At 56.7% G+C, this 57,232-nt stretch carries 53 protein-coding genes and 1 pseudogene (2 of these 54 cut by a window edge); 20 read left to right on the forward strand and 34 right to left on the reverse strand.

What is annotated here, in order from left to right; genetic code table 11:
* The 7 genes from tdcA to tdcG all read left to right on the forward strand — a co-directional run.
* Window positions 1–447: the 3' portion of a transcriptional regulator TdcA gene (gene tdcA / locus Q1L34_RS09605; protein ID WP_004863710.1), read on the forward strand. The gene continues 492 nt to the left of window position 1, outside the view; the window shows 447 of its 939 coding nt (coding positions 493–939); the start codon falls outside the window, past its left edge; the stop codon is at window positions 445–447.
* A gap of 181 nt (window positions 448–628) precedes the next feature.
* Window positions 629–1,618, forward strand: coding sequence for a bifunctional threonine ammonia-lyase/L-serine ammonia-lyase TdcB (gene tdcB / locus Q1L34_RS09610; RefSeq protein WP_004863707.1), 990 nt, complete (start codon window positions 629–631; stop codon window positions 1,616–1,618).
* Window positions 1,619–1,638: 20 nt separating this feature from the next.
* Window positions 1,639–2,970 carry a threonine/serine transporter TdcC gene (gene tdcC / locus Q1L34_RS09615; protein ID WP_015584057.1) on the forward strand — a complete coding sequence of 444 codons (1,332 nt, stop codon included), beginning with the start codon at window positions 1,639–1,641 and terminating at the stop codon, window positions 2,968–2,970.
* A 28-nt stretch (window positions 2,971–2,998) separates the two neighbouring features.
* On the forward strand, window positions 2,999–4,207 hold the full coding sequence (gene tdcD / locus Q1L34_RS09620) for a propionate kinase (RefSeq protein ID WP_004863687.1): 1,209 nt from the start codon (window positions 2,999–3,001) through the stop codon (window positions 4,205–4,207).
* A gap of 33 nt (window positions 4,208–4,240) precedes the next feature.
* Window positions 4,241–6,535, forward strand: coding sequence for a formate C-acetyltransferase (pflB, locus tag Q1L34_RS09625; protein ID WP_071359569.1), 2,295 nt, complete (start codon window positions 4,241–4,243; stop codon window positions 6,533–6,535).
* A gap of 13 nt (window positions 6,536–6,548) precedes the next feature.
* Window positions 6,549–6,938 (forward strand): enamine/imine deaminase, encoded by a 390-nt coding sequence (locus Q1L34_RS09630; RefSeq protein WP_004863682.1) that lies wholly within the window; start codon window positions 6,549–6,551, stop codon window positions 6,936–6,938.
* A gap of 90 nt (window positions 6,939–7,028) precedes the next feature.
* A complete protein-coding gene (tdcG, locus tag Q1L34_RS09635) occupies window positions 7,029–8,393 on the forward strand; it encodes an L-serine ammonia-lyase (RefSeq protein WP_327204478.1) in 1,365 nt (454 codons plus the stop codon).
* 109 nt (window positions 8,394–8,502) lie between these two features.
* On the opposite strand, the gene hpaX is transcribed toward tdcG, so the two are convergent.
* The 13 genes from hpaX to Q1L34_RS09700 form a co-directional block, all read right to left on the reverse strand.
* The gene (hpaX, locus tag Q1L34_RS09640; protein WP_327204575.1) at window positions 8,503–9,873 is read right to left on the reverse strand and encodes a 4-hydroxyphenylacetate permease; all 1,371 of its coding nucleotides are present in this window, start codon (window positions 9,871–9,873) and stop codon (window positions 8,503–8,505) included.
* Window positions 9,874–10,376: 503 nt separating this feature from the next.
* Window positions 10,377–11,075 (reverse strand): RluA family pseudouridine synthase, encoded by a 699-nt coding sequence (locus tag Q1L34_RS09645; protein WP_071359567.1) that lies wholly within the window; start codon window positions 11,073–11,075, stop codon window positions 10,377–10,379.
* A 128-nt stretch (window positions 11,076–11,203) separates the two neighbouring features.
* Entirely contained in the window at window positions 11,204–12,214 is a 1,011-nt protein-coding gene (gene gap, locus Q1L34_RS09650; RefSeq protein WP_064358981.1) for a type I glyceraldehyde-3-phosphate dehydrogenase, read from the reverse strand.
* Between the two features lie 78 nt (window positions 12,215–12,292).
* Complete coding sequence (locus tag Q1L34_RS09655) at window positions 12,293–13,273, reverse strand: GlxA family transcriptional regulator (protein ID WP_071359566.1); 981 nt, start codon at window positions 13,271–13,273, stop codon at window positions 12,293–12,295.
* A 194-nt stretch (window positions 13,274–13,467) separates the two neighbouring features.
* The gene (locus tag Q1L34_RS09660; protein WP_032717134.1) at window positions 13,468–14,745 is read right to left on the reverse strand and encodes a hypothetical protein; all 1,278 of its coding nucleotides are present in this window, start codon (window positions 14,743–14,745) and stop codon (window positions 13,468–13,470) included.
* 117 nt (window positions 14,746–14,862) lie between these two features.
* Window positions 14,863–16,269, reverse strand: a complete 1,407-nt coding sequence (locus Q1L34_RS09665) for an FAD-binding oxidoreductase (RefSeq protein WP_160873297.1) — start codon at window positions 16,267–16,269, stop codon at window positions 14,863–14,865.
* 26 nt (window positions 16,270–16,295) lie between these two features.
* A complete protein-coding gene (locus Q1L34_RS09670; protein WP_004863661.1) occupies window positions 16,296–17,111 on the reverse strand; it encodes an ABC transporter permease in 816 nt (271 codons plus the stop codon).
* Window position 17,112: 1 nt separating this feature from the next.
* Window positions 17,113–17,943, reverse strand: coding sequence for an ABC transporter ATP-binding protein (locus tag Q1L34_RS09675; RefSeq protein WP_004863658.1), 831 nt, complete (start codon window positions 17,941–17,943; stop codon window positions 17,113–17,115).
* Window positions 17,940–18,923, reverse strand: coding sequence for an ABC transporter substrate-binding protein (locus tag Q1L34_RS09680; RefSeq protein WP_004863655.1), 984 nt, complete (start codon window positions 18,921–18,923; stop codon window positions 17,940–17,942). Before Q1L34_RS09680 ends, Q1L34_RS09675 begins: the two co-directional genes overlap by 4 nt.
* 11 nt (window positions 18,924–18,934) lie before the next feature.
* A complete protein-coding gene (locus tag Q1L34_RS09685) occupies window positions 18,935–19,804 on the reverse strand; it encodes a creatininase family protein (RefSeq protein ID WP_004863652.1) in 870 nt (289 codons plus the stop codon).
* A 22-nt stretch (window positions 19,805–19,826) separates the two neighbouring features.
* Window positions 19,827–20,282 (reverse strand): RidA family protein, encoded by a 456-nt coding sequence (locus Q1L34_RS09690; protein WP_004863650.1) that lies wholly within the window; start codon window positions 20,280–20,282, stop codon window positions 19,827–19,829.
* Window positions 20,272–21,555 carry an amidohydrolase family protein gene (locus tag Q1L34_RS09695; protein WP_004863646.1) on the reverse strand — a complete coding sequence of 428 codons (1,284 nt, stop codon included), beginning with the start codon at window positions 21,553–21,555 and terminating at the stop codon, window positions 20,272–20,274. The genes Q1L34_RS09690 and Q1L34_RS09695 overlap by 11 nt, the downstream gene beginning before the upstream one ends.
* Window positions 21,556–21,566: 11 nt before the next feature.
* Window positions 21,567–22,535 (reverse strand): PDR/VanB family oxidoreductase, encoded by a 969-nt coding sequence (locus Q1L34_RS09700; RefSeq protein WP_064358979.1) that lies wholly within the window; start codon window positions 22,533–22,535, stop codon window positions 21,567–21,569.
* Between the two features lie 208 nt (window positions 22,536–22,743).
* On the opposite strand from Q1L34_RS09700, the gene Q1L34_RS09705 reads away from it, so the two are divergent.
* From Q1L34_RS09705 to Q1L34_RS28470, 8 genes and pseudogenes are all read left to right on the forward strand, one after another.
* Window positions 22,744–23,643 carry a LysR family transcriptional regulator gene (locus Q1L34_RS09705; RefSeq protein WP_004863639.1) on the forward strand — a complete coding sequence of 300 codons (900 nt, stop codon included), beginning with the start codon at window positions 22,744–22,746 and terminating at the stop codon, window positions 23,641–23,643.
* Between the two features lie 300 nt (window positions 23,644–23,943).
* On the forward strand, window positions 23,944–24,933 hold the full coding sequence (locus Q1L34_RS09710) for an ABC transporter substrate-binding protein (RefSeq protein ID WP_015584064.1): 990 nt from the start codon (window positions 23,944–23,946) through the stop codon (window positions 24,931–24,933).
* An 11-nt stretch (window positions 24,934–24,944) separates the two neighbouring features.
* Window positions 24,945–26,363: an amidohydrolase family protein gene (locus tag Q1L34_RS09715; protein ID WP_048025098.1), complete on the forward strand. Its 1,419-nt coding sequence runs from the start codon at window positions 24,945–24,947 to the stop codon at window positions 26,361–26,363.
* 21 nt (window positions 26,364–26,384) lie between these two features.
* Entirely contained in the window at window positions 26,385–27,374 is a 990-nt protein-coding gene (locus Q1L34_RS09720; RefSeq protein ID WP_004863630.1) for an isopenicillin N synthase family dioxygenase, read from the forward strand.
* Between the two features lie 371 nt (window positions 27,375–27,745).
* Window positions 27,746–28,987, forward strand: coding sequence for a sensor histidine kinase (locus Q1L34_RS09725; RefSeq protein ID WP_004863628.1), 1,242 nt, complete (start codon window positions 27,746–27,748; stop codon window positions 28,985–28,987).
* 2 nt (window positions 28,988–28,989) lie between these two features.
* Window positions 28,990–30,042, forward strand: coding sequence for a response regulator (locus tag Q1L34_RS09730; RefSeq protein WP_327204479.1), 1,053 nt, complete (start codon window positions 28,990–28,992; stop codon window positions 30,040–30,042).
* Between the two features lie 100 nt (window positions 30,043–30,142).
* Window positions 30,143–31,366: a methionine adenosyltransferase gene (metK, locus tag Q1L34_RS09735; RefSeq protein WP_099144284.1), complete on the forward strand. Its 1,224-nt coding sequence runs from the start codon at window positions 30,143–30,145 to the stop codon at window positions 31,364–31,366.
* Window positions 31,367–31,378: 12 nt separating this feature from the next.
* Window positions 31,379–31,645, forward strand: a pseudogene (locus Q1L34_RS28470) (BMC domain-containing protein); the annotation flags it as partial.
* A 776-nt stretch (window positions 31,646–32,421) separates the two neighbouring features.
* On the opposite strand, the gene Q1L34_RS09745 reads toward Q1L34_RS28470, so the two are convergent.
* The 15 genes from Q1L34_RS09745 to Q1L34_RS09815 form a co-directional block, all read right to left on the reverse strand.
* Complete coding sequence (locus Q1L34_RS09745) at window positions 32,422–33,249, reverse strand: MIP/aquaporin family protein (RefSeq protein WP_004863618.1); 828 nt, start codon at window positions 33,247–33,249, stop codon at window positions 32,422–32,424.
* Between the two features lie 96 nt (window positions 33,250–33,345).
* Window positions 33,346–34,263, reverse strand: a complete 918-nt coding sequence (locus tag Q1L34_RS09750; protein ID WP_004863616.1) for a glycyl-radical enzyme activating protein — start codon at window positions 34,261–34,263, stop codon at window positions 33,346–33,348.
* A 109-nt stretch (window positions 34,264–34,372) separates the two neighbouring features.
* Window positions 34,373–36,916: a glycyl radical diol dehydratase GrpM gene (grpM, locus tag Q1L34_RS09755; protein WP_015584070.1), complete on the reverse strand. Its 2,544-nt coding sequence runs from the start codon at window positions 36,914–36,916 to the stop codon at window positions 34,373–34,375.
* Between the two features lie 78 nt (window positions 36,917–36,994).
* Window positions 36,995–37,570, reverse strand: a complete 576-nt coding sequence (locus Q1L34_RS09760; protein WP_004863606.1) for a DJ-1/PfpI family protein — start codon at window positions 37,568–37,570, stop codon at window positions 36,995–36,997.
* Between the two features lie 10 nt (window positions 37,571–37,580).
* On the reverse strand, window positions 37,581–37,880 hold the full coding sequence (locus Q1L34_RS09765) for a hypothetical protein (RefSeq protein ID WP_004863604.1): 300 nt from the start codon (window positions 37,878–37,880) through the stop codon (window positions 37,581–37,583).
* Between the two features lie 25 nt (window positions 37,881–37,905).
* Window positions 37,906–39,420 carry an aldehyde dehydrogenase family protein gene (locus Q1L34_RS09770; protein ID WP_152308730.1) on the reverse strand — a complete coding sequence of 505 codons (1,515 nt, stop codon included), beginning with the start codon at window positions 39,418–39,420 and terminating at the stop codon, window positions 37,906–37,908.
* A gap of 41 nt (window positions 39,421–39,461) precedes the next feature.
* Window positions 39,462–40,247 (reverse strand): propanediol utilization microcompartment protein PduB, encoded by a 786-nt coding sequence (pduB, locus tag Q1L34_RS09775; RefSeq protein ID WP_004863598.1) that lies wholly within the window; start codon window positions 40,245–40,247, stop codon window positions 39,462–39,464.
* Window positions 40,248–40,268: 21 nt separating this feature from the next.
* Entirely contained in the window at window positions 40,269–40,550 is a 282-nt protein-coding gene (gene grpH, locus Q1L34_RS09780; protein WP_004863596.1) for a propanediol utilization system shell hexameric protein GrpH, read from the reverse strand.
* A gap of 203 nt (window positions 40,551–40,753) precedes the next feature.
* Window positions 40,754–41,965 carry a propionate kinase gene (gene tdcD / locus Q1L34_RS09785; RefSeq protein ID WP_327204480.1) on the reverse strand — a complete coding sequence of 404 codons (1,212 nt, stop codon included), beginning with the start codon at window positions 41,963–41,965 and terminating at the stop codon, window positions 40,754–40,756.
* Between the two features lie 25 nt (window positions 41,966–41,990).
* Complete coding sequence (locus Q1L34_RS09790; protein WP_327204481.1) at window positions 41,991–42,500, reverse strand: GlcG/HbpS family heme-binding protein; 510 nt, start codon at window positions 42,498–42,500, stop codon at window positions 41,991–41,993.
* A gap of 18 nt (window positions 42,501–42,518) precedes the next feature.
* Entirely contained in the window at window positions 42,519–42,791 is a 273-nt protein-coding gene (locus Q1L34_RS09795; protein WP_004863583.1) for a EutN/CcmL family microcompartment protein, read from the reverse strand.
* Entirely contained in the window at window positions 42,773–43,528 is a 756-nt protein-coding gene (locus Q1L34_RS09800; RefSeq protein WP_327204482.1) for a flavoprotein, read from the reverse strand. The genes Q1L34_RS09795 and Q1L34_RS09800 overlap by 19 nt, the downstream gene beginning before the upstream one ends.
* A gap of 11 nt (window positions 43,529–43,539) precedes the next feature.
* Window positions 43,540–44,358: an ethanolamine utilization protein EutJ gene (gene eutJ, locus Q1L34_RS09805; protein WP_004863579.1), complete on the reverse strand. Its 819-nt coding sequence runs from the start codon at window positions 44,356–44,358 to the stop codon at window positions 43,540–43,542.
* A complete protein-coding gene (gene pduL / locus Q1L34_RS09810) occupies window positions 44,351–45,043 on the reverse strand; it encodes a phosphate propanoyltransferase (RefSeq protein WP_004863576.1) in 693 nt (230 codons plus the stop codon). The genes eutJ and pduL overlap by 8 nt, the downstream gene beginning before the upstream one ends.
* Window positions 45,044–45,167: 124 nt before the next feature.
* Entirely contained in the window at window positions 45,168–46,283 is a 1,116-nt protein-coding gene (locus Q1L34_RS09815; RefSeq protein WP_064358972.1) for a 1-propanol dehydrogenase PduQ, read from the reverse strand.
* Window positions 46,284–46,840: 557 nt separating this feature from the next.
* Between Q1L34_RS09815 and Q1L34_RS09820 the strand changes: the two genes are divergently transcribed.
* Entirely contained in the window at window positions 46,841–47,242 is a 402-nt protein-coding gene (locus Q1L34_RS09820) for a RidA family protein (RefSeq protein ID WP_064356951.1), read from the forward strand.
* Here Q1L34_RS09820 and Q1L34_RS09825 read toward each other — a convergent pair.
* Window positions 47,186–48,148, reverse strand: a complete 963-nt coding sequence (locus Q1L34_RS09825) for a LysR family transcriptional regulator (RefSeq protein WP_004863566.1) — start codon at window positions 48,146–48,148, stop codon at window positions 47,186–47,188. The two genes, Q1L34_RS09820 and Q1L34_RS09825, sit on opposite strands and share 57 nt — an antisense overlap.
* Before the next feature lie 93 nt (window positions 48,149–48,241).
* On the opposite strand from Q1L34_RS09825, the gene Q1L34_RS09830 reads away from it, so the two are divergent.
* Window positions 48,242–49,075, forward strand: a complete 834-nt coding sequence (locus tag Q1L34_RS09830) for an SDR family oxidoreductase (RefSeq protein ID WP_044347086.1) — start codon at window positions 48,242–48,244, stop codon at window positions 49,073–49,075.
* Between the two features lie 350 nt (window positions 49,076–49,425).
* Window positions 49,426–50,469 (forward strand): fructose-asparagine asparaginase, encoded by a 1,044-nt coding sequence (gene fraE / locus Q1L34_RS09835; protein ID WP_327204483.1) that lies wholly within the window; start codon window positions 49,426–49,428, stop codon window positions 50,467–50,469.
* A gap of 199 nt (window positions 50,470–50,668) precedes the next feature.
* Here fraE and Q1L34_RS09840 read toward each other — a convergent pair whose 3' ends face one another.
* The 3 genes from Q1L34_RS09840 to pth form a co-directional block, all read right to left on the reverse strand.
* Complete coding sequence (locus Q1L34_RS09840) at window positions 50,669–50,824, reverse strand: hypothetical protein (RefSeq protein WP_220667794.1); 156 nt, start codon at window positions 50,822–50,824, stop codon at window positions 50,669–50,671.
* Between the two features lie 36 nt (window positions 50,825–50,860).
* Window positions 50,861–51,955, reverse strand: a complete 1,095-nt coding sequence (gene ychF, locus Q1L34_RS09845; protein ID WP_004863554.1) for a redox-regulated ATPase YchF — start codon at window positions 51,953–51,955, stop codon at window positions 50,861–50,863.
* A gap of 117 nt (window positions 51,956–52,072) precedes the next feature.
* A complete protein-coding gene (pth, locus tag Q1L34_RS09850) occupies window positions 52,073–52,657 on the reverse strand; it encodes an aminoacyl-tRNA hydrolase (RefSeq protein ID WP_004863551.1) in 585 nt (194 codons plus the stop codon).
* A 272-nt stretch (window positions 52,658–52,929) separates the two neighbouring features.
* Between pth and ychH the strand changes: the two genes are divergently transcribed.
* Together ychH and Q1L34_RS09860 are read left to right on the forward strand one after the other, a co-directional pair.
* The gene (gene ychH, locus Q1L34_RS09855; RefSeq protein ID WP_004121828.1) at window positions 52,930–53,205 is read left to right on the forward strand and encodes a stress-induced protein YchH; all 276 of its coding nucleotides are present in this window, start codon (window positions 52,930–52,932) and stop codon (window positions 53,203–53,205) included.
* A 235-nt stretch (window positions 53,206–53,440) separates the two neighbouring features.
* Window positions 53,441–54,487 (forward strand): MerR family transcriptional regulator, encoded by a 1,047-nt coding sequence (locus Q1L34_RS09860; protein WP_004863545.1) that lies wholly within the window; start codon window positions 53,441–53,443, stop codon window positions 54,485–54,487.
* Here the strand turns inward: Q1L34_RS09860 and dauA are convergent, their stop codons facing one another.
* Window positions 54,488–56,167 carry a C4-dicarboxylic acid transporter DauA gene (gene dauA / locus Q1L34_RS09865; RefSeq protein ID WP_015584087.1) on the reverse strand — a complete coding sequence of 560 codons (1,680 nt, stop codon included), beginning with the start codon at window positions 56,165–56,167 and terminating at the stop codon, window positions 54,488–54,490.
* 124 nt (window positions 56,168–56,291) lie between these two features.
* Window positions 56,292–57,232 carry the 3' portion of a ribose-phosphate diphosphokinase gene (gene prs, locus Q1L34_RS09870; protein ID WP_004863536.1) on the reverse strand. It continues 7 nt past the right edge of the window, so 941 of the gene's 948 nt are visible here — the last part of the coding sequence; its start codon lies off the right edge, out of view — the gene reads right to left on this strand; it ends in the stop codon at window positions 56,292–56,294.

The raw sequence follows: 57,232 nt of genomic DNA on the forward strand, positions 1-57,232 counted from the left end.
GTGGAACCGCTGTTTGAGTCGGAGTTTGTGCTGGTGGCCAGCAAGTCACGAACATGCATCGGCACCACCACGCTGGCGTCGTTGCAGAACGAACAGTGGGTGTTGCCGCAAACCAACATGGGTTACTACAGTGAACTCCTCACCACGCTACAGCGCAGCGGCATCAACAGTGAAAACATCGTTAAAACCGACTCTGTCGTCACAATTTATAATCTTGTTCTCAATGCTGATTTCCTGACCGTTATTCCTTGCGATATGACAACGCCCTTTGGATCCAACCAGTTTATTACCATCCCGATTACCGAAGCATTACCAGTTGCCCGCTATGCGGCAATTTGGTCAAAGAATTATCGCATTAAAAATGCCGCCTCGGTATTGGTGGAATTAGCAAAAGAATATTCAGCATCTGGTGGTTGCAGAAAAAGACAATTAATCGAAGTTGAGTAGTTAAACAGATTTATTCTTGGTTATAAATTCATATCATCGCGCTGATTATCAGCCGTTGGTACCGGCTAACTATACCCTGAATAATTCAAACCGTAGCGTCGGTGGGGAAATAATCCTGCCGGGAAAGATACGCTTTGAAACATGACGGAACTATTATTTGATATCCAGTTAAGAGGCTATAATGCACATTACATACGATCTCCCGGTTGCCATTGACGATATCCTCGAAGCAAAGAAAAGACTGGCAGGTAAGATTTATAAAACAGGCATGCCGCGCTCTAATTATTTTAGCGAGCGCTGTAAAGGTGAAATATTCCTCAAGTTTGAGAATATGCAACGCACCGGGTCGTTTAAAATCCGCGGCGCCTTTAACAAACTCAGTTCACTAAGCGAAGCTGAAAAGCGTAAGGGCGTGGTGGCATGTTCCGCCGGCAACCATGCGCAGGGGGTCTCGCTCTCCTGCGCCATGCTGGGAATCGACGGCAAAGTGGTGATGCCGAAAGGGGCGCCGAAATCCAAGGTCGCCGCCACCTGCGATTATTCAGCGGAAGTGATTCTGCACGGCGATAATTTCAATGACACTATTGCTAAAGTCAGCGAAATTGTCGAAATGGAAGGTCGCATATTTATTCCTCCGTATGACGATGCCAAAGTTATTGCCGGGCAGGGGACCATTGGCCTGGAAATCATGGAAGATCTTTATGATGTCGATAATGTCATTGTGCCAATCGGCGGCGGCGGTCTGATTGCCGGCATCGCGGTAGCGATTAAATCTATTAACCCGACCATTCGAATTATTGGCGTGCAATCAGAAAATGTCCACGGTATGGCCGCGTCTTATTATGCTGGCGCTATTACCAGTCACCGAACGACCGCTACTCTGGCCGATGGCTGCGATGTTTCACGCCCGGGAAATCTCACTTACGAAATCGTTCGCGAACTCGTCGATGATATTGTTCTGGTCAGTGAGGATGAAATTCGCAATAGCATGATCGCATTAATTCAGCGCAATAAAGTTATTACCGAGGGCGCCGGGGCGTTAGCCTGCGCCGCATTATTAAGCGGGAAGTTAGATAGCTATATTCAGAACCGGAAAACCGTCAGCATTATTTCTGGTGGCAATATCGATCTTTCTCGCGTTTCGCAAATTACTGGTTTAGTTGACGCTTAATCTTATGTTGAGGACAGGATATGAGTACTACTGATAGCATTGTATCCAGCGAGACAAGACAGTCATCCTGGCGTAAATCGGACACCACGTGGACCCTGGGATTATTTGGTACTGCCATCGGCGCCGGGGTGCTCTTTTTCCCCATTCGCGCCGGGTTTGGTGGTTTAATCCCGATTCTTTTGATGCTGGTTTTAGCTTACCCCATCGCCTTTTATTGCCACCGGGCGCTGGCCCGGCTCTGTCTGTCCGGTTCGAATGCCTCCGGTAACATCACTGAGACGGTGGAAGAGCATTTCGGGAAAACGGGTGGCGTGGTCATCACGCTCCTCTACTTCTTCGCCATTTGCCCGCTGCTGTGGATCTACGGCGTCACCATTACCAACACCTTCATGACCTTCTGGGAAAACCAGCTGCAGATGCCGGCGCTGAACCGCGGTTTTGTCGCGCTGTTCCTGCTGCTGCTGATGGCGTTTGTCATCTGGTTCGGGAAGGATCTGATGGTCAAAGTGATGAGCTTCCTGGTCTTTCCGTTCATCGCCAGCCTGGTGCTGATTTCGCTGTCGCTGATTCCCTACTGGAACTCTGCGGTTATCGATCAGGTGAACCTCAGCGATATCGCCTTAACCGGGCACGATGGCATCCTCGTGACCGTGTGGCTGGGGATTTCTATCATGGTTTTCTCCTTTAACTTTTCGCCGATTGTCTCCTCGTTTGTGGTCTCGAAGCGGGAAGAGTATGAAAAGGATTACGGCCGCGATTTTACCGAGCGCAAATGTTCGCAGATTATCTCCCGTGCCAGTATGTTGATGGTCGCGGTGGTGATGTTCTTCGCCTTCAGCTGCCTGTTCACGCTGTCGCCGGAAAACATGGCGGATGCGAAAGCGCAGAACATTCCGGTGCTCTCTTACCTGGCAAACCACTTTGCCTCCATGTCCGGCAGCAAATCGACCTTTGCAACGGTACTGGAGTACGGCGCATCGATTATCGCCCTGGTCGCCATCTTCAAATCGTTCTTCGGCCACTATCTCGGTACCCTTGAAGGGTTGAATGGACTGGTTCTCAAGTTCGGCTATAAAGGTGATAAAACCAAAGTCTCTACCCGCAAGCTCAACACCATCAGCATGGTCTTCATTATGGGTTCCACCTGGGTGGTGGCTTATGCCAACCCCAATATCCTCGACCTGATTGAAGCGATGGGCGCGCCAATTATTGCCTCACTGCTGTGTCTGTTACCGATGTATGCCATCCGTAAAGCGCCGTCGCTGGCGAAATATCGTGGCCGGCTGGATAACCTGTTCGTCACCGCGGTGGGTTTACTGACCATTCTGAATATCGTCTACAAACTGTTTTAATTAAGCTCAGGATGAGCGGAGTGATGAAATGAATGAATTCCCGGTAGTACTGGTCATTAACTGTGGATCGTCTTCAATTAAATTTTCAGTCCTTGATGCAAGCAGCTGTGATGTTTTAATGGCGGGAATTGCCGACGGGATTAATTCTGAAAACGCTTTTTTATCCATTAACGATGGAGAGCCAGTTAAGCTGGCTCACCGTAGCTACGAGGGGGCATTAAAGGCCATTGCCTTTGAACTGGAAAAACGGTCGTTAATCGACAGCGTGGCCTTAATTGGCCACCGTATTGCCCACGGCGGAAATATATTTACGGAGTCCGTGGTAATTACCGAGGAGGTTATTGACAATATCCGTCGGGTGTCGCCGTTAGCGCCGTTGCATAATTACGCTAACCTCAGCGGCATTGCCTCCGCGCAACAGCTCTTCCCGGGGGTCAGGCAGGTGGCGGTGTTTGATACCAGCTTCCACCAGACGCTGGCGCCAGAGGCCTATCTCTATGGGCTGCCGTGGAAGTATTTTGAGGAGCTCGGCGTGCGCCGCTACGGTTTTCACGGCACCTCGCATCGCTATGTTTCTCAGCGGGCGCAGAGCTTGCTGGCGCTGCCGGAAGCGGATTGCGGACTGGTTATCGCCCATCTGGGCAACGGGGCCTCTATCTGCGCCGTGCGCAACGGACAGAGCGTGGATACCTCAATGGGGATGACGCCGCTGGAAGGGCTCATGATGGGCACCCGCTGTGGCGATGTCGACTTCGGCGCCATGGCATGGGTCGCCCGCGAAACCAACCAGACCCTCAGCGATCTTGAGCGGGTGGTGAACAAGGAGTCCGGGCTGCTTGGCATTTCCGGCCTCTCTTCCGATCTGCGGGTGCTGGAGAAGGCCTGGCACGCCGGTCATGACCGCGCCCGGCTGGCGATTAAAACCTTTGTCCATCGGATTGCCCGCCATATTGCCGGTCATGCCGCGTCGCTGCATCGTCTCGACGGGATTATTTTTACCGGCGGCATCGGTGAGAACTCGTTGTTAATTCGTCGCCTGGTGATTGAACATCTGGCGGTACTGGGGGTTACCCTGGATCCTGATATGAATAGTCTGCCCAATTCCCACGGCGAAAGAATTATTTCCACCGATTCCGCCCGGGTTATTTGCGCGGTTATTCCGACTAATGAAGAGAAAATGATTGCCCTCGATGCGATTCACTTAGGAAAAATTAGCGCACAAGTGGAATTTGCATAATTTATTTTTTGTTCTGTAGAGAGACTATTTTTCATGAAGGTAGATATCGATACCAGCGATATGCTGTATGCCGAAGCGTGGCAAGGTTTTAAAGGGACGGACTGGCAAGCAGAAATTAATGTCCGTGATTTTATTCAGCACAACTATACGCCTTATGAAGGGGACGAATCCTTTCTTGCCGAGGCCACGCCGGCAACCACCGCACTGTGGCAAAAAGTGATGGCGGGAATACATATTGAAAATGCGACTCACGCCCCGGTCGATTTCGATACGAATATTGCCACTTCGATTACCGCGCATGATGCCGGCTATATTGAACAGGAACTGGAAAAGATCGTTGGACTGCAAACGGAGCAACCGCTGAAGCGCGCGCTGCATCCGTTCGGCGGTATCAACATGATCAAAAGTTCTTTCGAGGCCTACGGTCGTGAAATGGATCCGCACTTTGAATATCTGTTTACCGACTTGCGTAAAACGCACAATCAGGGGGTGTTCGATGCCTATTCGCCGGATATGCTGCGCTGTCGTAAATCTGGCGTACTGACCGGGCTGCCGGATGGCTACGGCCGCGGACGCATTATCGGCGACTATCGCCGCGTGGCGTTGTACGGTATCCATTATCTGGTGCGCGAACGCGAGCTGCAGTTTGCCGATCTGCAGTCCAACCTGGAGTACGGGCAGAATCTGGAAGCGACGATTCGCCTGCGCGAAGAGCTGGCGGAACACCGCCGCGCGCTGCTGCAAATGCAGGAGATGGCGGCGAAGTACGGTTGCGATATCTCCCGCCCGGCGCGCAATGCTCAGGAAGCGGTACAGTGGGTCTATTTTGCCTATCTGGCGGCGGTCAAATCGCAAAACGGCGGCGCCATGTCGCTGGGCCGCACCGCCACTTTCCTCGATATCTACATTGAGCGCGATTTCAACACCGGGCGCTTAACCGAGCAGCAGGCTCAGGAGCTGATCGACCACTTCATTATGAAGATCCGCATGGTGCGTTTCCTGCGTACGCCGGAGTTCGACACGCTCTTCTCCGGCGACCCTATCTGGGCGACCGAAGTGATCGGTGGCATGGGGCTCGACGGGCGGACGCTGGTGACCAAAAACGCCTATCGCTATCTGCATACGCTGCATACCATGGGGCCGGCCCCGGAACCAAACCTTACCGTTCTCTGGTCCGAAGCGTTGCCGATCGCCTTCAAGAAATATGCGGCCCAGGTCTCCATCGTCACCTCCTCATTGCAGTATGAAAACGATGACTTAATGCGGGTCGATTTTAACAGCGACGACTACGCCATTGCCTGCTGCGTCAGTCCGATGATTATCGGCAAGCAGATGCAGTTCTTCGGCGCGCGCGCCAATCTGGCGAAAACCCTGCTGTACGCGATTAACGGCGGCGTGGATGAGAAGCTGAAAATTCAGGTCGGGCCGAAAACGGCGCCGCTGATGGATGAGGTGCTCGACTATGACACGGTGATGGACAGCCTCGATCACTTTATGGACTGGCTGGCGGTGCAGTACATCAGCGCGCTCAACATCATCCACTATATGCACGACAAGTACAGCTATGAAGCTTCGCTGATGGCGCTGCATGACCGCGACGTGTATCGCACCATGGCCTGCGGCATCGCCGGGCTGTCGGTGGCGACCGATTCGTTGTCGGCGATCAAGTACGCGAAGGTGAAACCGGTCCGCGACCATACCGGGCTGGCGGTTGATTTTGTCATCGAAGGCGACTACCCGCAGTATGGCAACAACGATCAGCGGGTCGACAGTATCGCCTGCGATCTGGTCGAACGCTTTATGAAGAAGATTAAAGTGCTGCCGACCTACCGCAATGCTGTACCAACCCAGTCGATTCTGACCATCACCTCCAACGTGGTCTATGGGCAGAAAACGGGCAACACCCCGGACGGTCGCCGGGCCGGTACGCCGTTCGCGCCGGGGGCGAACCCGATGCACGGTCGCGATCGCAAAGGGGCGGTGGCGTCATTAACCTCTGTCGCTAAGCTGCCGTTCACCTATGCCAAAGACGGTATCTCCTACACCTTCTCTATTGTTCCCGCCGCGCTGGGCAAAGAGGAGACCACGCGCAAAACCAACCTGGTGGGGCTGCTGGACGGCTACTTCCATCACGAAGCACACGTTGAAGGCGGACAGCACCTGAACGTCAACGTGATGAACCGGGATATGTTGCTCGATGCCATCGAACACCCGGAAAACTACCCGAACCTGACGATTCGCGTCTCCGGCTATGCCGTGCGCTTCAATGCGCTGACTCGCGAACAGCAGCAGGATGTCATTTCACGCACCTTTACCCAGGCGCTGTAGCGCCGGAGGAACGATGAGAAAGATCATTGCAACCCCACACGCGCCGGCGGCCATTGGCCCCTATATTCAGGGCGTCGACCTCGGCTATCAGGTCATGACCTCGGGACAGATTCCGGTCTGCCCGCAGACGGGAAAGATTGCCGACAACGTGGCCGATCAGGCGCGTCAAAGCCTGGAAAACGTTAAGGCGATCGTGACGGCGGCGGGGCTGGAGGTGGGCAGTATCGTGAAGACCACCGTCTTTATTACCGACCTTAATGACTTTGCCACTATCAATCAGGTCTATCAGCACTTCTTTGATGAGCATCAGGCGACCTACCCGACGCGCAGCTGCGTGCAGGTTGCCCGCCTGCCAAAGGATGTAAAGCTGGAAATTGAGGCCATCGCGGTACGCGACCTCTGAGGCAGCGGCGGCGGGGCAAGCCTGTTTTGCCCTGCCGCCCAACACCGGTGGCTCCTGCTCTCCACGCAACGGCAACCCGAGGATGGGGATATGATTAGCGCATTCGATATTTTTAAACCCGGTATTGGTCCTTCCAGTTCGCACACCGTAGGGCCGATGAATGCCGGAAAACGTTTTATCGACCAACTGGTGAACATGGGCGATATCGCGCATATCACGCGTATCGTGGTCGACCTCTATGGTTCTCTGTCGCTGACCGGTAAAGGTCATGCGACCGATGTCGCGATTGTTATGGGACTGGCGGGAAACAGCCCGCAAAATGTTGATATTGACGCCATGCCGGCATTTATTCAGCAGGTGATGCACAGCGGGCGTCTGCCGGTCGCTAACGGCGTGCAGAGCGTAGACTTTCAGATGGCGGACGACATCGTGTTCCACGCGCAAACCCTTCCGTATCACGAAAACGGGATGCGTATTACCGCCTGGAGTGGCGCGCAGGCGTGGGCGAGCCAGACCTACTATTCGGTCGGCGGCGGTTTTATCGTCGAAGAGGGGGCCTGCAGGGGAACGCAGGATGCCGACGTCCCGGTGCCCTATGATTTTCGCTCCGCCAGCGAACTGCTGCGGCTTTGCGAACGCAACGGCCTGTCGGTCTCCGGACTGATGCTGCAAAACGAGCTGGCGCTGCGCAGTAAGGCGGAGATTGACGCGGGTTTTATGCATATCCACGCGGTGATGCGCGATGGTATCGAGCGCGGGATGAATACCGAAGGGGTGTTGCCCGGTCCGCTGAATGTCCCGCGTCGCGCGGCGGCGTTAAGGCGTCGGCTGGTTTCCAGCGATAGCCTCTCCAGCGACCCGATGAACGTCATTGACTGGATCAATATGTTCGCCCTGGCGGTCAGCGAAGAGAATGCCGCGGGCGGGCGAGTGGTGACCGCGCCCACCAACGGCGCCTGCGGAATTATTCCCGCCGTGCTGGCCTATTACGATAAATTCCGCCGTCCGGTTAACGCCGGCTCGCTGGCGCGCTATCTGCTGGCGGCGGGGGCGATTGGCGCGCTGTATAAAATGAATGCGTCGATTTCGGGGGCTGAAGTTGGCTGTCAGGGGGAGATTGGCGTCGCCTGCTCGATGGCGGCGGCGGGGTTGACCGAACTGCTTGGCGGCAGCCCGGCGCAGGTCTGCATTGCGGCGGAAATCGCCATGGAGCATAACCTCGGCCTCACCTGTGACCCGGTTGCCGGCCAGGTGCAAATTCCCTGTATTGAGCGGAATGCGATTAATGCGGTTAAGGCCGTCAATGCGGCACGTATGGCGCTGCGCCGCACCTCCGAGCCACATGTTTCGTTGGATAAGGTTATCGAAACGATGTACGAAACCGGCAAGGATATGAATGATAAATACCGCGAAACCTCCCGGGGCGGGCTGGCGATAAAAGTGCTCTGCGTGTAGGCCGTGCTGCAATCGCGGGGGAGGGCGAGGCCCGGTGGGGAGAATATCAGGAGGCGGCAGATTACCGCCCCCTGATACCTTATTGGCGGGAAAATCAGACGGTCAGCGCTTACAAAGCGCGTTGTTTCACCGCCGTTTTCATCGGAATCAAGGCAATCACCACCGCGCCCAGCACGAGGAACCCGGCGACCATAAAGATACCGGCGTTGAAATTCCCCGTGACGTCTTTCAGCCAACCCATCAACAGCGGCCCCAGCGCCGCGCCGGTCATGCCGGTCGCATTGATGACCGCAATCCCCAGCGCCCGCGCACGTAGAGAAATGGACTGGTCAGGGGTAGTCCAGAAAATGACCATCGCGGCAAAGGCGCCGGCAGAAGCCATTACGATCCCGGTGAACTGCAGCAGCGGGTTGCTGCTGGAGGCGGTGAGCATCCAGCCCGCCGCCGCGAACAGATAGGGCAGCAGCGTATGCAGCTTACGCTCCTTCAGGCGGTCGGAACGCTTACTCCACCAGATCATCCCGACGATGGTACAGATTTGCGGAATCGCACTCAGGATCCCGATGGTGATATTACTGCTCTGCTCGTTGAAGCTGCGCAGAATCAGCGGCGCCCAGACGCTGAGGGCGCTCAGGGTATTGGTCAGGCAGAAATAGGCCAGCGTGTAGAGCATGATAACCGGGGTAAACAGCTCCCGCAGCATGCTGCGCTGAGACAGCGGCAGGCTGGCTTCGCTGAGTCGCGATTGCTGTACCGCCGCGCGGTCGGCATCCAGCATCTCTTTTAAACAGGCTTTATCATCGGCAGTCAGCCATTTGGCTTTATCCGGGCTGTCATCAAGCCAGAACCACACGACCAGTCCGAGCAGCACCGACGGAAACCCTTCCAGCAAAAAGAGCCACTGCCAGCCTTTCAGATTCAGCACGCCGTCGAGATTCAGAATATACCCGGAAGCCAGCGAGCCAAGCGCCATGGTGACGGGCATCGCAATCATAAACAGGGCATTGGCGCGGGCGCGGTATTGCGCCGGGAACCAGAAGGTTAAGTACAGCAACAGCCCCGGCAGGAAGCCGGCTTCGGCAATCCCCACCAGCATTCTCAGCGCGTAAAGACTGTTCGGGCCGGTGGCGAACATGGTGGCGGTGGAGGCTATTCCCCAGACCACCATCAAAATAGCGATCCAGCGGCGGGCGCCGACGATACTGAGCATGATGTTGCTGGGGATGCCGCAGATCACGTACATCACGTAAAACAGGGTGGTGGCCAGGCCGAACATGGTGCTGGTGAGCCCCAGATCTTTGCCCATGGTCAGGCCGGCAAAGCCAATGTTGATGCGGTCGAGGTAGGAGAATACGAACAGAATAAAAAGAAAAACGATTAAGCGACGAAATAATTTATTGATGACGGATTGCTGACGGGCATCCAAAGGTCTCGCCTCCGAGGAGGGCGGGACCAGTACCTCGGAGCGGGTCTGTTCCATTGAAGGACTATTGTTCATCAAAAGCTCCACATTGTGATTATTAGTATTGGTCAACAGGTCGGCTAAACGTATAGGAAACAGACAGGGATAACGTCAATTTAATGTTCAATAAATGATACGGAATTGTTACTTAATCGACATATTGGAATCATAATGAGAGCCAGATCGCCTGGGAATAATACGCCAGGGCTGGCATGTTCAGTCGGCGGATCTCGGTAGATTCGCACTCACGGTGAGGCAAAAAAAGCGCGGTTGCTGACCAGGTGCAGAGAGGCAGGGCGTGAAAGGGACGAGGAAACAGAGAGGTTATGTGCAGTTGCGAAGAGAGCTGATACGGCTAATTACTTGAATATTCATGTAATTAGCCTGTGGCTCCACGCCCGTAACCGATGGGGGTTCCGCTTAAAAGCTATCGTCAGAAATATGATTCATTTTTATTAGCTTGCTACATAATAATGAAGCCGGTTTTAAAGCGCCGCGGCGACTGTCCGGCATCGGGAGATTCAGAACGGACTGTCATTGCGCGCGGTGACGGGCTCGCCGCTGACAGGGTGAACAAAATGCAGTTCGCTGGCATGCAACATGAGCCGCGGCGCGTGTGCGCTGCCCGGCCACGTCAGACCACCGTAGAGATCGCAGCCCAGGATCGGGTGCCCCAACAGTTGACAATGGATACGCAGCTGGTGGGTGCGTCCGGTTTCCGGGAATAGCTGTACCCGGCTCAGCGGCAGCAGGCTACCCTCTGCGCCTTCACGGGTAAGGCGTTCTGTCACCCGGTAGCGGGAACGGGCGGGCTTGCCGGTGATGGCGCAAATGGCCATGCGCGGAAAGCGGGCCGGATCTTTGGCAATGGCGGCATCGATTGCGCCTTCATCCTCACGCAGATGCCCGCACAGCAGGGCGCTGTATACCTTAGTCACCGAACGTTGGCTGAACTGATGGCTTAGCGCCGCATTAATGGTTTTATTCTTTGCCACCACCATCAGCCCGGACGTACCAAAATCGAGACGGTGAACGAGAGTACAGCCGGGAAATTGCTGCACCAGCCGATGGTGCACCGAGTCAAGATTCTGCGGATTTTTCCCCGACAGGCTGAGCAGCCCGCTGGGCTTATTGATCAGCAGCAGGTGCTCGTCCTGATACAGGATGCCAATGGCTTCGTGGCAGGGGGGCGCAATAAACGTATCGACGATGGTGGACATGAGCAGGTGCCTGAAAAGGGTGGGGGCGGATAATAGCGAATTTTCCGCCCGCTGGCGATTGCGGCGGCACGACTCGGGGTTGCCGGCTGCGGCGGCCCGGACTTGCCGGGTCGCCGCAGCCAACGTTGTTACTGCTCGCGTCGGGCCATAAACTGCGCCAAATCGACCAGACGATTTGAGAAGCCCCATTCGTTGTCATACCACGCGAGGATCTTGACCATATTCCCGCCAATCACCAGCGTCGACAGACCATCAATAATGGAAGAACGCGGGTCGCCCTGATAGTCGCTGGAGACCAGCGGCTCGTCGCTGTAGCCGAGAATACCCTGCAAGGGGCCAGCGGCAGCGGCCTGGCGGAATGCCTCATTCACCTCTTCTGCCGTCACGTCGCGCTCCAGCGTGACGGTGAGATCGACAATCGACACCACCGGCACCGGAACGCGCAGCGAGTAGCCGGTCAGACGACCATCGAGTGCCGGAATCACTTTACCCAACGCTTTGGCCGCGCCGCTGGAGTAGGGAACGATGGATAACGCTGCCGCCCGGGCGCCGCGCAGATCTTTTTCCGGCTGGTCATGTAGCGCCTGGCTGTTGGTGTAGGCGTGGGTGGTATTCATCAGGCCATGCTTGATCCCGAAATGCTGATGCAGAACCTGAGCGGCCGGGGCAAGGCCGTTGGTGGTGCAACTGCCGTTGCTGACGACCGAATGCTGCTGCGGATCGTAAAGCGCGTGGTTAACCCCCATCACGATGGTTAAATCGTCATTCTTGCCGGGCGCCGAGATAATCACCCGTTTCGCCCCGCCGCTGTGAATGTGAACCGCCGCTTTTTCACGTTCGGTAAAGAACCCGGTGGCTTCGATGACGATGTCCACCCCCGCATCTCGCCACGGAATACGCGCCGGGTCACGTTCGCTATAGACGATGACGGGTTGGCCATCGACGCTAAGCTCTCCGTCGGCCGCCTCCACGGCCACCGGCAGGGTGCCCAGCAGCGAGTCATATTTCAACAGGTGGGCCAGCGTTTTGCTGTCAGTCAGATCGTTGATTGCCACAATCTGAATATCCGGATTGCCCAGCGCCGCGCGCAGGACGTTACGCCCGATTCTGCCGAAACCATTAATACCGACCTTAACCATGATCAACTCCTTATTTGTTGTCTCTGGTGGTACTTTAGGTTTCCGGCATTTCGGCGTAAATGACGAATAACGATCACTTTACGCCATTTTTCGGCAGTGAAAGCGCTGACGATATTCTCCCGGCGTCAGATGCAGCTGCTTTTCAAAGACCCGCCGCAGGTTGATAGCGCTACCAAATCCCGTTTGCTCAGCAACGCGTTCCAGCGTGTCGTAACTCTGCTCGAGCCGCTCTCTGGCGGCGGCAAGGCGCGCTTCGGCGACGTAGCGCGCCGGAGAGACCCCGGTTTCGCGGGTAAACACGCGGGTGAAATTGCGCGGGCTCATGGCGACCTTTTCCGCCAGGTTCTCCACGCACAGGTTGCCGGTGAGGTTGTCGAGCATCCACTTAAGCAGATCGCCAATCGGCCCAGGGCTGTTGATTTGCCGCAGGTTATAGCGGCTAAACTGCAGCTGGCCGCCGGGGCGACGGAGGTACATCACCATATCCTGGGCGATATCGCGGGCGAGGCTAAAGCCGTAATCGTCTTCCACCAGGGCCAGCGTCAGGTCGAAACCGGAGCTGACGCCGCCGGAGGTCCAGATCGGACCGTCCTGAATATACAGCGGCCCGCCTTCCACCCGCACCGCCGGGAAGGCCGACTGCATGGCGTCCAGCAGCTTCCAGTGGGTGGTGGCCCGCCGGCCGTTCAGCAGACCGCTTTGCGCCAGCAACATCGCGCCGCCGCATACGGAGGCGATGCGCCGGGCGTGGGGCGCGGCAAGACGCAGCCAGTCGACAACGGCGGTACCTTCCTGCTCGTTTTGCCCTCTGCCGGTGATGATGATGGTATCGAGCGGTTCGCGCGGATCCACTTCGTGAAGGCGGTGGTCGGCAAGCAGATTCAGCCCGGACTGACCGTGGATCACCTGGTGGGGCTGGGTGGTGGCGACGGCGACACGATAACGCGGCGCCAGAGCGCCGTCGGCATGCAGCCGGTTTGCCTGCATCAGAATGTCGGCAATACCGGCGGACTCAAACAACATGCCGCCATCGGGGACGATAATCAGTATTTTCTTCATGTCCTGAAAAGTAAACCTTTAACAAAATAAGTCAACAGGCAAGGTGGGGGTTACTTCGTAAGGACGAGGGCAGGCTGCCGGCACATTCAGGCGCGGCTCTGGAAGAAGAAAAAGGGCATCAAAGCGACCATTGTCCATTGATGCCCGGGCGTTAACCCCGCTGGCGCACAGGGAGGGGGGCTGCCGTCAGGCAGTTAAAAGTCATACTGGAGGGCCAGACGATTTTGCCAGAAATTTTTATCCGAGGTGGAGTTGGTCTGTACGCCGGCAAAGTCCGTCAGACTCAGCCCGTTCAGCAGCCCTCCGAAACGGTAGGTGCCGTAGATCAGGTATTCAGACTGGTGGCTGCTGGAAGCGCCTGCCGTCGGGGTTAAATCCATAAACGAGTAGCGGCTGCCGAGAGAAACCTGCTCCGTGGCGGCCCAGTTCAGATCGGTGGAGTAGGCGTTGCCGCTGCCCAGGTCCTGGGTACTGGTAAAGAAGGGCTGAGCGAAGTAGGGTCCGGAAGAGGTATTGTGTGCGTACGGCGTCACCAGGGCGCCGTTGCCATAAGCATTACCGTTGGCGGCGATGTGGTTATAATTCAGCGTCCACGCCAGAGACGGGAGCAGCTTCATACTGAACTGCGCGCCATAGCTGGTGCTGTTCACTTCGCCGGCCAGCGCTTTACCTTCGCTCAGGCCGCGAATGAACTGGAGGCCAATTTTGGGCGCCGTGGCATATTCGTTCCACGAGAGAAAACTGTCGGCATAGACGATCCGCGTATAGTCGTCATAGTTTTCGTACCACATCTGGGCGTTAACTTTGCGATCGCCAAACGGTATGGATCGCCCGCCGCCGACGCCCCACATCCCGTTGGTACTTTGCTCAATGTCGGTATAGGCGGTGGTATCCAGAAACTGGTCGTCGCCCCAGGGTTTATAGCGAGTGATTTTCGTGGCATGCAGGAAATTGTCGCTATCGCCATAGCTGGCATCAATCGCCCGGAAAAGTATTGGCGTAATGCGCCAGTCATAGTCGCCGATGAAAGGAATATTAATCCGCTGGTCGCCGGCGGTGATCCTGAACTGGTCATAATGCCAGCTGAGCCAGGCTTCGCCGACGCCGGTTTGATTGGGGCCGAGTTCGTTAACCAGATGGTCATCGTTATGGGAAATCCCGCGCTGGAGAATGCCGCTGACGCCGAGGCTGACGCCATAATATTCCGCCGTGGCATATTTTACGCTGCCGCCGTAGCTGACCGTGTCCTGCGATAGCCCTGAAACAAAATAGGCGTTATGGGTTGAATAATATAATGTGCGCAGGCTGCCGCTGACGCTACCGCAGGTAAAGAATTCGGTGAGTGAACTGGCGATACCGGATTCACAGTCGTGGGTTAATGGAATAGCGGCATGGCTGGCATGGATAAATACCCCCTGGGAAATGAGCAAGGCGCCCAGCGTCGCTCCACGGTATATGGTTTTGCGTTTCATTGACATCACCCTGTTAAATATCACTGCAATTTCGGAAAGAAAAATACCGGCCACGAATATGGCGGATAATCACCTTGTGCTTTTATTTTGTAGGGCGCCAGGTAGATGGCCTGAATTTTATTTATCGGTTAATGACAACGGGTTGCTGTCTAAGACTAACTGGTCGCGCAGTGCCCAGCCGCGCAGCTTGCCCGGGTTTAGCAAACCATCGGGGTCGATATATTGTTTAACGGCCACGACATCCGGGCGAATAATTCCCTGCTTGCCATCTTCAACCTGAAAAACATGCGGGTTATTAATCTTGATATCGTTATCGCGAAATATCTGCATAATCTCATTGAGTCGCTCTTCTGTTGAATAACGCACCAGTTGCAGGCCGCTGGCGGTAATATTGCCATCATTATCGCGGAGGAATTCAATATGCGATATAACTTCCCCGGCGAAGCGCTGTTCCATCTGCAAAATTTGCTTCGGGAAGTGCTGATAATTAAACGCCGTTTGTAAGTAAGTCAGCGTATTGTCGACTTTGAGCGCATGTAGCGTGGTGTGGTTCCAGCAATATTCCATTAATGAGGTATGGCTCTCCCGGGCCTCATCGCTACTCTGGCGGATGGCATTTTCTCCCCGATGCTTCAGCATCAGACCGGTACAGAGTCCTTCGCTCTCCTCGGCGATAACGCTGATGACCGCGTGTTGCCCGGCCCGATAATGGCCGTTAAGGTGGCTAAAATAGTCGGGGATTGGCGCGGCAAGCAGCGCCAGCTGGCGCTTGACGAAACCGGGAGAACGGAGGCACTCGTTGGCATAATTCAGAGCATCGGCGAAGTCGTCAAACACATCCAGGCGTTCGATCCAGCGATGGACGGGGGCCAGCGCCAGTTCGACTTCAAGAATAATGCCGTTGCTGCCGTAGGCGTGGTGTAGCAGCAGCGCCTGCGGAGCTGGAATAGTCAACACCCGGGGAGACGCTTCAACGGTCATCACTTTGACGCTGAGCACGTTGCCGGGGGCAGCCAGGGGGCCGTAGTTAATGGAGCCGATGCCGCCAAAGCCGCCGCAGTAGAGGCCGCCTAAGCTGGCCAGACGGAAGGTTGACGGCATGCAGCGCAGCTCCCATCCGGTCGGGTGAGTGGCGGCTTCAATCTCCGCCAGGCGAATGCCAGCTTGGGCGCGCACCGTGCCGTTCTTGAGTTCGCAGATCCGGTTCAGGGCGGTCATATCGACCAGCACTCCGCCCTCAAGGGGCACCAACTGGCCATAATTACCGGTGGCGCTACCGCGCAGGGTCAGCGGCAGCTGCTGCGCTACGCAGGCGGCAACCAGCTGCCGCAGCTCTTCCTGGTCGCGCGGACGGACCACCGCGTCCGCCTGCTTTCCTTCCAGCTGCTGGTTGAGCACCGGGCTGAACCAGTGGAAATCGCGGGAAAGACGTTTGATCTTCGCTGGCTGTAAGGTCCACTCCAGTTCCGGTAATGCCTGCTGGATCAGCGCGACCGCCTGTTGACGTTGCTCACGAGTCATCATGTTTCTACCTGTTAATCATCAATACGTTAATGAGATTGCACCGCTTCGCTTTCATGCCATGCGCTGAGCGCCCGGCGCGATACCCACGACATCACGCCAAACAGCGCGATACCGGCGAGGGAAATTAACAGCAGAGCGGCAAACATCAGCGGGATGTCCAGCTGGTAACCCGCCTGCAGGATCTGATAGGCAAGGCCGGTATTGGTGCCTCCGGTCCCGGCGACAAACTCCGCCACCACGGCGCCGATCAGCGACAGGCCGCTGGAAATACGCAGGGCGCCGAAGAAATAGGGCAGCGCGGAGGGAATGCGCAGTCGCACCAGGGTTTGCAAGCGGCTGGCATGGTTGAGCCTGAAATAGCTCAGCAGGCCGGGCGACACGCTGCGCAATCCCTGGGTGGTATTGGAGATAATCGGAAACACCGCCATCAGGGTGGAGCACACTACCAGCGAGAGGGTGGCGTCCTTCACCCAGATAATGATCAGCGGCGCGATAGCGACAATCGGCGTTACCTGCAAGAAGACGATGTACGGAAACAGCGCGGTTTCCACAAAACGGTTCTGCACCAGGATAAACGCAATGGCGGTGCCGATGACGATCGACAGGAGAAACGAGATCAGGGTGATCTTCAGCGTGAACAGCAGCGACAGCAGCAGCGGCGTCAGATGCGTCCACAGGCTTTCCACCATCACGAGCGGGGAAGGCACCAGAAATTGCGGGATGCGGAAATAGCTGACCGCCCCCTGCCACAGCATAATCACCAGGACCGCGACGAGGGTCGGGTAGAGAATTTTGAGAAAGCGGGGATGATTAATCCACGGTGTTGATTTAGCGGCTTTCATATTATGGCTCCATACCGGATTGGCTTGCCTGTAAGAGGCTGTCCTGCAACTGCCGGGCATAGTGGGAAAATGTCGGGCTGACGCGGAACTCCTCGCTGCGTGGGAACGGCTCCCGGATGGCGATATCTTCGACCACCCGGCCGGGGCGGGCCGCCATCATAATCACCCGCTGAGAGAGGAATACCGCTTCATGGATCGAATGGGTGACGAACACCACCGTCAGGTTTTGCTCTTGCCAGAGACGCAGCAGATCGCTATCGAGCTTATTGCGCGTAATTTCATCCAGCGCGCCGAAGGGTTCATCCATCAGCAGCAGTTTTGGCCGCGTCACCAGACCACGGGCGATGGAGACGCGCATCTGCATGCCGCCGGAGAGTTCGCGCGGCAGGACGTTGGCGAACTTGCCCAGCCCCACCAGCTCAAGGGCTTCGCTCACCCGGGTGTTGGCTTCTGCTCGTGGGACGCCGGCAAGATCCAGGGGCAGCCGGACGTTGCTATGGACGCTGCTCCAGGGCATCAACGTGGCTTCCTGGAAGACGAAAGAGAGGGGAAGCTGGGCTTTTTCCCGGCTGTCGCGACGCCACAGCATCAGCTTACCGTCGCTGGGTTCCACCAGACCGGCGACCATCTTCAACAAGGTGCTCTTCCCGCAGCCGGAGGGACCGAGCAGGGTCACAAACTCGCCCTGATTGATGGTCAGATTGACGGGCAGCAGCGCCCGGGTGCCGTTGCTGTAAATTTTTTCCGCCGAGAGTACTTCGATGGCCGGCGTCGCGGGCGCCTGGGCGAAGCGACTGTCGCTCATGACGGTGAGTTTAGGGGCGGTATTCATGGCATGACTCCGGCATCTTTGACCATATCCAGGGTATAGGTCTGCTCAAAAGGTACTTTGCTGGCGTCGATCAGCTTGTTTTTCACCAGCATGTCCCAGGTTTTTTTCAGCCGCGGTTGGGTGATGATACCGATGCCGTCGGTCATCGCATCGCCGCCGGTGACCAACTGATATTTCTTCATCTGGGCTATGCCAAAGGCGATCTGCTCGGCGCCCATTTGCGGGTTCGCTTTGCTAATCAGTTGATTACCGGCAATGGGATCCTGAAGATAGCTTTTCCAGCCTTCCATCGAGGCTTTGACGAATGCCGCTACGGCCGCCGGGCGCTTCTTGATGGTGTCGGCCATACAGATAATCGAGTTGCCGTAGGGAGGGTAGCCCCAGTCGCTGAGCGGATAGACGTAGAACGGCTGCCCCCCTTTGGCGACGGAGAACGGCTCGGAGGTTACGTAGCCCTGCTGCACCAGATTTTTATCCGCCAGGAACGGCTGAACGTTGAAGGTATAGGGGCGCACTTTGGTGTTGCCCAGCCCCAGTTCGCTCTTCGCCCACGGCCAGAAAGAGGTATAGGCTTCGGTAGCGAGCAAGAAGGTTTTATCTTTTAATTCTGCCGGGTTATTCACCTTATCATGGGTGATAAATACCGTCGGCGAATGCTGGAAAACGGTGGCGACGGTGACGGCGTGCACGCCGGCCTGCCAGGTCTCCAGCGCCTGGCCGTTATCGCCGAGGGTGCAGTCCGCCTGACCCGCTGCCATCAGTTGCATGACGTTGATCTGCGGGCCGCCCATTTTAATCTCGACATCGAGGCCGGCGTTTTTATACAGCCCCTTGGCCTGGGCCTGATAGAAACCACCGTGTTCCGCCTGGGCATACCAGTTGGTCAGGAAAGTAAATTTTTCCGCCGCGAGGCAGGATGCAGAGGCGGCGATGGCCGTAAGGGCCAGCATCGTGTAAGCCGGAGTACGCATATTTTTCATCAGAGTTCCTTTTACTCAGCAACGGAAGAGGAGGGGGCGGACTGCACAAAGCCGTTCCAGTGGTGTTTTCCCCAGCTCGCTTCGTGACGTACGACCCACTCCATGCGGTGGATTTCGCTAATCGCCTGCGCCCAGCTGACGGCCAGGGATTCGAGTAACCCCTGGCCCTGCTCCAGAGTCGCCGGGGTCGGGTCGCCGATAACGCCGCTGGGGCCAAAATCGAAGGAAGCCCAGGCCGCCGCGGGGCGGCCTTTTGACAGGGTCGGGCAGGGGAACGGCGGCGGAAAGTTGGCGACGGCGCGCTCCATATGAACGCACTCCGGCGCAAGGGCCAGCATTAGCGCCGTCTCGCTATGGCCCGCGTGCATCGCCATTTTTTGTTCCTGAGGGCTGAGAAACTGCTTTTCGCTATTGGGGACGTTGAACACGTCGTGCGCGATGATGATCATATCGCCATGACGCAGGCGCATTTCCCGGGAGGCCATCTGCAGCACCTGCGGCTGTCCGCCGTGACCGTTGATCATCAGTAGCTTGCGAAAGCCGGCGCGATACAGGGATTCGGCTATCTCAAGGAGGGTATGCAGCAGCGTGTCGCCGCTCAGGGTCAGGGTACCGGGAAAATGCAGATGCTCGTCGGACTTTCCGTAGGTAATCGGCGGGATGGCGTAGGCCGGGATATCCGCCGGCAGCCGGGCGAGGGCATGTCCCGCCACGCCGGAAGAGATCACGCTGTCCACGGAACAGGGCAGATGCGGACCGTGTTGCTCGATGGCTCCGGTGGGGAGCACGATAACCGTATTGCTTTTGTCCGGCAGGGCGGCAATCGCCGTCCAGCTCAGAAAAGGGAGAAAGCGCTCTGCAGGAATATAACCGTTGATCATCGCTGTGCCTCTGGGTCGAGAATTATTGGGGTAACCAGACCGTCGCTTCGACTTCAATCAGCACCGTGGCGTCGGGCAGCATTTCGCTGACCTGTACCACGGTCGACACCGGCGGCTGGTCGGGGTAAAACAGCTTTCTTACCCGGCTGTAATAGGGAAAATGGTCGAGGTTGCGAAAGTACTGCACCAGCTTGATGACGTCGCTCATCTGCCCGCCCGCGGACTCCACGGTCCGGCGGATGCTTTCCAGCACGTACCAGCTCTGGGCCAGAATCGGGCCCTGTTTGGCATCCGTCGAAAACTCGCCCGTTTGCCCCAGCAGTTCCCGCACCTCCTCCGGCACATCCTGAAAGCCGTTGACGATGGTGCCGTTCAGCGGATTGACCGGAATAATGCCGGAGAGAAAAATAAACTCGCCGGCTCTGCGCCAGGCGGCATACCGCGCCAGCGGAGCGCCCGCGCCTGCTTCAAGACTCATACGTCATCTCCTGTCGCCACACCCGCTGGTGGGTTAACCTGCCGCGGTTAATCACCAGACGAGCTGCACTGTTTAAAGGCCAGGTAAACCTGTCGCTACCCGGGAAAATCACCACGCTGGCCGCGTTGCCGACGGCGAAAGGCGCAGCGTCTGCCGGCGCACCGGTTAACGCCGCCCGATCGCAAATCAGCTGCGACTGACGGTCGAAAACGTCGCTGAGCTGGGCGCTGAACAGGCCGCAGGCCAGGGTATCCAGCGGGTCATAGCTCCCCGCCGGGCAGAAAGCGTCCTGCACATTGTCGCAGCCGAGGAGGGTGGCAACGCCGGCGCAGCGGGCCTCCTGAAGCAACGTGATCCCCCGCTGGCGCGGCGTGCGGCCAGTAACCGCATCCTGTAGCAGCAGGTTGGTCATCGGCAGGGCGATAAGGGTGACGGAGTGGGCCGCCAGCTGGCGCAGGATCTTCTCCGCCTGCTCTTCGCTGCCGCAGGCCAGGGCGCAGCCGTGGCTGCAGCAGAGGCGTCCCGGAAAAGCGTGGCGGGAGAGGTACTCCGCCAGCCAGGCCAACCCCCGCGGATTGTCGCTGAGCTCCTCATCGATATGCAGATCCAGATCCAACCGCCAGCGCGTCGCGCTGCGCAGCAGGTTTTCCATCGCCGCGGGATCCCAGTTAGAGGAGTGGACAAACCCGCCGAGCAAGCAGCCCTCGCCGCCTTCGGCCACCGTCTGCGCGATGGCCTCCGCGGCGGCCGGATCGGCAAACAGTCCCAGCGGCACCAGAGCCACCCGCTCGACGCTGATGCCGGGATGGTCCAGGCGGGCGATCTCCTGCCAGGCGTCAGGCGCGGCGGCGGTGAACCAGTCAATATGGGTGCGCAGATGAGTGACGCCATTGGCCGCCGCCCGGGCCAGTGCGGCGGACGCACGGCGCTGGAGATCCTGTGCGGTCCAGTGCCGGCGATCCTCGTGCATGGCGCGAATAGCGGCCAGTAGACCGGGTTCCGACGGACGGCAGCGTTCAATGGTATAGGTCTTATCCAGATGGGCATGGGGTTCAACAAGGCCGGGCAGCGTCAGCGCTCCACCGAGATCCCATAAGCCGTGATTCGCCTGGCCGGATGGCGCTATCGTCGCGATCTGCCCGTCGGCAAAGGTCAGGTCCGCGGTCAGCGGCGTGCCGTTATGCTCCGTTGGCCAACCCGCAGGTAGCGCCCATGCCGGGAGACGGGCGTTGCTGACGCCGGCAAGCGGCGTGTGGGGGGAGGGAATGTGCATCGTCGCTCTCCTCACAGGTCGAGAACCAGAACCGGCGTTTTCGCCCGCGAGCAGCACAGGGTAATCTGACGGTTCCCGGCTTTTTCTTCCGCCGTCAGGACGCTATCCCGGTGCTCAGGAATGCCGTCGATAACGTCGGTAATACAGGAGCCGCAGATCCCCTGCTCGCAGGAGAGCATGACCTCGACGTTGGCGTGCAATAATACCTCGGCGATGGTTTGTTCCGGCGCAACCTGCAGGCGCTGGCCGGTTGACGCCAGCTCAATATAAAAACCTTTATTCTCCACATCATGATTCAGCCCGCCGGAGGTAAAACGTTCAAATGAGAATTGCGAGGCCTGCCAGCCATATATTGGCATCATATCCTGTAGCCGCTGAATAAAGCCGTCCGGGCCGCAGGCAATGACCGCCGTATCGACGTCAGGCGCGGTTAAACAGGCGGGGATCTCCCGGCGCAAAGAGTCCCCCTCGTCGCTGCAATGGATAACGATCTTTCCCGTCGCAGAGAGCCGCTCCAGCCGCGCGGCAAAGGCCACGTGACGGGCGGTGGAGACATAATAATGTATTTCAAAATCAATATGTTGCCGTGCTATCTCTTCAGCCATCGCCAGCAGAGGAGTGATACCGATGCCGCCGGCCAGCAGCAGGTAACGTCCGGCTGCCGGCAGTGGAAAATGGTTGCGTGGACGGGAGATGGTGAGTCGGTCGCCGGGCTTAAGCGCATGATGCAAATAGCGGGAGCCGCCGGAGGAGATATCTCCGAGCTTGACGCAGACTTCATAACTCTGGCGGTGGTCAGGCATCCCGCAGAGGGAATATTGCCGCGGGCCGACGCCCGGAATCATAATATCGATATGGGCTCCCGCAGAATAGCCGGGTAATATTTTCCCGCCTTCGGGAATAAATTTTAATGACAGATTACTCTGCCCGTTCAGGCTTATTTCCTTGACCGATACAGGAATCAGATCGCCGTCTTTCATTAACGTTTACCATCCCATATTAAGCTGTCTGCAGGGCGGCCTGAGTCAGCGAAGGGAGAAAATGCCCTGCGCCGTAGGCTGTCCGCCAGGTGAGTTAATTGGTGAAACGATTGTTTCTCCGCTATGAATGCTACGGTATTGTGATAAAACTGTTGCGTCCAGAGCTTTGATTCGCACAACCCGTTGCAAAAAAGAGAGCACCCAGACCATGTTTGCATTCTCCCGTTTTCTGCTGTATTTCACCGAAGTGGCCCGTCAGGGGTCGTTTCGTAAAGCGTCAGAGGCGCTGCATGTCTCGGCGTCTTCCATCGATCGTCAGATTTTGCGCGTCGAAAATGAGCTGGCGATGCCGCTATTCGAGCGCCATCCGACGGGACTGCGCCTGACGGCCGCCGGGGAGCTGCTCCTGCACGCGGCAAATAACTGGAAAAAGGACTTTACCCGGGTGTGCGAGCAGCTGGATGACCTGCGCGGGCTGCGGCGCGGGCATGTGCGCATCGCCACTATCGATGCCATTAACCGGCATTTCTTTTCGGCGATGCTGAAGGAGGTGCATAACCATTATCCCAACATTTCGTTTACATTAACCACCATGAACAATATCAACATCCAGCAGGCGCTGATCTCGGGCGAGGCGGATTTTGGTATCATGCTCAACCCCCAAAGTTCCCGCGAACTGCAGGTCCGGGCCTTTGCCGAAATGAATATCGGGATCGTGGTGCCCAAAGGCCACCCGTTGGAAAGCCGCAGCACCGTACGATTTAATCAGTGCATCGAGTACCCGTTTATCATTCCTTCCGCGCCGCTGATGATCAGCGAGCCGGTGGAAGCGCTGGTGAATATCAGCGGCAATGAGGTTAGGGAAGTGGCTGTTTCTAATAACATTCATATGATAAGAACCCTGATAAAAGAGCAGATGGGAATCGGTATTTTGTGTCGTCTTGATATTCTGGATGAGATTCAGTCCGGCCAGCTGGCGTTTATTCCGTTGACCGATCCGCAGCTTAAACCCTTCACGCTGGCGCTGTGCGTATCCCCCGCCCGGCAGCTGTCGCTGGCTGCCTCCATGATGCTCAAGCAGCTGGAAATTCTCTTCAGTCAGATTTGATACCCGGCACTAAAACAATCCACTAATGCACCATTATGGTGCGCTTTGTGTGTTGATGAATCAAAGGTTGCATAAGCGGGTCGCTGGAACAGCGCATTCCTGCGGGGGCGTCGTGAGATGACGGATGCCGATCGTACCTGGCATCGTTTTTGTATAACGGAATATGAGTAGAAGCGGTCAGTACGATTTATCCGTACGGGACATTGCTCAGTAACCATTTCGCGGTTCAACGTTGACCGGGGTGGGAGGCTGAGCCGTTGTCCGCTCGTCCTCTTTCCCGGCGTTATGAGGAGAGGGGCAATGAAAATACGTTCACGCACTCCCTGGGGCTACCGTGTGCTGGGTCTGGTGGCCCTGAGCGGTATGTCTCTGGCCGTTGAGGCCGAGGAGAAAATTGTTTTGCTGACCTCCTGGTACGCCCAGGCGGAGCAGGGCGGCTATTATCAGGCGCAGGCGACGGGGATCTACAAAAAATATGGCCTGGAGGTCGACATTCGCTCCGGAGGCCCCCAGGTTAACGGCATGCAGCTGCTGCTATCAAAACGGGCGGACGTTATTATCGGCTACGATCTGCAGCTGCTGGAAGGCATTCAGCGGGGATTCCAGGCCAAAGCCATTGCTGCTCCCTTTCAGTATGATCCCCAGGGACTGCTGACCCATACCGATGTCGCTTCACTGGAGGGACTGAAAGGGAAAACCATTCTGGTCTCCAGCTCCGGTCAGGCAACGTGGTGGCCGTGGCTGAAGGGGCAGTATCAACTGAATGATGCCCAGGCCCGACCCTATACCTTCAATATTCAACCCTTTGTCGCGGATGACAACGTCGCCCAGCAAGCCTACGTCAGTTCCGAGGTTTTCCAGGTGCAAAAGGCGGGGGTGAAATCAAACTTCTTCCTGTTTTCCGAACACGGCTATCCCCCCTACGGCGGCATTCTGATTGCCCGTCCGGAAACCATCGCCGACCGTAACGCGGCGCTGGCAAAGTTTGTCCGCGCGTCGATGGAAGGCTGGGTGAGCTACCTGAACAACCCGGCCCCGGGAAATGCGTTGATTAAAAAAGATAACCCCAAAATGACCGACGATCTGCTGGCCTGGGCCGTCACGCAAATCCGCCAGCATCATCTGATTGATGGCGGCGACGCCGCCAGCGAGGGCTGGGGGACGATGACGGAAACGCGCTGGCGGAAGACCCGTGATTTTATGGTCAGCGCCAACCTGCTGGATACCGCTACCGACTGGAAGCAGGCCTATACCACCGAGTTTGTGCAGACTATGCAGATTAAACCCTGAGGAGTGACGCTATGTCATTAGTGATTAAAAACGCGCATGCCATTCTCAGCGGTCTCCCGGGGGATGCCGCGCGGCTGGCCGGGCCGGATATCCGTATCCACGATGGCGTTATCGCCGCCATCGGTTCGCTGGCGGCGCTGCCGGAGGAGCGACAGATCGATGCCCGGGACTGCGTGGTCTATCCGGCATGGGTGAATACGCATCACCATCTGTTCCAGTCGCTGTTAAAGGGCGAGCCTCAGGGGCTGAATCAGAGCCTGACGGCATGGCTGAGCGCCACGCCGTACCGGTTTCGCGCCGCGTTCGATGAGCACACTTTCCGTCTGGCGGTACGCGTCGGGCTGGTGGAGCTGCTGCGATCGGGATGCGCCACCGTCGCGGATCACAACTATTTATACTGGCCCGATATGCCCTTCGATACCTCGGAGATTGTATTTAGCGAAGGCGAGGCGCTGGGCATGCGCATTGTTCTGTGTCGCGGAGGCGCAACCCAGGGGCGGGCCGTTGAGCAGGATCTGCCGGTCGCGCTGCGTCCTGAAACCTTCGATGGCTATATGGCGGATATTGAACGGCTAGTCAAACGCTATCACCGCCCTGACGCCGGTTCCCTGCGGAGGGTGGTGATGGCGCCCACCACCGTGCTGCATTCTGCACCGGGCGCTCAGCTGCGGGAGATGGCCAAACTGGCTCGTCACCTGGGCATTCGGCTGCACAGCCATTTGTCGGAAACCGTGGATTATCTGGATGCCGCGCGGGAGAAGTTCGCGATGACGCCGGTCCAGTTCTGCGCCGAACACGACTGGCTGGGAAATGACGTGTGGTTTGCTCATCTGGTGAAGCTGCTGCCGGAAGAGATCGCGCTGCTTGGGCAAACCGGCACCGGCATCGCCCATTGTCCGCAAAGCAACGGGCGGTTGGGAAGCGGGATCGCGGATTTGCTGGCGCTGGAAAAGGCCGGGGTGCCGGTATCGCTGGGCGTGGACGGCGCCGCCTCCAATGAAGCGGCGGATATGCAAAGCGAAGCCCATGCTGCATGGCTGTTGCAACGAGCGCGTAAGGGCATGCTGGCGCAGCCGCGCTACGCTGGCGGTACCTTTGAGGGCGGTGCTGACGCCGCCACGGTGGAGGATGTGGTGCGCTGGGGAAGCGCGGGCGGCGCACACATCCTCGGCTTGCCGCAGTGCGGCACCATCAGCGTCGGGATGCAGGCGGATTTAGCGATTTATCGCCTCGACGATCCGCGCTACTTCGGGCTGCACGATATCGCGATTGGCCCGGTGGCCTGCGGCGGTCGGGCCTCCCTGAAAGCGCTGCTGCTCAATGGCCGGCCGATCGTTGAGGAGGATGTGATCCCCGGCGTGGATCTTGACGCCATGCGTCGCGACGCGCTGGCGGCGGTACGAACCCTACAACAGCGGGCGGCTGTTTAAACCCAATACAGGACAATCATAATGACGCAATCTGTTCAAAATCAGGGCTATGCATTACAGGAACTGGAGAAAGAGGCGCTGATGGGCGCGCCGGGGGAAGAGACGTTTACCCGCGAAGTGCGCTGTATCGATCTCTCAAATTTTGAGGAGAGGAAAAGTGAGATTGCCGATCGGCTATGGGAGGCGGCAGTGGAGATTGGCTTCTTTCAGGTCAGTCATCACGGTATTCCGCTGGCGGAAATTCGCCAGGCATTCAGCATGACCGAGGCGTTTTTCGCCCTGCCCGATGAGGTGAAAGGGCAGTATCCGCTGGCCCGCAATGCCGGTTGGGAAAGCAAGGCGCAGGTCCGGCCATCGACGAAGACCCCGGATCAAAAAGAGTCGTACCAGATTACCCGTCCGCTGATGGCGGGGCTGTGGCCCAGCGACCAGCAGCTCCCGGCGTTCAGAAAGACGATGCTGGAGTTTGAATCCCGGTGCTGGCAGCTGGGGATGAAGCTGCTGTCATGCTTTGCCCTTAAGCTGGGATTTGCGGAGTCGTTTTTCACCACCGCTCACGATCCGGATCGTGAGACCTACCAGAGCACATTGCGTATGCTGCACTACTACGCCAGCGAGCGGGCGCAGCAGGGGATGTGGCGCGCCGGCGCCCATACGGATTTTGACTGCCTGACGCTGTTGTTCCAGCGTCCGGGGCAGGGCGGTCTGCAGGTGTGTCCGGGTAAGGACCGCGAGAGCCAGCAGTGGACCAGCATTGAGCCTCGCGAGGAGGTGATCACCTGTAATATCGGCGATATGCTGATGCGCTGGAGCGACGACCAGCTCCCCTCGAACTTCCACCGCGTGAGAAGCCCGCTTGCCCATGAGTATCAGGGACCGCGCTATAGCCTGGCGTTTTTCTGTCAGGCCAATAAAGATGTCGAGATCCTCGGGCCGCAGGCGAAATACCCGCCGATTACCGCAGAGGCCTATCTGCAGCAGCGTATCCAGGCCAATTTTGCCAAAGGATAGACTTTCCCGACGGCTGGCGTTGCGCGGCTTTTTCTGAAACGGGCATCCCGTAAAATCCCACGCCGCGGCATGGGATTTTACGGTCATCAATAGCGGATATTCGCAAAAGAACAATTTCATAGCGCTGTTCAATTTAATCGTCTGAACAGTAGCCGGTTAGTGAGTGCCTCTCTTTTATTTGGCCATCGTTGTGCCCGGATTATATTATCGCATGCCGATGAATGTTAATTAATATAATAAAAACAGAAGCAACGTAATCACCGCATTAACAATTCTCATACAACTCATTTTTTGTTTGTGAGCGGTTTCATCATTTTAAAATGCTAAATAGGGTATGGTTTAACGGCATTTGACTTGAGGTGGTGGATATCATGAAAAATAAATACAAATTACACGAATTTCTTGATGTTGACCGTTTGCAAACGCTGCAGGACAATTTTAGTCAATCGATGATGATTGCGCTGGTGGTGGTCGACCAGGACGGTATTCCGGTCACCCAGGCGAGCGGTTTCTCTGATTTTTGCGCCCGATCAAGAATGAATGCCACCCTGGCCCGCCACTGCTATGACAGCGACAGCGCCGGAGGGCGGGCGGCAATGCTCGCCGGTGAACCGGTGGTCTATCGCTGCTACTGCGGTTTTGTCGAATTTGCGGTACCCATTATGATTAATGGTCATTACCTCGGCGCGTTTATTTCAGGGCAGGTCAAGGTCGAGGCGGAGAAAGAGCAAACGATCCCCTATATCCTCGACAATAATCATCTGTGGCAAGAGAATCCCTGGCTTATCAATCTGCATGAAAATACGCCGCGGATGCCCTACGATCGCTTTGAATCGACGGCCTACACGCTGCTGCACGTTGCCTCTTATCTGGTCGAGCAGGCCCATGCCAACAACATCCAGCGTGAGCTGCGGCAAAAAGAGCAGGAGCTAACCAGCGAACTGCGTAAACGCGTGGAGATCGAACGTTCATTACATGAGGCCGAGTTCAAGGCGCTGTCTTACCAGATTAACCCCCACTTTTTGTTTAATGTGCTGAATACGATCGGTCGGCTGGCGTTTCTCGAAGATGCCAGCCGTACGGAAACGATGGTGCATGACTTTTCCGATATGATGCGCTATTTACTGCGCAAAAATAATAATGGTCTGATTACCCTTGGCCGCGAAATGAATTATGTCAATTGCTATATGGCCATTCAAAAAGTCAGAATGAATGAACGTTTTGACTATGTTTGCGATATTCCTGAAAAATATAATGAAACGGTTTGTCCTTTTTTAATTCTTCAGCCGCTGGTGGAGAACTTTTTTAATTATGTTGTCGAGCCGCGTGAAACCAAAAGCCACATCATTCTCCGGGCTACCGATGATGGTAAAGATGTCATTATCGAGATAGCCGATAACGGAGATGGCATTTCACCCGAGGATATTGAACATATTCTCTCTGGCAACCAGAATCGACAGAAAGGCGGGATCGGCATTAATAATATCAACAATCGCCTGCAGCTGTTATTTGGCGAAAGCTATGGTTTGCAGATTGCCAGTCCCCATAAGCCGATGCTCGGCACCACGGTAAAACTCCGGTTCCCGATGGCGCCAGCTGAGTCTGGAGTGTGAGAATGTATAACATTGTTATTGTCGAAGATGAGTATATTGAGTCGGAATCGCTCAAGCGGATCGTCTCTCGCTGCGTGGATAATTCTGTCATTCATGAGGCGTCGACGGGGAAAAAGGCTATTCAGCTTATCGATGAACTGAATCAAATCGATATGATGCTGGTGGATATCAACATTCCGCTGCCCAATGGCAATCAGGTTATTGAGTATCTCAAGCAGAAAAACACGCAAACCAAAGTGATCGTCACGACGGCAAACGACGACTTTGACATTGTGCGCCATATGCTGAGCCTGAAAGTGGATGACTATCTGCTAAAACCGGTTAAGCAGAGTATTCTCAGCGATACGATCCGCAAAACCTTGCTGGTGGACGAACAAGGGGCTGTCGCGACGCGGGAGCAGCGGCAGACGATAAGCGATCTGATGGGCAACTGTGATTATCCCGGCTGGCACACCTGGTTGTTCGGTATTCTTGATGCGGCCTGCGCGCAACACATGTCTGATAACGATGGGGCGAAAAGGCTGACCGATGTCCTGGAATTGCTCCAGCAGCATCTTGCCGGGCTCGGCGATAAATATATCCCGTGTCGGCAAAAAAATAGCGATCTGATCCACAGCATTCATCAGCACGGTCTGGGCACCGGCCGCTACTGGCCGGTGATGGTAGGGTTATTCAATCTCAGCCACGCGATCTTTGAGCAGCTGTTTAAAAGCGCCAGCGGCAGCATGGATTTCGTCGCCAGAGCCCGTTTCCATATTGAAAAAAACATGCTTAACAACATGACGCTGGATGATATTGCCGCGGAGTCCTTCGTCAGTCCGTGCTATCTGAGTCGGGCGTTTAAAAAGAGTACCGGCAGCGGGTTCTCCAGTTACATTACCAGCCGAAAAATCAATATCGCCAAATCTCTTCTGCACTACAGCGATCTCAAAGTGAATACTATTGCGCTGGAACTCTCCTGGCAGGATGCGAACTATTTTTGTCGGATCTTCAAGAAAGAGACCGGCATTGCGCCATCCGATTATCGCCGTATCGCCTTGCCCGAGGCGGGCTGATTGTCACCCGGTCTTTTTTGCGCTTGCCCCAGCGTAAGCGCAAGAAAGTCCGCTATCCCGGCAAGATTGTTTACTCGTCGCCGCGCCGCGCGCCGCTAAGATGGGACACGATTCTTTATACAGTGGCGCTGCCGTGGATGAATACCTCTTTACTTCTGAATCCGTTGCCGAAGGGCATCCGGATAAGATGGCGGACCAGATTTCTGACGCCATTCTCGATGCCTGTTTACTCAAAGATCCGTGGGCCAAAGTGGCCTGCGAGTGCCTGGTCAAAACCGGGGCGGTGATTGTGGCCGGGGAGATATCGACCGATGCCTGTATCGATCTTGAGCAGATTGTGCGGGCGACGGTGAAATCTGTCGGCTACGACCATTCATCGAAAGGCTTTGATGGCGCAACCTGTGCGGTTATCAGCATGCTGGGCCGGCAATCTGACGATATTGCTAACGGGATCCGCGCTCGCGATCCGGCCTCGCTGGGGGCCGGCGATCAGGGAATAACCTTCGGCTATGCGTGCGATGAAACGCCGCAGCTCATGCCTGCTCCTGTTCTCTACGCCCATCGGCTGATGGCGCGCCAGGCGCAGCTGCGTAAAACGCGCCAGCTGGATGGGCTATTACCGGATGCCAAGAGCCAGGTGACACTGCGTTATGGCGGCGGACGGATCCATTATGCTGACACCATCGTGGTCTCCACGCAGCATCGTGCCGACCTTCCGCTGGCGACGCTGCGGGAAGCGGTGATGGAAGAGATGATTAAACCGGTTATTCCGGCACGCTGGCTGACCCCCGCTACCCGGCTGCTGATTAATCCAGCGGGGCCGTTTATCAACGGTGGGCCCGCTGCGGATTGCGGCCTGACCGGGCGCAAAATCATTGTCGATACCTATGGCGGCGCAGCGCGCCACGGCGGCGGGGCGTTTTCCGGTAAAGATCCGTCGAAGGTCGATCGTTCGGCGGCCTATGCCGCGCGCTACGTGGCAAAAAATATCGTTGCCGCCGGGCTGGCGACGCGATGCGAAGTCCAGCTGGCCTGGGCCATCGGCCTTTCCCGACCGGTTTCGGTCGCCATCAATACTTTTGGGACTTCCCGTCTGTCGGCGAACCAGCTGACGCAGCTGGTCGACCGTCATTTTGACCTCAGCGTTTATGGCATTATCCGCCAGCTTGATTTGCTGGCGCCGCGCTATCGCCAGACGGCCTGCTACGGCCATTTTGGTCGGGAAGTCTTCCCCTGGGAACGCACTGATAAGGCGCCGCGGTTGCGTGACGATGCCGCCGGTCAGCTGTGCGCGTCGGTGTGTACCCCCTTGCATGAAAAATAACAGGAGAGAGATATGTCCGGGCAGAGCTTAGGCTTAATTGAAACCGTTGGCTTAACGGTGGCGGTAGAGGCCGCTGATGCCGCAATAAAATCGGCGAATGTCGAACTGGTTGGCTATGAGCTGACCAAGGGCAGCGGGCTGGTGACCATCAAATTAACCGGTGAGGTTGGCGCCATGAACGCCGCCGTCTCCGCCGGGGTTGCCGCCGCTAGCCGGGTCGGGCAGGTCTACGCCTGGAAAGTCATTGCGCGTACCGCTACCGGGATTGATAGCCTGATTGCCTCATCACAAACGTGCGGCACGCCTCCTGAACCGACAGCGCCTGCCGCCGCGGAAGTTCCTGACGCGACGATAGCGGTGGTCAATATTACGTCTCCCGCACAGTCCGCCTCCTGCCTGGCTTTTGAGGAGAGCCCGGGCGTTGAGTTGCCGGCGTCGCTGGCGGCGGAACCTGACCCGGCGCTGGTTCCGCCGGTGGGCGCAGAGGCTGAACCTCAGAATGAGTCGGCGGTTCAGGCTACTCAGGAGGAGAAAAAAACGGCACGGACCCGGGCGAAGAACACCCGGCGCTAGCCGCTGTCATTTCAGTTAAGCCACCTGCGGGTTAATGCGGGTCACGTCAAGGTGACCCGCATTTTTTTGCTTTATCGCAGGCCAGGACGATACCGGTAAACGGTGGCTGGCGCGAAAATACGAAACCTCTGGCTTAACCGAGACCTTGAGGGCTGCCTCGCCTGCAGACGTGTTGAAAATCTGACAGCGCCGCATAAAAAACCGGCCATCTCTTTGAAATGGCGGATACTTACCCCTCTGCCGGATCGGTCAGCTGACCCTTAAACGATCGGCATTAACCTGCAGGTGGCTTTTTTGTTGCTACGCGCCAGGAGATGACGCGAGCGAGAGATGAGCAACCGGGCTCTGCCCGGATGCGCGGCTAAGAATCGGATGAGGTGCCTGGGGGGAGGAGGAGCAGGTGACACGAGCAGAAAAGGGGCGTTTGTGGAGCACTCCGCCACAATGTGTTGCGCTGGCGGAGTGCGGGCGCGTCGGGTCAATCAGGATAGCGGATGACTCACCGTCTCCGCGGCGGCTTTGGCGGCGGGGAGATGGCGCCCGATACCATAGCGGTAGATCGCCGCGCCCAGGATTCCACCGATGACCGGCGCAATCAAAGGTACGAGGAAGTAGGGAATCTCTCTGCCACCGGTCATGGCGACGGAGCCCCAGCCGTTCAGAAACGTAAACAGTTTTGGACCAAAATCGCGAGCCGGGTTCATGGCAAATCCGGTTAGCGGGGCGGTCGCCGCGCCGATGACTGCCACCAGCAGGCCGATCAGCAGCGGCGCAAGCGGCCCTTTTGGCACACCGTTGCCATCGTCGGTCAGCGCCATAATCAAGCCAATCAGCATCGAAGTAATGACAATTTCCACCAGCGCCGCGAGCCAGACGCTGATGCTTGCCGCCGGATAGGTCGAAAAGATGCTGGCCAGATACAGGCTGTCCTGGCTGCCGCGCACCATCTGGTGGGCCTGTTCATAGTCGGCGAACAGATTGTGGTACAGCAGATAGGTCAGAGCGGCACCGCAAAATGCGCCGGCCATTTGCGCCAGGATATAAGGCGCCACTTTCTTCGCCTCAAAGCGGGCGAACATCCATAAGGCGATGGTGACCGCCGGGTTAAGATGAGCGCCGGAGATCCCTGCCGTCAGGTAGACCGCCAGCGCAATACCCAGCCCCCACACAATGCAGATTTCCCAAAGACCGAAGCTGGCGCCGGCCAGTTTTGCCGCACACAGCACGCTGGTGCCGAAAAACATAAACAATCCGGTACCAAGAAATTCTGCAATACACTGTCCGGTTACTGATTCACGAGAGTCACTCATAGTTTTTTTCCTGTATTAAGCGATGCGCTATGCCATCTCTTAACGATTGGGGTACAAGGGATAAGAGCGCGAAATCTTTTTTTTGTGTTGTCAGGATTAGCCGCCGATATGGCAATGAAATCCCATCGATTCAACGATTTTTTTCAGGCTGGCCATTTTGTCTTCGGAGTGCGAACCGGCATCGCCCATGGGATAAATACGGCCCAGCAGGGTATATTTATTTTCGCCAAAGGTGTGATAAGGCAGTAGATGAATCGTGTCCACTCCAGACATCAGGCGGGCAAATTCAGCAATGCTGCGAATCTCCTCCGGGCTGTCGTTAACGCCGGGAATCACCGGGATGCGCACAATAACGTGAGTGATAAAGGAGATCCGAATCAGGTTTTCCAGAATCGTACGGTTATCAACACCCGTATTAAGTTGATGAATAGTCGGGTTCACGGCCTTAATATCCGTTAATGCCAGATCGACCCACGGAAAGACGTCCTCAATCACCGCTTTGCTGGTCATTCCCGTCGTTTCCATCGCCGTGTGCCAGCCTTTGGCCTTACAGGCTTTCAGGAGCTCGCGAGCAAACACCGGCTGAGCCAGCGGTTCACCGCCTGAGAGGGTAATTCCGCCGCCGGAGCGTCGAAATAAGTTCTCTTCTTTCTGCAGCTCACGGATCACCTCGCTGACGGTCATACGTTTGCCTTTCATTTCCAGCGCCTGAGTCGGGCAAACCGCGGTGCATTGGCCGCACTGAATACAGCGTTCGCGGTCGATAAAGAACGGATTGCCCGGAGAAAGCGCCCGCTGCGGACAGACCTCCACGCATTTTCCGCAGCGGATACAGTCGCTTTTTTTATAGATTAACTCGGGCTGCGGGCGCTGTGATTCCGGGTTGCTGCACCACTTACAGGCCAGCGGACAGCCTTTAAAAAAGGGGATCGTGCGGATGCCGGGGCCATCATGCAGGGAGTAGCGTTGAATATTGAATAACACGCCTTCGGTATCGTATTCGACTCTGTTCATAACATCACTCGTCAACAAAGCGACCACCAGGCAACAGCAAGTCAGCCGCTAAAATCGGGTCTGATAAAGGGCCATACGTTGCCGTATGGCCCTGGCAGGTCAGGCAAAATCAGAATTGCTGTTCGGTGCGGCTGATGATGTCATCCTGGACTTCTTTCGCCAGTACCACGAACTGCGCGCTATAGCCCGCAACGCGAACCACCAGGTCCTGGTGCTGCTGCGGATTTTTCTGCGCCTCCAGCAACGTGTTGCGATCGATAACGTTAAACTGTACGTGCATCCCTTTCTTATCGAAGTAGTTACGCACCAGACCGCCAAAGTTTCGCAGACCCTTTTCCCCCGCCAGCGAGGAGGGCAGGAATTTCTGGTTGTAGAGCGTTCCGTTCGAGGCGATAAAGTGATCCAGTTTGGCTACCGAGTTGGCTGCGGCGGTCGGGCCGAGGGTATCTTTCCCCTGGCGCGGCGATACGCCGTCGGCAAGCGGCTCTTTCGCCAGGCGACCGTCCGGCAGGGCGCTCACATCTTTACCAAACAGCACGTTCGCCGACACCGGATAGATACCGGCCTGGAAACGTCCGCCGCGTGGGTTGGTGTACTTCTCCACTTCCTGACAGTAGATCAGCGCGCATTGACGGGCGACAAGATCCACGTCGTCGATGTCGTTACCGAAACACGGCGTATTTTCCAGAATATGGCGAATCTCTTCATAACGCGGATTGCCTGCCGATGGGGCCGGACTGGCGCTGGCGAGCTGACGATAGACTTCGTTTTTTATCTCTGCCGGGTTCAGCGAGCCGTGCCGGTCGATAATGCGTTTGACCACTTCGTAAATATCCTGCTCGCCGAGAGAGGATTTTGCCGCTGCGCTATGCGCGGTGCCGCCGACCGGGTAGCCGAAGTTGGCATCCAGCGCGCCCTTCAGTTCCTGGAGCGTCAGGCGGCGATCCTCAAACACCTGTTTTTGGATGGCGTAGACGGAGTCGCCGGTATCGGCAATGCCGAACGCCTGCGGGCCGGTAAAGTTGTAAATCGCGCCGCCTTCCTGCAGGGATTTACCACGGCCAATGCAGTCATCGACCAGAGCGGACAGGAACGGCAGAGGGCAGCGTTCGCCGTGGGCGATGTCGACGCTGTTGCACGCTTCGACCAGCTGGTGCACAAAGTGCGCCATCTGTTTTTTGAAGGCCGCATAGAAGTCATCCATGCCGGTGTACTGGGTCATCTCACCGGTCATCGGGCCAAGCTGTTTGTTTCCTGAGCGGCCGTTGTTAAGGGTAATCTCCAGGACCTTCGCGACGTTGAAGAACGCCGCGTCGTGCCAGCCTTCGGTGCGATGTGGCGCCTGCGGCTCCACGCAGCCAATGATGCAATAGTCGCGGGCATCATGCAGCGAGACGCCGCGGTTTTGCAGCGCCGGGATAATCACTTCATCGTTGTACATGGCCGGTACGCCAAGTCCCAGACGGACCAGCTCGCAGGCGCGATAGAGAAACTCATCCGGCGTGCCTTGCCAGACGCGAATCGAGAAAGAGGGCTGCGGCAAACGCACGTGGGCCGTGGCTTCCATGCACATGTAGGTTAACGGGTTGGTGGCATCACGGCCGTCTTCCGTCTGACCGCCGACGCACAGGTTCTGGAACACGGCGTAGCCGGCGAAGGCCTGGGCAGAAACCTCATCGCGGGTTTTGTTGATATCGTTTAGCTTGATCCAGCAGCAGTCCACCAGCTCCTGGGCAAATTCGCTGCTGATGGCGGTATCTGCCGCCAGATACGGATACATGTACTGATCGAAACGGCCGGGAGAAATTGAGTGGCCGCTGGATTCAATCTGCAGCATGCTCTGAATAAACCAGAAGGTCTGGCAGGCTTCCCAGAAGGTTGTCGCGCCATATTCCGGCACGCGGGTACAGTTGCTGGCAATCTGTTCCAGCTCGCGCTGACGGGTTGGGTCGCGTTCTTCACGGGCAAGGCGCGAGGCTTCCTGCGCGTAGCGATGGGCGAAATTGATTGCCGCCTGATAGCTCAGAATAACGGCGTTGTAGAACTGCTCTTTTTTGATGTAATCGGGGGTGCTGCGATCGAGTTTCTCCAGCGCGCGGGTGACTTCATCGATGATCCCGCGAAAGCCGATTTTCAGTACCTTGCCATAGTCGACGCTGACGTGTCCGACACCGCCGAAGAAGTAGTTGCCGACGGTGAAAACGCCGTTGCCCATGCTCTCTTTTGTCCCTTCGGACATATAGGAGGCGGCGAGCGAACTGGTGGTTTTACCCGGCCAGTATTTAAAGGCCTGGTGGAGCTCATCGGCGGTTTTTTTCTCAATGATGAACGGGTCGGCAACGCGGTGCGCCATGGTGTCGAACTCTTTTTCGACCCAGTCATAAGAGAATTCAGGACAAATTTCTGTCGAACGTGGATTAATCGTGACGGCGCCGACGATTAACTCGTCAGGGCGAATAGTGACCGGCAGTTCGTTAAATATTTTCTCAACGACTTTTGCCCGCCGCATAATAGCGGGAAGCTGCTCATTTTCTTTATATGCCTCGGTTGCCAGCACCGCACGTTCAGATTCTACATACGGTTTAGCATGCAGAATCATATTTTTGAGTCTTACTACACGATCGGTCGGATGAGTAAAGCCTTTCTCTAACATACAATAACTCCCGAAATGATATAAGCGTGGGGTTTTTCCACACCTGAGTTTTTTTACCTGACGGTAGGGCCGGGTACGCTAGCTAATAGTGTTGCTGCCGATTAAACTAATAAATTGACGTAATATTTCCGGGTGCGCCATCCAGGTCGTCGCGGTGACAAGATTGCCGTCATGTACCGCCTCGTGGTCTGCGGCGCTCACCCAGATGCCGCCAGCCATTTCAACTTCAGGCTTTAAGGTGAAATATCCCGTCAGCGTTTTGCCTTTTAATATGCCGGCAGCAACCAGAATTTGTGGTCCATGACATATAGCGGCAATCGGTAGCGCAATATTATTGGCGCAGTGGATGATATTTAATACCATCCGGTTGAGACGTAAATATTCCGGAGCGCGGCCGCCGGCAAGATATATTCCACAATATTCCTGTATCCTGACTTCATCAAAAGAGGCGGTTAAGCGGAACAGATGGCCCGGTTTTTCGCTATAGGTTTGATCGCCCTCAAAATCATGAATCGCGGTCTTTATATATTCCCCGCAGCGTTTCCCGGGGCACACCACATCCACTCTGAAACCTAACATGCTTAATGCCTGCCATGGCACCATGACTTCATAGTCTTCAGAGAAATCGCCTGCCAGAAGCAAAATTCTTTTCATAAGCGAACTCTCAGAACGTACTGTCATCATCCTCAATAATACGCATGGCTTCATTCACTGCGGCGATCTCGCCGAACAGCGCCAGCGTCGTGATATGCTGCGGACAGCTGCCAAAGATCTCCGATACCGCAACATGTGCGCTTTTACTTGCCAGATCGGCGTAAAAGTACAGATCCGGTACCGGCAACATAATCAACCCGATAGCGTCGATGCGGATACTTTCCAGCCGGTTGCGAGATTCCGAAGGCATCCGCCTTTTCAGCATGGCGAGCGTTTCCGGCGTCGGCGCGTTGATAATGCGTTTTTTCATGATCGAGTCAGCCATCCTGCTTCAGTCAACGAATATTGAGCGCTTCAACCATCACGCAGCGACGGTGCCTGGCGTAGGAGCGTGCTGAGGTCAGGCCTTCACCGGTCGGACCGGCAATGGTAAATGTCGCATGTCCTTCGCCGCCAACGCCCAACCCGGCATATGACGGGCCATTTTTGACAAAAATAGTGGTCTGGATCAGCCGCGCCATTTTGGTCAGTTTTTCAACGTTGGTAGAGTGCATCATGGCCGTGTGACGATGACCATGTTCAACTTTCACCGCCAGATCGATCGCTTCATCGACGTTCTCCACTCTGACCACCGGCAAAACCGGCATCATAAGTTCGTGCAGCACGAATGGATGGTCACGTTCGGTTTCAATCAGGATAACTTTGATCTCCTCCGGCACGCTGATACCGATTTGCTGCAGAATGTAGCGCGCATCTTTCCCCACCAATGCGGTACTCGGGCCGTTTCCTTTTTCATTCAGCACCAGCGCCTGTAACTGCTGAATATGTTGTTTGTCGCACAGCAGCCAGGCGCCGCTTTTTTTCATGCAGTGGATGAGATAGTCCGCCACTTCATTGACGACAATGACCTCTTTTTCCGCCACGCAGGGGAGGTTGTTATCGAAGCTGCAGCCGTTGATGATATCGCGGGCGGCTTTCTCGATATTGGCGGTTTCATCAACCACAACGGGAGGATTGCCCGCGCCGGCGCCAATCGCTTTCTTACCGGACGACATCACGGTTTTCACTATCGCCGGCCCGCCGGTGGCGACCAGCATATTGATACGTGCGTCGCCGATTAAGGCATTGGTGTTGTCAATCGACGGGCTGGCGACCGTGACCACCAGACTGGCGGGGGCGCCAAGTCGGGCCAGCTGTTGATTGATTAGCGTGACGCAGTACAACGACACCTGGCGCGAACGCGGATGCGGGCTAAAGACCACGGCGTTGCCGGCGGCCAGCATACCGAGAGTATTGTTGATAATGGTCTCGGTCGGATTGGTGGTCGGGGTGATCGAACCAATGACGCCATAGGCGGAGTATTCGGTCAGCGTCAGGCCGCCATCTCCGCTGATTGCGGCGGTGATGAGATCTTCAACTCCTGGGGTTTTTTGCGCGGCAACGCGGTTTTTCACCATCTTGTCGGCATAATTTCCCATTCCGGTCTCTTCCACCGCCATGGTCGAGAGCGCGTGCAAAATCTCTTCCTGCAGGAAAAACTGGCGAATGCCGTCAACAAAGCGGGCGCGATCCTGCATTGAGCAGTGGCGATACTGGATGTACGCCTGCTGTGCCGCGGTAATCGCGGCATCCATGGTGGCAAAAATACCGTCACCGGCGCTCCCGTCGACAGGCGCTGCGGGAGCGGCTCCGGCCTGGCTTGCCAGTACGCTGGCCACAATCGCGTCGATGCTGCCGCGATCGAACGGTGTGGCGGCTGCCGGCGCAGGCTGTTCGGGCGCTGGTGCCGTCGTTTTGGTATATTTACTCAGCACGCGGGAGACGGCCTGAGTAATATCAAGATCGTTCATGCTGTATCTTCCTTACTTCGCTTCGCTCGTGGGTGCCACCATCAAATGTACGGCGTCGTGGTCGATTTGATCGGCGCCGGATCGAGCGTAGCCAGCAGCTGTTTCCCGACGTCTCTGGCGGCGATGACCGCCTGGCGTACCGCGCCGGAATCACCGGCAAACGTGAAGATCACTTCGTTACTGAAGCTGGTGCCGTGCGCCGGGCTGGCGTAACCCACCGGCTCGATGACGGCGGCTTTGGCTGCGGCGTCGGCGACTACCACGCCAATCGCCGCCGGTGAAGCGCAGGTCATGCCGAAAGATTTACCCAGCGGGGCACCGAAGGCTTTATTGAGCGCGCTGCTGGCGCGGGCGGTGTACTGGAATTCCAGATGACCGGCCGGCGAGCCATAAACATCGCCCATGGTGCGTTGAATTTCGCCCAACGCGACTTCAACCGCGCGACGAACATCGGAGACATCGGAGGCGCCGAAAATGATCAGGCAACCATGCCCACCGCCGCCCTCGGTATCGCGAGCCAGCTCAATAGAGAGAATTTCACTGTTGGTGGCTTTAATGGCCTCATCCGCGGCAAATATATGCGGACCGGCCCCGGTCCGGGCGCCAAGAATACCGATGGAGCGATATTTCTTGTCGATATTCATGACTTCATGTAATTGATGATCAACATTGGCAATAACTAATCCAATGGTATGCCCGAGGGCCGTTCCGACAAATTCAGTTAAACCGCAACCGATAAAGCTGGCCGGCGTTTTATTATTTGTGCGATCATCAGTCTGTTTGTGCATTACTTCAGATATAATCTGCTCAACAAGATTATCTCTCATGGTCGGTATCCTCTGGCTTTATTAACTGACAGCTTTCGGCAGGATTTTTTCCACTTCAATATGTGGGCGCGGAATCACATGTACGGAGACCAGTTCACCGACTTTACCTGCCGCCGCTGAGCCTGCGTCCGTTGCCGCTTTGACTGCGCCGACGTCGCCGCGCACCATGACGGTAACCAACCCGGAACCAATTTTTTCATAACCGACCAGGGTGACGTTAGCGGATTTAACCATGGTATCTGCGGCTTCAATTGCGGAAACCAGACCTTTTGTTTCAACCATACCTAATGCTTCTTGTTGCATAACGACCTCAATATTTCCAGGTGAGAGTAAAAGCAAGTTATGAATTAACCGATAAAGGTTGAGTTCATAGACTTAATAAATTCATGCACTACGATGTTATTGCGTCAGAGACAAAATGTTTTGCCCGGCAGAGAGACTTTCTTGTTTTCCCGTTTTCAGCTGGACAATAAAATCCTCCCCGTATGACTACTTTCAGGACGCGCTCAGGCCGCGCCTTCCAGCAAGGGGGCAAGCGCGGCCGCATCCTCGGCAATCATCCGCTCCTCATTGGTGGGAATGACCGCCACAATCGGTGAGCCGGGGCGCGAGATAATGCCCTGCCGGCCGGCAAACATTTGCGCATTGCGCGCGGCGTCAAGCTGCACGCCAAATATCGCCAGCCGTTCGGCGGTCAGCTCGCGGATCAGCGCCGAGTTTTCCCCGATGCCGCCGGTAAAGATCAGCGCGTCAAAGCGATGCAGCGAAGCGAGATGGGCGCCAAGGTGGCGGGCAAGCCGGTGAACCATGACATCAATCGCGAGGGTGGCCCGGGGATCGCCGTTGTCGCGCGCCTCTTGTAACGTGCGGCAATCGCTGGAAAGACCCGACAGACCGAACAATCCCGCCTCGTTATTGACCATCTTGTAAAGTGATTCGATAGTCTGTCCGGTGCAGCGGGCAATATAGGCCGCGGCGCCAAAATCCAGATCGCCGCAGCGCGTTCCCATCACCAGCCCTTCAAGCGGCGTCATGCCCATCGAAGTGTCGACACTCTGCCCGTTTTTCACCGCGCAGACTGACGAGCCATTGCCGAGATGGGCAATAAGCAGGCCGTGGTTAGCGGGGTTGAGACCCAGGCGCGCGACGGCTTCGGCGGCGATAAAGCGATGGGAGGTGCCGTGGAAGCCATAGCGTCTGACCTGATGCTGGTGTAAATACTCCAGCGGGATGGCATAGGTATAGGCTTCCGGCGGTAGCGTCTGATGAAAGGCGGTATCAAACACCGCCACCTGCGGCAGCGCGGGTAACAGCGCCATGGCGGCTTCAATGCCAATCAGGTTGGCGGGATTGTGCAGCGGCGCCAGCGCCGACAGTTCACGGATACGCTCGATGACCGACGCCGTGAGCCGCACCGAATGTTTGAAATCATTCCCGCCGTGCGCCACCCGATGACCGATGGCGCAGACCTGCGGCAGCAGCCCCTGCTCTGCGAGCCGGGCGAAAAGCGCCTCCAGCGCGCAGGTATGGCTGGCACCGTCAGGCAACCCGCTGGTCGTCTTCCCTTGCGCATCGTTAAAGGTAATGCAGGCCTGGTGTAGCCCCAGCTTTTCGGCCAGCCCGGAGAGCACCGGGGTCTCCTGATTGCGCGGGATGACGGAGAACTTGAGAGAAGATGAACCACAGTTAATAACCAGAACCATTGATGCTGACGACATGATGACCCCTGTCTGTATCCGTTTTTTAGAGAGATTCATTGAATGGTGTGAGCAAAAATCGCTCGCGGCTGAAGCGCGCCAGAGTCTGCGTGGCAATCGCGATATCTTCCTCGACGCTCCCGCCGCTGATGCCGATACCGCCGAGCAGCACGCCGGCAGACCAGCAGGGCAGCCCGCCGCCAAAGCAGCAAAGACCTTGCGTATGCGACAAGCCGTACAGGCTGGCGCCAGGCAATACGTCGGCCGCGAGTCGGTGGGTCGGCATCCTGAGCGCCACGGCGGTCCATGCTTTTTGCGTGGCCAGCGTATGGCTGATGAGCAGGGCGTTATCCTGACTAACGAAGTAGCGCTGCAGGCCGTGGGTATCCACCAGGCTAAAAACAATGGGCACATTCGCGTTGTTCGCGGCATCGATGGCACAGTGCGCCAGTAATGCCGCGTCCGTCAGCGTCAGTGAGGCCGGAGACGGCGCTAACTGACGCGAAATGGCCGCGTTGATATGACGATCCAGTTCGGCGTTCGGGGGGGTGTGCATGTTTTTCCTCCGTGGCGCTTACTGGCCGTTAAGATCGAGCGAGTCAACAATGCCGACTACGGCAGCATCAATCACCGAGTGCTCTTTGCTGGTGGTCATCCGCGCGGAGCTACCGGTGGTGACGATGACCGTTTCCCCGTTTCCGGCGCCGACAAAATCGACGGCGACCTGCGCCGTGCCGGTGGGCTGATAGTGTTCATCCAGGCGGGCGACGATCAGCAGCTTTGCGCCATTGAGCGAAGCATGTTTGGTCGTCGACACCAGTGCCCCGGTTACTTTTGCCAGATACATATTTCCTCCTGGTGGCTCTGCACCATGACAATACCGCGGTCGCGAATTTCATCGCGTGCGGCGGGAGTGATGAGCGTCCGGTGTCCAACGGACAGGACCGCGCCTGCGGGGTGCTGGCGCACATCGCTGAGCGTGATCAGCGGTTTACCGCCGGGCGCCGTCGGCCTCTGTGCCGGGTTCGCCGTGGGGCGGCCGATAATCGTGATGCCATACTCCCCGAGAGTGGCGACGTAACCGGCCAGCCGTGCCCGCAATGCCGGGGGGAGCTGGCTGGCGGCGCCATCCCGGCATTCGGTATTGAGCGTGACGATGATGGGCCTGGCCAGACTCAGGGCGTGAAAAGCCCAGCGACACACCCGGTTATCGCGAATACCTAAGGCGATTTTGCTCAGGCTGTTGGTGGACAGCGAGGGCAGATACAGGCCGCTGAACGTCTCTCCTGTCGGGCAGGGATCCCGGTCGTCGCACAGCGCCTCAACATCGCGATGCGCCAGAGCCTCCATGCAGGTGGAGTGCAACGACGCCTGGATGGCGCTATGGGAAAAGGTCATCACCAGGAGATAGCCGCGCCGGTTCAGCGCCGTCAGACAATCCAGCGTCGTCGGGAGCGTGGCGAGATCCTCGCCGCTTAATACCACGCGCATAACCTTGCCGTGGTCTTGCAGGCGCCGCCGGCGTTGAGCCAGCAGTTCTGCAATGAGGCTGTCGAGCCGGTGTGAGAGTTGCTGTGCATCCATTGTGGTTCTCCTCAGCGGCTGCGCATGGCGATGCCAAGCGGCGTCACCAGCAGCGGCTGCTGCGCCTGAATGACCCGTTTGCCGGTGGCGTGGCGAAAAACGTCGGCAAACTGGCGGAAGCTGCTGGCGCCTCCGACCAGGTAAATGTCGTCGACCGGATAGCCCGCCAGCCAGCCGGCGACCAGATGAGCCATCTTTTCAGCCACCGGACGGACCACGGTAAAGATCTGTTCCTCCTCCTCCGGACACTTTTTCAACGCTTCCGCTTCGGCAAAAGGCATGCCCAGGGCGCCCGCGAGTACCAGGGTCATATGGTTGCCTCCGGTCGGCTCATCGGCGCTGAAAATCACGTTGCCATCGCGCAGAATGCTGATCCCGGTTGTCCCCCCGCCCACATCAACCACCGCGCCGTGGCGAATGTTTAAGGCCAGCGCGGCGGCTACCGGTTCATCAACCACGTCGGTCACCTCCAGTCCGGCTGCCTCCACCATATTGACGATCACTTTGGTGTTCCCGGCGGTGATTCCCGGCGGGATGGCCGTCGCCGCGCGGGTGAGGGGGCATCCGAGGCGCTCTTCGAGCGCTGTTTTCAGCCCGCTCACCACCCGGCTGGCGGTCAGGAAATCCACCACCACGCCGTCTTTCACCGCCCGTGAAGGATGGCTGATGCCGGCGACGGGGTTATCGTTTTCATCCAGCACAACCACGGCGATATTGGCCGTGCCCGGATCGACACCCACTTTCAGCGCGCCTGCCCAGGCGCGGCATCCGCCCAGGCTGACCAGCTCCGCCAATGCGTTCAGCCGCCTGGTTGCTGTGCTGTCAGTCATGGTGGCGTTCCGCAAACGCGCGCTGGACGCAGTCGCCGTTACGCAAGCCAAAGCCGTTGGCCTCCTCAACATCAACATGCATTTCCAGCACCGCATCCGCGCTCACCCGGACCACCACGTGGCTGAGAATGCCGCCGCGATAGCCGTCGATACGCACGTCAATCTCCATCCCGTCGCGCAGGGCGTGGCGCTCGGCGTCGGCGGGCGAAATATGAATATGGCGCCAGGCGACAATAGCGCCATCCGTTTTGCTGACCCGTCCGCGCGGGCCAATAATCTCGATCCCCGGCGAGTCCTGTAGATCGCCGGACATTCTTAGGGGGGCTTTGACGCCGAGGATAAAGCTGTCGGAGACGGAGATTTCAACCTGGGTGGCGCTGCGCAGCGGGCCAAGGACGCGTACTCTGGTCAGCTCCCCTTTTGGTCCGCGCAGAGTCACCGTCTCTTCGGCGGCATACTGGCCCGGCTGTTTGACCGCCTTCATGCGGGTGAGGGTGGTGCCATAGCCAAACAGAATGTCCATATCTTCCCGGCTCAGATGAACGTGGCGGTTAGAGATGCCAACGGGGATACGCAACGTCTGTGCGGCGAGTGGGGCACCGGCCGCCGCCCCGGGGCCACGGGACTTGAGTTCCTGAAGAATTTCCCGGGTGATTAATTCGGCTTGCTGCTGGGTGTCATTCATAGCGTCAACAACCTGAAAGTGATGAAAGGAGCGATACAAGCATATTCAGTCCCGCGTTGGCCTTTTTGCTGTTGCGCAGGACTTTTTTGACGGTCCGCCGGGCGCAGGACAATCTTGTCCAGATTTAGCCGGCGATGGCGGTCAGCAAGCGGTCTACATCAGCGGCGCGGGGCTGGCAGGGATTGGTTTGCGTGCAGCCATCCCCTAAGGTCGCCGCGATCAGCGCCTGACGCAGGGATTCCACAGCCGTCCGGTCTTTTCCCAGCGCCTGCAGTGTGGCGGGAATACCAAAATGGTGATTCATATCGCGAATGCTGCCGATTAGCGCGCGCAGAGTTTGCTCCGGCGTGGCGGCCTGGATGCCCATAATGGCGGCGCATTTCAGGTATCTCATCCGCGCGTGCGGGGCGTGGCGGGCATTGTGCTCAATAATCAACGGCAGCAGCATAGCGTTAATTTTGCCGTGTGGGATATGCAACATCCCGCCGATAGCGTGCGCCATACCGTGCACTAATCCCAGCCCCGCCGAATTAAACGCCATGCCGGCCATGCAGGAGGCGTTGTGCATATGGCCCCGCGCCGCAATATTATTCTCATCGCTAAAAACGTCGGGCAGGTGTTGCCAGACCAGCGCAATGGCTTTCTCGGCGAGCGCGTCGCTAAAATCATTGGCCCCCGTCGAAACCAGCGCCTCAATGGCGTGGGTCAGGACGTCCATGCCGGTATCCACCGCGACCTGACGAGGAACCGAGAGAACCAGGTTTGGGTCAAGGATGGCGCAGTCCGGGATCAGTTCATCGGCAATCAGCGGATATTTTCGGCCGTTTTGCGGATCGGAGATGATGGCGTAGGAGGTGACTTCGGAACCGGAACCGCTGGTGGTCGGAATGGCGATAAGTTCTATGGCGTGGCCGGGGAGGAACTCTTCCAGCGTAACCTTGATCCCTTTAGCGGCATCAAGAGCGGAGCCGCCGCCCAGCGCGATAATGACCTGCGGTTTAAAACTTTTAAACTGTGCGGCGCCGGCGTGCAGGATCTCCACGCTCGGGTCGGGTTTCACCTCGCTAAAAATAGAGACGCAGGCCTGCGGCATTTCATTAATCAGGTCGCGTGTTTTACCGGAGCTCACCATAAAGCTGTCGGTCACAATCGCCACCTTTTTATGGTTCAGCCGACGCAAGGTTTGAATTGCGTTTTCACCAAAATAGACGTCAGGAAGAGAAAAGAAATAGCTCGCCATCTTTCGATTACCTTATCCGTTGGGCGGATTGCGGGGAGGCAAATGCCGGATGTAAAAAGAGAGCGTATTGTGTCATGGGGGGGTGAATAAGAAGCTGGCTATGCTTGTGCTAAGTCAGGATTTCGTTGCGGTACTCTTTTATTGCGGACAAAAAAGTGCAGGGGGGCATCGCGCCAGCGATGGTCTCTGACCCTGATACGGGTCGGGACCGGAATTCTGGCATGCGTGAGGCGCTGGCGGTGCTGAGGCCAGGCGATAGTTTCTACGCTGAAGGCATTGCGTGCCCCTACTATGCTGTCGCGGCATGTGTTCCCGATCTGTTCGCTCCGCCGTTGCGGGTTAACGTCCTGCCACTGCCCGGCGTTGTTGCGGTCAGATGAGCGGTTTCAACTTATCCTGTCTGCCCGGCATGGGTTTTGTTGCCATTCCGCAATGAGCCACCGTTACCCTCTCCAGGTGAAAAATATTCACCGGCTCATGCCAGTCTGCGGGCATAGCGCCAGCAGATGCTGGCGCTTATCATCCCTGAACCCTTACAGGTCAGAGCAGGATAAAAGATGAGAAAGCCAGAAGATATCGTATTCCCCGCCGGGCAGCAGGCGCTGTATGAGCAGAACCGTTACTCTCCGGCGGTTAAATCCGGCGATTTTCTGTTTGTTTCCGGTCAGGTAGGAAGTCGGGAAGATGGTTCAGCGGAACCCGGGCTGGAGCAGGAGATCCGCCGGGCGTTCGATAACCTTAATGCGGTGCTGGCGGCCGCAGATTGTACGTTTGCCGATGTGGTTGATGTCACCATCTATCTGGTCGATGCGCAATCGACTCTCGACACGCTCTGGAAGGTGTTGCCGGAATACTGGGGAGATGCCCCCTGGCCGACGCTGACGGGCGTCGGCGTGAGCTGGCTATATGGCTTCCGTTTTGAAATCAAGGTCACCGCCCGCTTGCCCTCGCGGCAATGAAAATCGGTTCCGCTCTTTAATGAGATCGATCAGTGCGCGCAGGCTGGCGGGCATATGTCGGTTGGCCGGAAACCAGAGGCACAAACCCGGAATCGGCGGGCACCATGGCTCAAGTACGGTGACCAGTCGGCCATCCGCCAGCGCTGCGCGGGCGTGTACATCCGGGACATACGCGATCCCCAGACCGTTGATCGCGGCGTCTACCATCAGCGGCGAACTGTTTAGCGTCAGCGTTCCGGGCACATCCAGCAGGATGCTTTGACCGTGGCGGGAAAACTCCCAGCGGTAGCGTTTACCGCTGGGTAAACGCTGGCGAATGCACTGATGGTGGGCCAGATCGTCCGGGCTCGCGGGAGCAGGATGCTGGCGCAGGTACGACGGCGACGCCACCGCCAGAAACCGCACATCTTCGCCAAAACGCACGGCCACCATATCCGCAGGGACGTCTTCCGCCAGACGGATCCCCGCATCAAAACCTTCGGCGACAATATCTACCAGCCGGCCATCTACCACCAGATCCAGCGACACGCCGGGATACCGTGTCATATAGTCCGGCACAATTGTCTGCAGCAACAGGTGAATAGCTTCCTCTCCGCCATTGATACGCAGCGTGCCCACGGCCTGTCCTTGGGTATCGGCGATCTCTTCCAGCGCTTGTTCCAGCCCGTTGAGGTGCGGTGAAATGCGCCGCAGCAGCGCCTCTCCGGCCTCGGTCAGCGCCACGCTGCGGGTGGTGCGATGTAACAGACGGACGCCCAGACGCGATTCCAGCCCGCGAATGGCATGGCTTAACGTGGAACGAGTCACGCCGGAAAAATCGGCTGCACGACGAAAACTACGCTGTTCCGCTACGGCGATAAAGGCTTTCAGATCGGAAAGCGTCGGGGTTTTAACTGGTGATTTCATTTCACCTCTTCATGCCATTTGTTGAGTCTTATCGTGCTAATCATCATGCCATATCCTGTATCGGCGAGTTAAAGACTTTTCTGGAGGATAACGATGAGCAGCAAAACCTGGTTAATTACCGGTACTTCAACCGGTCTCGGACGCCTGATGACGGAGCGCCTGCTGGCGCGGGGCGACAAAGTGATTGCTACCCTACGCAAATCCGGCGCGCTGGATGATCTGCAGGCGCAATACAATGGGCGGCTTCATATCCTGCTGCTGGACGTTACGGATACTGACGCTGTACGCCGGACGGTGCAGCAGGCATTCGACTTCGCCGGGCGTATTGATGTGCTGGTCAGTAATGCGGGATACGGGCTCTTCGGCGCGGCGGAAGAGGTGAGCGATGCCCAGATTGACCGGCAGATTGCCACCAATCTCATCGGCCCGATTCAGCTTATTCGGGCCGCGTTACCCGCTCTGCGTCGGCAGGGAGGCGGACGTATTGTGCAGATATCGTCAGAAGGCGGGCAGATTGCCTGGCCGAATTTCAGCCTTTATCACGCTACCAAATGGGGGATTGAAGGATTTATTGAATCCGTCGCCCAGGAAGTGGCGCCTTTTGGCATCGATTTTATGATTGCCGAGCCCGGCCCGACGGCGACGAATTTTGCGGGCGGACTGGATACGGCTGCGCCGATGGCTTGTTATGACAACACGCCCGCCGGCGAAGTGCGTCGCGGTCTGGCGCAGGGAACTCTCGCTATTAACGGCGATGCGTCAAAAACCGTCGCTGCCATCATCGATGCCGCGAGTGGGGAAGCGCCGCCGTTTCGCCTGGCGCTGGGCAGTAAGGCGTACCGATCTATCAACGAGGCGCTGAACAGTCGGTTACAGGTGCTGGAGGATACCCGCGCGCTGGCGCTAAGTGTGGATAAAGATGCGTGATTGTCCGTGGGTAATATACACACCACCTGCAAAGAAGCAGGAGCGAGCATTTTTATTTCGTTTGGTTTTTACTGAAAACAACCGATCTGCCGCTGAAATCTTAGCTGCCGCAGCTAACCTGCTGGTAAAGGTAAGCGCTGTACGATGAGATAAGTGAATTGGGCCGGATGGTGAGTTTTTCTGCCCGCTTTTCGTTCATCGCTGCACCAGCAGCGTGCGCAAAATGATTAAAATCCCTTTTTTTGCCTGAAAGTTAATCATATCTGCAGATAAAAAGAAAATTCCTCCTGGCAAGTCTTTTGCAATAGTACCTGGTGAATTTTAATTTTATCTTTTTGGGATGAGTAAATATGAAATTTAGCGCATTACTGGCAATGGCATTGCTGACAATAAGTACTTTCGCGTTAAGTGAGACGCATCTGCCGCATATTGTAATCCTTGCTACTGGCGGTACCATCGCCGGCTCGGCGGCGAGTAATACTCAGACTACAGGATATAAAGCCGGAGCAATTGGCGTACAGACGTTGATTAATGCCGTGCCTGAGATGAGTAAAGTGGCTCGCGTTGATGGAGAGCAGCTGGCAAACATTGGCAGTGAAAATATGACCAGCGAGATAATCCTCAAGCTATCAAAACGCGTCAACGAGCTGTTGGCCCGCGATGATGTGGATGGGGTCGTGATTACCCACGGAACGGACACCCTTGATGAGACGCCTTACTTCCTTAACCTGACCGTAAAAAGCAACAAGCCGGTGGTGTTTACGGCCGCGATGCGTCCGGCAACGGCAATCAGCGCGGATGGCCCGATGAATCTGCTGGAAGCGGTGACTGTAGCGGCTGACCCGGAGGCGAAAGGACGCGGAGTGATGGTGGTTCTTAACGATCGCATCGGCGCCGCCCGTTTTGTCACCAAAACCAATGCCACGACACTGGATACCTTCAAAGCGCCGGAAGAGGGGTATCTCGGGGTGATGGTGAGCGGTAAACCGCAGTTTGAAACCCGTGTTGATAAAATTCACACTGTACGCTCGGTATTTGATGTGCGTAACCTTAACGCATTGCCAAAAGTGGTCATTATCTACGGCTATCAGGACGACCCTGAATATATGTACGACGCGGCGATTGCGCATCATGTAGACGGTATTATTTATGCAGGCACCGGCTCGGGGTCGGTCTCTGTACGCAGTGCTGCGGGAATCAAAAAGGCGGAAAAAGCCGGTATCGTGGTTGTTCGCGCCTCACGTACGGGGAGCGGTGTTGTTCCGGTTGATGACGGCCAGCCTGGACTGGTGTCCGATTCGCTTAACCCGGCAAAAGCGCGAATTTTGCTGATGACGGCACTGACCCAAACTAAAAATCCGCAGCTCATTCAGCAATATTTTCACACTTACTAATTTCATCCGGAGATAGTTCCGGACCGGCCATAGCCAGGGTGGCCCCTGTTCGGGGGCTATCCGTTTGTTTAACTGATGCCTGTGTTGATAGTCACCGATATGCTCCCGTATTCCGGGCCTCCGCTCCAGCGGCAGGGCGGTATCGAGGGTTTTCACCTGCGGCGTGGTGACGCTTTCCAGACGACAGAGCCGGATTATCTCAGTCAACGCTGGCTTGAATCGGGTTGGCTCCCACCACGACTGGCTTGCGCGTATGCTCATATTTCTGCCGCGCTTTCATGTAATGTGCCGGTGCGATGAAAATAAAAAAAATCCACGCAATGGCGTGGATTTTATGGGTTTTTATGGTTTCCATGAGATTCAGTGAAACCTCACGAGAAAATAAAAACGATTAGACGTTGAACAGGAAGTTCATGACGTCGCCATCTTTAACGATGTAGTCTTTCCCTTCGGCGCGCATCTTGCCGGCTTCTTTTGCCCCTTGCTCACCTTTGTAAGTGATAAAGTCTTCATAGGCGATGGTCTGGGCGCGGATAAAGCCTTTTTCGAAGTCGGTGTGGATTTTACCTGCCGCCTGCGGAGCGGTCGCGCCCACAGGGATAGTCCACGCGCGAACTTCTTTGACGCCCGCGGTAAAGTAGGTCTGCAGGTTCAGCAGCTCGTAACCGGCACGGATCACGCGGTTCAGGCCCGGCTCTTCAAGACCCAGCTCGGCCATGAACTCATCGCGGTCGGCATCGTCCAGTTCAGCGATATCAGACTCGACAGCAGCGCACACGGCGACCACTACGGAGCCTTCAGCTGCGGCGATCTCACGAACTTTATCGAGGTACGGGTTGTTCTCAAAACCGTCTTCATTGACGTTAGCGATGTACATGGTTGGCTTCAGCGTCAGGAAGCTCAGGTATTTGATAGCGGCCTTGTCTTCTTCGGTCAGGTTTTTCAGCGCGCGCAGCATGCCGGCGTTTTCCAGCTGCGGCAGGCATTTTTCCAGCGCCGCCAGCTCGGCTTTCGCGTCTTTATCGCCGCCTTTAGCTTTCTTCTGTACGCGGTGAATCGCGCGTTCGCAGGTATCGAGGTCGGAAAGCGCCAGCTCGGTGTTGATCACATCGATGTCGTCTGCCGGATCCACTTTGTTATTCACGTGGATGATGTTGTCGTTCTCGAAGCAGCGCACCACGTGACCGATAGCTTCGGTTTCACGGATGTTGGTCAGGAACTGGTTACCCAGACCTTCGCCTTTGGACGCGCCTTTCACCAGGCCCGCGATGTCGACGAATTCCATGGTGGTCGGCAGAATGCGCTGTGGTTTGACGATTTCAGCCAGCTTGTCCAGACGCGGATCGGGCATCGGCACGACACCGGTGTTCGGCTCAATGGTACAGAAGGGGAAGTTGGCCGCTTCAATACCCGCTTTGGTGAGCGCATTGAACAGGGTGGATTTGCCGACGTTGGGCAAACCGACGATACCGCATTTGAATCCCATGATTTAAATCACCTTAATCTTTGGATAATCAACCCGTTACAGTGAACAGATTGCAGAAAAGTAAATAGCTTTGCCTATTATACACGGTGCGCGGCAAAAATTCCGCACGTCGACCGGTTATTGCGCTTTAAAAGCGTGTAAACGGTTGGTCGCTTTGGTGAGACCTTCTTTCAGCCACACCTCGGTGCAACGCGCCGCTTCGTCAACGGCTTCATCAATCAGTTTCTGTTCGCTCGCCGGCGGTTTACCCAGCACAAAGCCGACAACTTTGTTTTTATCGCCCGGATGGCCGATTCCGACACGTAAGCGATGAAAGTTGGGGTTATTGCCCAGCTTGCTGATGATATCTTTCAGACCGTTGTGGCCGCCGTGGCCGCCGCCGAGCTTAAATTTTGCCACCCCGGGCGGCAGATCCAGCTCATCGTGCGCCACCAGAATCTCATCCGGATTAATGCGGTAGAAGGTGGCAATGGCCGCCACGGCTTTGCCGCTGAGGTTCATAAAGGTGGTCGGGACCAACAGGCGGACATCTTCGCCGGCAAGGTTAATCCGCGAAGTGTAGCCGAAGAATTTGCTCTCTTCGCGCAGCGGGGCGCGATGGCGGTCAGCCAGTAAATCTACGTACCAGGCGCCAGCATTGTGCCGGGTCGCCGCGTATTCTGCGCCGGGGTTTGCCAGGCCGACAATCAGTTTTATCGTCACTTTTCTATCCTGCTTGGGTCGTTCTCTGGCGCGTAGTGTACTGTTTGCCGAGGCGGTTGACAAAATTCTGCCGCCACAACGGCGGGGAAAGAGATAATTACCCTTATGAACCATTAGAATTTGATGTTGTTCAGTAAGTTATTTGTAAGTTTTTGTTGATTTGATATTAACTAATGTGATCACCGACGCAATCAACCTTATCCCCATTGTCTATACTAGACCTATAAGTTTTGGGGATATTCCCAGGTAGCCCAAGGTTCCGGAGGTGACATATGAAACGCAGAAACGCTTCGTTACTCGGTAATGTACTGATGGGTTTAGGATTGGTCGTCATGGTTGTTGGCGTTGGTTACTCTATTTTAAACCAGCTTCCGCAGCTTGACCTACCGCAGTTCTTCGCTCATGGCGCGATATTAAGTATTTTTGTCGGCGCCGTTCTCTGGCTCGCAGGGGCGCGCGTTGGCGGGCATGAACAGGTTAGCGACAGATACTGGTGGGTCCGCCATTACGATAAACGCTGCCGTCGCGATCAGCACCGCCATAGCTAAACCGGTTCCTCGCCCCGGCCGTCTCGCGGCGGGTGCGCTTACATAAACTGTTCATCTGCAGCCAGCTGCCCACCCGGTAGCTGGCTGTTTTATTATCGCGTCGCCTCTTTTCTTCAGAACAACGCATTTGCTGCCCGGGTTACGCCTTCACGATAAAATACCCTCTCTTTAACACTTGACCCTGACGTAACGTCAGGCGGCAGAGTGGCGCTATGGTCGAACAACAGGAGCAGTTATGTTAATTCAGGTGGGTGAACTGGCGAGACGCGCCGGAATGACCGTCCGCACGCTACATCACTATGAACAAACGGGGCTGCTGATGCCGTCGGCCAGAAGCACGGCGGGTTACCGGCTCTATAACCTGGCGGCGGTTCAGCGTCTGCATATGATTAAGGCGCTGACGCAGACCGGGCTGGAGCTCGCCACTATCAAGGACTACCTTGACCAGGACTCGTTTTCCCTGTCGGACCTGCTGGTACAGCAGATCTCGACGCTGGATAAACAGCTGCGAGCGGTCTCCACGCTGCGCGAACGGCTGGTTCAGCTGCGCGATGAGCTGGCATGCGGTAACGAGCCTGACCTGGAGTCCTGGCTACAGACGCTGGAGTTAATGAAAATGTACGATCGTTGGTTTAGTCCCCAGGAGTTACAGGCGCTGCCGTTTGCGGAGCAGGATCAGCAGCGCAACCAGATCTGGCTGGCGCTGGTGACGGAAGTTCGCCAGTTGCTTGCCGAGGCGTGTCCGGCGGACGATCCGCGGGCCATGGCGCTGGCGACCCGCTGGATGGCGCGCCTGGAGCTGGATACGGCCGGGCGGCCGGAGTTTCTCACCCGCCTGAATGAAATGCACGTCGCTGAACCGCAAATGCGCGAGCAAACCGGAATCACCGTGGATGTTGTGGACTACATTACCCGCGCTTTTGCCGAGAGTAAGCTGGCTATCTGGGCGCGTTATCTGAATGCTGATGAGCTGGCTTTCACTCGCGCGCACTATTTTGATCGACTGATGGAGTGGCCTGGGCTGGTGACGGCGCTGCACGAGGCCTGTCGCGAGCATTGCGACCCGGCTTCTCCAGTGGGGCAGGCGCTGGCCAGGCAGTGGCTGGCGTTGTTTCAGTCCTATGCCGGAACTCATCCTCACACCCAGCAGAAATTCCGCCTGGCGATGGAGCGCGAACCGCATCTGATGAAAGGGACCTGGATGACGCCTGAGGTGCTCGGCTGGCTCCAGCAGGCGATTGGCGTGATGATGACGCAGGCGAGCTCGCCCGCGTCACGGTAGTTAAATGTCTGCCAGAGCGGCAGCACGGTCGGGATAGAAGCTCAGGCGCCCTGGAATCGGCTGAACGCCCGCCCGTGCCAGGGTGCGCAGCGGCTGAAACTCGAGATTCGAGACGCGCAGTTCACAGCCTTCCGGCAGTTTGTTGACGAAACGCTGGAAGGCATCCAGTCCGCCGGCATCCAGTACCGGCACCGCATCCCACTTCAGGACCACGATCCGCTTACCGGCAATCCGCGTCTCCAGATCGTTAAACAGCCCTTCGGCAGCGGCAAAGAAGAGGGGGCCGATAACCCGCAGGACCAGCACGTCGTCGGGCACATCAACATTGACCGGCGCCAGATGGGTCATGCGCGCAATGCGGCGCATAAACAGCAGCGAGGCCAGCACGATACCGACGCTGATAGCGATGACCATATCAAACAGTACGGTCAGCGACATGCACATCAGCATCACCACGATGTCGTCCTTCGGCGCGTAGCGCAGCAAATTCACCACCTTGTGCGCTTCGCTCATATTCCACGCTACCATCAGCAGCAGCGCCGCCATCGCAGACAGCGGAAGCCAGGAGAGCAGCGGCGCCAGCACCAGCAGCGCCATAATGACCAGCAGCGCATGAATCACGGCGGATACCGGCGATGTTGCGCCGGCGCGGACGTTAGCCGCTGAACGGGCAATGGCGGCGGTGGCAGTAATACCGCCAAAGAAAGGGGCGATGATATTGCCGAGACCCTGGCCTATCAGTTCGCTGTTGGCTTTGTGCTTCGTGCCGGTCATCCCGTCGAGGACCACCGCACACAGCAGTGATTCAATCGCGCCGAGCATCGCCATCGAGAAGGCCGCCGGCAGCAGCGCCTGTAGTGACGCCCAGCTGAGCGTAAAATCGGAGCCAGGCATATCCCACGGCAGCACCAGCTGCGGCAGCAGCTGCGGGATCCCGTTACCCTGGCTACCGTCAGCCAGAATATAGTGGAACTGAGAGCCGATAGTCGCGACGTGGCCCCCCATAAGATTGACGATTGCCATCACCGCACAGCCCGCCAGCAGCGCAGGCAGGTGGCCGGGCAGGCGGATCCCCAGACGCGGCCACAGGATCAGCGTGCCAAGGGTGACAACGCCAATCGCCGCATCGCCAGGATTAGCCGTCGGCAGCGCCATCACCAGGGCGGCGACTTTCTGCAGATAGTGCTCGGGAACGTGCGCCATCTGCAGACCAAGAAAATCTTTTATCTGCATGGTACCGATTGTGATACCAATACCGGAGGTAAACCCGAGGGTAACGGATAGCGGAATATATTCAATTAACCGGCCAAAGCGGGCGAGGCCGAAAAGAATTAAAAAGACCCCGGACATCAACGTCGCCACCAGCAGTCCGGCCAGGCCAAACTGCTGTGACACCGGATAGAGGATCACCACAAAGGCGGCGGTTGGCCCGGATACGCTAAAGCGCGAGCCGCCGGTGAGGGCGATAATAATCCCGGCGACGGCGGCAGTATAAAGTCCATACTGCGGCGCGACACCGCTGCCAATAGCCAACGCCATTGCCAGAGGAATGGCAATAATCCCGACCGTGATCCCGGCGATCAGATCGCGGGTGAAACGGGCTAGCGTGTATTTTTCTTTCCAGCAAGCATCGATGAGGGCGCGGAAAGGCATCACATGTGAGGAAAATAATCTGTTCACAATAATGTTTCATCCATGAGCGCATCATCTGTCAACTAAATGGCAGGTGAAGGAGGCAATGGTCATACAAATTGGTTTAAGAGACAAAAAAACCCGCCGCAGCGGGTTTTTTGGCCGGGCTCGATTAATGTTCGAACATAGCAGAGATAGATTCTTCGTTGCTGATACGACGAATCGCTTCTGCCAGCATGCCAGACAGCGTCAGCGTACGCACTTTTTCCAGCGCTTTGATTTCCGGCGCCAGCGGAATAGTATCGCAGACGACGAATTCATCAATCACAGAGTTTTTAATGTTCTGGATAGCATTGCCGGAGAAGATCGGGTGAGTGGCGTAGGCAAATACGCGTTTCGCACCACGCTCTTTCAGCGCTTCAGCTGCTTTACACAGCGTGCCGCCGGTATCGATCATATCGTCAACCATCACGCAGTCGCGGCCGGCAACGTCACCGATGATGTGCATCACCTGAGAAACGTTAGCGCGCGGACGGCGTTTGTCGATGATAGCCATATCGGTATCGTTCAGCAGTTTGGCGATAGCGCGAGCACGCACCACGCCGCCGATGTCCGGAGAAACCACGATCGGGTTATCCAGGTTCAGCTGCAGCATATCTTCCAGCAGAATAGGGCTGCCGAATACGTTATCAACCGGAACGTCGAAGAAGCCCTGGATCTGTTCTGCATGCAGGTCAACGGTCAGTACGCGGTCAACGCCAACGCTGGACAGGAAATCGGCAACCACTTTCGCGGTAATCGGCACACGCGCAGAACGCACACGACGGTCCTGACGAGCATAGCCGAAATAAGGGATAACAGCGGTGATACGACCCGCCGAAGCGCGACGCAGAGCATCAACCATAACAACCAGTTCCATCAGGTTGTCGTTGGTGGGAGCACAAGTGGACTGGATGATGAAAATATCACCACCGCGTACGTTTTCATTGATTTGTACGCTGACTTCGCCGTCGCTAAAACGACCTACAGCGGCGTCGCCAAGAGAAGTGTACAGGCGGTTGGCAATACGTTGTGCTAGTTCCGGGGTGGCGTTACCAGCAAAAAGCTTCATAT

This window comes from Klebsiella ornithinolytica, assembly GCF_030505655.1.
GTDB lineage: Bacteria > Pseudomonadota > Gammaproteobacteria > Enterobacterales > Enterobacteriaceae > Klebsiella > Klebsiella ornithinolytica.

Excerpts from the sequence above, each read along its gene's own strand:
- tdcB (WP_004863707.1), top strand. The coding sequence starts at position 629 with ATGCACATTACATACGATCTCCCGGTTGCCATTGACGATATCCTCGAA.
- tdcC (WP_015584057.1), top strand. The coding sequence starts at position 1,639 with ATGAGTACTACTGATAGCATTGTATCCAGCGAGACAAGACAGTCATCC.
- tdcD (WP_004863687.1), top strand. The coding sequence starts at position 2,999 with ATGAATGAATTCCCGGTAGTACTGGTCATTAACTGTGGATCGTCTTCA.
- pflB (WP_071359569.1), top strand. The coding sequence starts at position 4,241 with ATGAAGGTAGATATCGATACCAGCGATATGCTGTATGCCGAAGCGTGG.
- Q1L34_RS09630 (WP_004863682.1), top strand. The coding sequence starts at position 6,549 with ATGAGAAAGATCATTGCAACCCCACACGCGCCGGCGGCCATTGGCCCC.
- tdcG (WP_327204478.1), top strand. The coding sequence starts at position 7,029 with ATGATTAGCGCATTCGATATTTTTAAACCCGGTATTGGTCCTTCCAGT.
- hpaX (WP_327204575.1), bottom strand. The coding sequence starts at position 9,873 with ATGGAACAGACCCGCTCCGAGGTACTGGTCCCGCCCTCCTCGGAGGCG.
- Q1L34_RS09645 (WP_071359567.1), bottom strand. The coding sequence starts at position 11,075 with ATGTCCACCATCGTCGATACGTTTATTGCGCCCCCCTGCCACGAAGCC.
- gap (WP_064358981.1), bottom strand. The coding sequence starts at position 12,214 with ATGGTTAAGGTCGGTATTAATGGTTTCGGCAGAATCGGGCGTAACGTC.
- Q1L34_RS09655 (WP_071359566.1), bottom strand. The coding sequence starts at position 13,273 with ATGAAGAAAATACTGATTATCGTCCCCGATGGCGGCATGTTGTTTGAG.
- Q1L34_RS09660 (WP_032717134.1), bottom strand. The coding sequence starts at position 14,745 with ATGAAACGCAAAACCATATACCGTGGAGCGACGCTGGGCGCCTTGCTC.
- Q1L34_RS09665 (WP_160873297.1), bottom strand. The coding sequence starts at position 16,269 with ATGATGACTCGTGAGCAACGTCAACAGGCGGTCGCGCTGATCCAGCAG.
- Q1L34_RS09670 (WP_004863661.1), bottom strand. The coding sequence starts at position 17,111 with ATGAAAGCCGCTAAATCAACACCGTGGATTAATCATCCCCGCTTTCTC.
- Q1L34_RS09675 (WP_004863658.1), bottom strand. The coding sequence starts at position 17,943 with ATGAATACCGCCCCTAAACTCACCGTCATGAGCGACAGTCGCTTCGCC.
- Q1L34_RS09680 (WP_004863655.1), bottom strand. The coding sequence starts at position 18,923 with ATGAAAAATATGCGTACTCCGGCTTACACGATGCTGGCCCTTACGGCC.
- Q1L34_RS09685 (WP_004863652.1), bottom strand. The coding sequence starts at position 19,804 with ATGATCAACGGTTATATTCCTGCAGAGCGCTTTCTCCCTTTTCTGAGC.
- Q1L34_RS09690 (WP_004863650.1), bottom strand. The coding sequence starts at position 20,282 with ATGAGTCTTGAAGCAGGCGCGGGCGCTCCGCTGGCGCGGTATGCCGCC.
- Q1L34_RS09695 (WP_004863646.1), bottom strand. The coding sequence starts at position 21,555 with ATGCACATTCCCTCCCCCCACACGCCGCTTGCCGGCGTCAGCAACGCC.
- Q1L34_RS09700 (WP_064358979.1), bottom strand. The coding sequence starts at position 22,535 with ATGAAAGACGGCGATCTGATTCCTGTATCGGTCAAGGAAATAAGCCTG.
- Q1L34_RS09705 (WP_004863639.1), top strand. The coding sequence starts at position 22,744 with ATGTTTGCATTCTCCCGTTTTCTGCTGTATTTCACCGAAGTGGCCCGT.
- Q1L34_RS09710 (WP_015584064.1), top strand. The coding sequence starts at position 23,944 with ATGAAAATACGTTCACGCACTCCCTGGGGCTACCGTGTGCTGGGTCTG.
- Q1L34_RS09715 (WP_048025098.1), top strand. The coding sequence starts at position 24,945 with ATGTCATTAGTGATTAAAAACGCGCATGCCATTCTCAGCGGTCTCCCG.
- Q1L34_RS09720 (WP_004863630.1), top strand. The coding sequence starts at position 26,385 with ATGACGCAATCTGTTCAAAATCAGGGCTATGCATTACAGGAACTGGAG.
- Q1L34_RS09725 (WP_004863628.1), top strand. The coding sequence starts at position 27,746 with ATGAAAAATAAATACAAATTACACGAATTTCTTGATGTTGACCGTTTG.
- Q1L34_RS09730 (WP_327204479.1), top strand. The coding sequence starts at position 28,990 with ATGTATAACATTGTTATTGTCGAAGATGAGTATATTGAGTCGGAATCG.
- metK (WP_099144284.1), top strand. The coding sequence starts at position 30,143 with ATGGGACACGATTCTTTATACAGTGGCGCTGCCGTGGATGAATACCTC.
- Q1L34_RS09745 (WP_004863618.1), bottom strand. The coding sequence starts at position 33,249 with ATGAGTGACTCTCGTGAATCAGTAACCGGACAGTGTATTGCAGAATTT.
- Q1L34_RS09750 (WP_004863616.1), bottom strand. The coding sequence starts at position 34,263 with ATGAACAGAGTCGAATACGATACCGAAGGCGTGTTATTCAATATTCAA.
- grpM (WP_015584070.1), bottom strand. The coding sequence starts at position 36,916 with ATGTTAGAGAAAGGCTTTACTCATCCGACCGATCGTGTAGTAAGACTC.
- Q1L34_RS09760 (WP_004863606.1), bottom strand. The coding sequence starts at position 37,570 with ATGAAAAGAATTTTGCTTCTGGCAGGCGATTTCTCTGAAGACTATGAA.
- Q1L34_RS09765 (WP_004863604.1), bottom strand. The coding sequence starts at position 37,880 with ATGAAAAAACGCATTATCAACGCGCCGACGCCGGAAACGCTCGCCATG.
- Q1L34_RS09770 (WP_152308730.1), bottom strand. The coding sequence starts at position 39,420 with ATGAACGATCTTGATATTACTCAGGCCGTCTCCCGCGTGCTGAGTAAA.
- pduB (WP_004863598.1), bottom strand. The coding sequence starts at position 40,247 with ATGAGAGATAATCTTGTTGAGCAGATTATATCTGAAGTAATGCACAAA.
- grpH (WP_004863596.1), bottom strand. The coding sequence starts at position 40,550 with ATGCAACAAGAAGCATTAGGTATGGTTGAAACAAAAGGTCTGGTTTCC.
- tdcD (WP_327204480.1), bottom strand. The coding sequence starts at position 41,965 with ATGTCGTCAGCATCAATGGTTCTGGTTATTAACTGTGGTTCATCTTCT.
- Q1L34_RS09790 (WP_327204481.1), bottom strand. The coding sequence starts at position 42,500 with ATGCACACCCCCCCGAACGCCGAACTGGATCGTCATATCAACGCGGCC.
- Q1L34_RS09795 (WP_004863583.1), bottom strand. The coding sequence starts at position 42,791 with ATGTATCTGGCAAAAGTAACCGGGGCACTGGTGTCGACGACCAAACAT.
- Q1L34_RS09800 (WP_327204482.1), bottom strand. The coding sequence starts at position 43,528 with ATGGATGCACAGCAACTCTCACACCGGCTCGACAGCCTCATTGCAGAA.
- eutJ (WP_004863579.1), bottom strand. The coding sequence starts at position 44,358 with ATGACTGACAGCACAGCAACCAGGCGGCTGAACGCATTGGCGGAGCTG.
- pduL (WP_004863576.1), bottom strand. The coding sequence starts at position 45,043 with ATGAATGACACCCAGCAGCAAGCCGAATTAATCACCCGGGAAATTCTT.
- Q1L34_RS09815 (WP_064358972.1), bottom strand. The coding sequence starts at position 46,283 with ATGGCGAGCTATTTCTTTTCTCTTCCTGACGTCTATTTTGGTGAAAAC.
- Q1L34_RS09820 (WP_064356951.1), top strand. The coding sequence starts at position 46,841 with ATGAGAAAGCCAGAAGATATCGTATTCCCCGCCGGGCAGCAGGCGCTG.
- Q1L34_RS09825 (WP_004863566.1), bottom strand. The coding sequence starts at position 48,148 with ATGAAATCACCAGTTAAAACCCCGACGCTTTCCGATCTGAAAGCCTTT.
- Q1L34_RS09830 (WP_044347086.1), top strand. The coding sequence starts at position 48,242 with ATGAGCAGCAAAACCTGGTTAATTACCGGTACTTCAACCGGTCTCGGA.
- fraE (WP_327204483.1), top strand. The coding sequence starts at position 49,426 with ATGAAATTTAGCGCATTACTGGCAATGGCATTGCTGACAATAAGTACT.
- Q1L34_RS09840 (WP_220667794.1), bottom strand. The coding sequence starts at position 50,824 with ATGGAAACCATAAAAACCCATAAAATCCACGCCATTGCGTGGATTTTT.
- ychF (WP_004863554.1), bottom strand. The coding sequence starts at position 51,955 with ATGGGATTCAAATGCGGTATCGTCGGTTTGCCCAACGTCGGCAAATCC.
- ychH (WP_004121828.1), top strand. The coding sequence starts at position 52,930 with ATGAAACGCAGAAACGCTTCGTTACTCGGTAATGTACTGATGGGTTTA.
- Q1L34_RS09860 (WP_004863545.1), top strand. The coding sequence starts at position 53,441 with ATGTTAATTCAGGTGGGTGAACTGGCGAGACGCGCCGGAATGACCGTC.